Origin of the sequence: Verrucosispora sp. NA02020, from assembly GCF_013364215.1 — a bacterium.
Taxonomy (GTDB): domain Bacteria; phylum Actinomycetota; class Actinomycetes; order Mycobacteriales; family Micromonosporaceae; genus Micromonospora.
On record NZ_CP054923.1, the window covers coordinates 970,520 to 1,028,190 of the forward strand.

General features: G+C 72.0%; 50 protein-coding genes (2 of these 50 running past the window's edge). 23 read left to right on the plus strand and 27 right to left on the minus strand.

Going from position 1 to position 57,671, the window contains the following annotated elements:
* The 5 genes from HUT12_RS04165 to HUT12_RS04185 form a co-directional block, all read left to right on the plus strand.
* On the plus strand, positions 1-1,098 hold the 3' portion of the coding sequence (locus HUT12_RS04165) for an ABC transporter permease (RefSeq protein WP_131051654.1). It extends 225 nt beyond the left edge of the window; only the last 1,098 of its 1,323 coding nucleotides appear in the window; the start codon falls outside the window, past its left edge; its stop codon occupies positions 1,096-1,098.
* A 3-nt stretch (positions 1,099-1,101) separates the two neighbouring features.
* Positions 1,102-2,385 (plus strand): ABC transporter permease, encoded by a 1,284-nt coding sequence (locus HUT12_RS04170; protein ID WP_176092531.1) that lies wholly within the window; start codon positions 1,102-1,104, stop codon positions 2,383-2,385.
* Between the two features lie 16 nt (positions 2,386-2,401).
* Positions 2,402-3,115, plus strand: a complete 714-nt coding sequence (locus HUT12_RS04175; RefSeq protein WP_131051652.1) for a cytidine deaminase — start codon at positions 2,402-2,404, stop codon at positions 3,113-3,115.
* Complete coding sequence (locus HUT12_RS04180; protein ID WP_131051651.1) at positions 3,112-4,392, plus strand: thymidine phosphorylase; 1,281 nt, start codon at positions 3,112-3,114, stop codon at positions 4,390-4,392. Before HUT12_RS04175 ends, HUT12_RS04180 begins: the two co-directional genes overlap by 4 nt.
* 108 nt (positions 4,393-4,500) lie before the next feature.
* Positions 4,501-5,181: a DUF4272 domain-containing protein gene (locus HUT12_RS04185; RefSeq protein WP_131051650.1), complete on the plus strand. Its 681-nt coding sequence runs from the start codon at positions 4,501-4,503 to the stop codon at positions 5,179-5,181.
* Here the strand turns inward: HUT12_RS04185 and HUT12_RS04190 are convergent.
* Complete coding sequence (locus HUT12_RS04190; RefSeq protein ID WP_176092532.1) at positions 5,178-6,167, minus strand: putative RNA methyltransferase; 990 nt, start codon at positions 6,165-6,167, stop codon at positions 5,178-5,180. The genes HUT12_RS04185 and HUT12_RS04190 overlap by 4 nt on opposite strands.
* A gap of 74 nt (positions 6,168-6,241) precedes the next feature.
* On the opposite strand from HUT12_RS04190, the gene HUT12_RS04195 reads away from it, so the two are divergent.
* Positions 6,242-7,321: an adenosine deaminase gene (locus tag HUT12_RS04195; RefSeq protein ID WP_131051648.1), complete on the plus strand. Its 1,080-nt coding sequence runs from the start codon at positions 6,242-6,244 to the stop codon at positions 7,319-7,321.
* A 15-nt stretch (positions 7,322-7,336) separates the two neighbouring features.
* Here HUT12_RS04195 and HUT12_RS32645 read toward each other — a convergent pair whose 3' ends face one another.
* Positions 7,337-7,678, minus strand: coding sequence for a hypothetical protein (locus tag HUT12_RS32645; RefSeq protein ID WP_254876712.1), 342 nt, complete (start codon positions 7,676-7,678; stop codon positions 7,337-7,339).
* Between the two features lie 461 nt (positions 7,679-8,139).
* Here HUT12_RS32645 and HUT12_RS04205 point away from each other — a divergent pair, with 461 nt between their 5' ends.
* The 4 genes from HUT12_RS04205 (at position 8,140) to HUT12_RS04220 (ending at position 13,105) form a co-directional block, all read left to right on the plus strand.
* Positions 8,140-11,631 carry a sensor histidine kinase gene (locus tag HUT12_RS04205; RefSeq protein ID WP_176092534.1) on the plus strand — a complete coding sequence of 1,164 codons (3,492 nt, stop codon included), beginning with the start codon at positions 8,140-8,142 and terminating at the stop codon, positions 11,629-11,631.
* Positions 11,628-12,032: a roadblock/LC7 domain-containing protein gene (locus tag HUT12_RS04210; protein ID WP_131057168.1), complete on the plus strand. Its 405-nt coding sequence runs from the start codon at positions 11,628-11,630 to the stop codon at positions 12,030-12,032. Before HUT12_RS04205 ends, HUT12_RS04210 begins: the two co-directional genes overlap by 4 nt.
* A gap of 100 nt (positions 12,033-12,132) precedes the next feature.
* The gene (locus HUT12_RS04215) at positions 12,133-12,510 is read left to right on the plus strand and encodes a DUF742 domain-containing protein (RefSeq protein ID WP_131057170.1); all 378 of its coding nucleotides are present in this window, start codon (positions 12,133-12,135) and stop codon (positions 12,508-12,510) included.
* A gap of 1 nt (position 12,511) precedes the next feature.
* Positions 12,512-13,105 (plus strand): ATP/GTP-binding protein, encoded by a 594-nt coding sequence (locus tag HUT12_RS04220; RefSeq protein ID WP_117228677.1) that lies wholly within the window; start codon positions 12,512-12,514, stop codon positions 13,103-13,105.
* A gap of 426 nt (positions 13,106-13,531) precedes the next feature.
* Here the strand turns inward: HUT12_RS04220 and HUT12_RS04225 are convergent, their stop codons facing one another.
* The 9 genes from HUT12_RS04225 to deoC all read right to left on the minus strand — a co-directional run bounded on the left by HUT12_RS04225 (position 13,532) and on the right by deoC (position 25,674).
* Positions 13,532-15,904 (minus strand): transposase, encoded by a 2,373-nt coding sequence (locus tag HUT12_RS04225; protein ID WP_176092535.1) that lies wholly within the window; start codon positions 15,902-15,904, stop codon positions 13,532-13,534.
* Positions 15,905-15,944: 40 nt separating this feature from the next.
* Positions 15,945-16,997, minus strand: coding sequence for a DNA primase (locus tag HUT12_RS04230; RefSeq protein ID WP_131057309.1), 1,053 nt, complete (start codon positions 16,995-16,997; stop codon positions 15,945-15,947).
* Between the two features lie 158 nt (positions 16,998-17,155).
* On the minus strand, positions 17,156-18,976 hold the full coding sequence (gene cydC, locus HUT12_RS04235) for a thiol reductant ABC exporter subunit CydC (protein WP_176092536.1): 1,821 nt from the start codon (positions 18,974-18,976) through the stop codon (positions 17,156-17,158).
* Positions 18,973-20,643 carry a thiol reductant ABC exporter subunit CydD gene (gene cydD / locus HUT12_RS04240; RefSeq protein WP_176092537.1) on the minus strand — a complete coding sequence of 557 codons (1,671 nt, stop codon included), beginning with the start codon at positions 20,641-20,643 and terminating at the stop codon, positions 18,973-18,975. The genes cydC and cydD overlap by 4 nt, the downstream gene beginning before the upstream one ends.
* A gap of 127 nt (positions 20,644-20,770) precedes the next feature.
* Positions 20,771-21,676 carry a M56 family metallopeptidase gene (locus HUT12_RS04245; RefSeq protein ID WP_131054600.1) on the minus strand — a complete coding sequence of 302 codons (906 nt, stop codon included), beginning with the start codon at positions 21,674-21,676 and terminating at the stop codon, positions 20,771-20,773.
* A 10-nt stretch (positions 21,677-21,686) separates the two neighbouring features.
* On the minus strand, positions 21,687-22,187 hold the full coding sequence (locus tag HUT12_RS04250; RefSeq protein ID WP_176092538.1) for a BlaI/MecI/CopY family transcriptional regulator: 501 nt from the start codon (positions 22,185-22,187) through the stop codon (positions 21,687-21,689).
* A gap of 274 nt (positions 22,188-22,461) precedes the next feature.
* Positions 22,462-23,286, minus strand: a complete 825-nt coding sequence (locus HUT12_RS04255) for an aldehyde dehydrogenase family protein (protein ID WP_176092539.1) — start codon at positions 23,284-23,286, stop codon at positions 22,462-22,464.
* Positions 23,279-24,709: an aldehyde dehydrogenase family protein gene (locus HUT12_RS04260; RefSeq protein ID WP_176092540.1), complete on the minus strand. Its 1,431-nt coding sequence runs from the start codon at positions 24,707-24,709 to the stop codon at positions 23,279-23,281. The genes HUT12_RS04255 and HUT12_RS04260 overlap by 8 nt, the downstream gene beginning before the upstream one ends.
* A gap of 5 nt (positions 24,710-24,714) precedes the next feature.
* Positions 24,715-25,674 (minus strand): deoxyribose-phosphate aldolase, encoded by a 960-nt coding sequence (gene deoC, locus HUT12_RS04265; RefSeq protein WP_176092541.1) that lies wholly within the window; start codon positions 25,672-25,674, stop codon positions 24,715-24,717.
* Positions 25,675-25,806: 132 nt separating this feature from the next.
* Here deoC and upp point away from each other — a divergent pair, with 132 nt between their 5' ends.
* Positions 25,807-26,439 (plus strand): uracil phosphoribosyltransferase, encoded by a 633-nt coding sequence (upp, locus tag HUT12_RS04270; RefSeq protein ID WP_131054595.1) that lies wholly within the window; start codon positions 25,807-25,809, stop codon positions 26,437-26,439.
* Between the two features lie 79 nt (positions 26,440-26,518).
* Entirely contained in the window at positions 26,519-27,193 is a 675-nt protein-coding gene (locus HUT12_RS04275; protein WP_176092542.1) for a GPP34 family phosphoprotein, read from the plus strand.
* A 236-nt stretch (positions 27,194-27,429) separates the two neighbouring features.
* Here the strand turns inward: HUT12_RS04275 and HUT12_RS04280 are convergent, their stop codons facing one another.
* From HUT12_RS04280 to HUT12_RS04295, 4 genes are all read right to left on the minus strand, one after another.
* Positions 27,430-27,633 (minus strand): DUF397 domain-containing protein, encoded by a 204-nt coding sequence (locus HUT12_RS04280; protein ID WP_176092543.1) that lies wholly within the window; start codon positions 27,631-27,633, stop codon positions 27,430-27,432.
* On the minus strand, positions 27,626-28,510 hold the full coding sequence (locus HUT12_RS04285) for a helix-turn-helix domain-containing protein (RefSeq protein WP_368660227.1): 885 nt from the start codon (positions 28,508-28,510) through the stop codon (positions 27,626-27,628). The genes HUT12_RS04280 and HUT12_RS04285 overlap by 8 nt, the downstream gene beginning before the upstream one ends.
* Positions 28,511-28,725: 215 nt before the next feature.
* A complete protein-coding gene (locus HUT12_RS04290) occupies positions 28,726-30,471 on the minus strand; it encodes a phospho-sugar mutase (protein WP_176092545.1) in 1,746 nt (581 codons plus the stop codon).
* A gap of 46 nt (positions 30,472-30,517) precedes the next feature.
* Complete coding sequence (locus tag HUT12_RS04295) at positions 30,518-32,638, minus strand: serine/threonine-protein kinase (RefSeq protein WP_176092546.1); 2,121 nt, start codon at positions 32,636-32,638, stop codon at positions 30,518-30,520.
* Between the two features lie 207 nt (positions 32,639-32,845).
* Here HUT12_RS04295 and HUT12_RS04300 point away from each other — a divergent pair, with 207 nt between their 5' ends.
* Entirely contained in the window at positions 32,846-34,432 is a 1,587-nt protein-coding gene (locus HUT12_RS04300; protein ID WP_131054492.1) for a methylmalonyl-CoA mutase, read from the plus strand.
* A 480-nt stretch (positions 34,433-34,912) separates the two neighbouring features.
* Positions 34,913-36,175: an amidohydrolase gene (locus tag HUT12_RS04305; protein ID WP_131054493.1), complete on the plus strand. Its 1,263-nt coding sequence runs from the start codon at positions 34,913-34,915 to the stop codon at positions 36,173-36,175.
* Here HUT12_RS04305 and HUT12_RS04310 read toward each other — a convergent pair.
* Positions 36,132-37,145: a DUF4349 domain-containing protein gene (locus tag HUT12_RS04310; RefSeq protein ID WP_176092547.1), complete on the minus strand. Its 1,014-nt coding sequence runs from the start codon at positions 37,143-37,145 to the stop codon at positions 36,132-36,134. The genes HUT12_RS04305 and HUT12_RS04310 overlap by 44 nt on opposite strands.
* A gap of 113 nt (positions 37,146-37,258) precedes the next feature.
* Here HUT12_RS04310 and HUT12_RS04315 point away from each other — a divergent pair, with 113 nt between their 5' ends.
* The 3 genes from HUT12_RS04315 (at position 37,259) to HUT12_RS04325 (ending at position 39,640) form a co-directional block, all read left to right on the plus strand.
* Positions 37,259-37,891 carry an MBL fold metallo-hydrolase gene (locus HUT12_RS04315; RefSeq protein ID WP_131057846.1) on the plus strand — a complete coding sequence of 211 codons (633 nt, stop codon included), beginning with the start codon at positions 37,259-37,261 and terminating at the stop codon, positions 37,889-37,891.
* Between the two features lie 4 nt (positions 37,892-37,895).
* The gene (locus HUT12_RS04320; protein ID WP_176092548.1) at positions 37,896-38,828 is read left to right on the plus strand and encodes a hypothetical protein; all 933 of its coding nucleotides are present in this window, start codon (positions 37,896-37,898) and stop codon (positions 38,826-38,828) included.
* Between the two features lie 74 nt (positions 38,829-38,902).
* Positions 38,903-39,640, plus strand: a complete 738-nt coding sequence (locus HUT12_RS04325) for a hypothetical protein (protein WP_176092549.1) — start codon at positions 38,903-38,905, stop codon at positions 39,638-39,640.
* A gap of 94 nt (positions 39,641-39,734) precedes the next feature.
* On the opposite strand, the gene HUT12_RS04330 is transcribed toward HUT12_RS04325, so the two are convergent.
* Complete coding sequence (locus HUT12_RS04330) at positions 39,735-40,190, minus strand: gamma-glutamylcyclotransferase (protein ID WP_131055326.1); 456 nt, start codon at positions 40,188-40,190, stop codon at positions 39,735-39,737.
* Positions 40,191-40,296: 106 nt separating this feature from the next.
* Between HUT12_RS04330 and HUT12_RS04335 the strand changes: the two genes are divergently transcribed.
* Positions 40,297-41,700 carry an NAD(P)H-quinone dehydrogenase gene (locus HUT12_RS04335; RefSeq protein ID WP_176092550.1) on the plus strand — a complete coding sequence of 468 codons (1,404 nt, stop codon included), beginning with the start codon at positions 40,297-40,299 and terminating at the stop codon, positions 41,698-41,700.
* A 66-nt stretch (positions 41,701-41,766) separates the two neighbouring features.
* On the opposite strand, the gene HUT12_RS04340 is transcribed toward HUT12_RS04335, so the two are convergent.
* Entirely contained in the window at positions 41,767-42,498 is a 732-nt protein-coding gene (locus tag HUT12_RS04340; RefSeq protein WP_176092551.1) for a DUF998 domain-containing protein, read from the minus strand.
* Between the two features lie 491 nt (positions 42,499-42,989).
* Positions 42,990-43,433 carry a DoxX family membrane protein gene (locus HUT12_RS04345; protein ID WP_176092552.1) on the minus strand — a complete coding sequence of 148 codons (444 nt, stop codon included), beginning with the start codon at positions 43,431-43,433 and terminating at the stop codon, positions 42,990-42,992.
* Between the two features lie 85 nt (positions 43,434-43,518).
* Here HUT12_RS04345 and HUT12_RS04350 point away from each other — a divergent pair, with 85 nt between their 5' ends.
* Positions 43,519-44,133 (plus strand): TetR/AcrR family transcriptional regulator, encoded by a 615-nt coding sequence (locus tag HUT12_RS04350; RefSeq protein WP_176092553.1) that lies wholly within the window; start codon positions 43,519-43,521, stop codon positions 44,131-44,133.
* A 28-nt stretch (positions 44,134-44,161) separates the two neighbouring features.
* On the opposite strand, the gene HUT12_RS04355 is transcribed toward HUT12_RS04350, so the two are convergent.
* Positions 44,162-45,601, minus strand: coding sequence for a GuaB1 family IMP dehydrogenase-related protein (locus tag HUT12_RS04355; protein WP_176092554.1), 1,440 nt, complete (start codon positions 45,599-45,601; stop codon positions 44,162-44,164).
* Between the two features lie 15 nt (positions 45,602-45,616).
* On the minus strand, positions 45,617-46,213 hold the full coding sequence (locus HUT12_RS04360; RefSeq protein WP_176092555.1) for a LysE/ArgO family amino acid transporter: 597 nt from the start codon (positions 46,211-46,213) through the stop codon (positions 45,617-45,619).
* Between the two features lie 71 nt (positions 46,214-46,284).
* Between HUT12_RS04360 and HUT12_RS04365 the strand changes: the two genes are divergently transcribed.
* A complete protein-coding gene (locus HUT12_RS04365; RefSeq protein WP_176092556.1) occupies positions 46,285-47,181 on the plus strand; it encodes a LysR family transcriptional regulator ArgP in 897 nt (298 codons plus the stop codon).
* Positions 47,182-47,271: 90 nt separating this feature from the next.
* Here the strand turns inward: HUT12_RS04365 and HUT12_RS04370 are convergent, their stop codons facing one another.
* Entirely contained in the window at positions 47,272-49,023 is a 1,752-nt protein-coding gene (locus HUT12_RS04370; protein ID WP_176092557.1) for a biotin carboxylase N-terminal domain-containing protein, read from the minus strand.
* A 182-nt stretch (positions 49,024-49,205) separates the two neighbouring features.
* Here HUT12_RS04370 and HUT12_RS04375 point away from each other — a divergent pair, with 182 nt between their 5' ends.
* Complete coding sequence (locus tag HUT12_RS04375) at positions 49,206-50,165, plus strand: ATP-binding cassette domain-containing protein (protein WP_131053122.1); 960 nt, start codon at positions 49,206-49,208, stop codon at positions 50,163-50,165.
* A gap of 20 nt (positions 50,166-50,185) precedes the next feature.
* Positions 50,186-50,941: an ABC transporter permease gene (locus HUT12_RS04380; RefSeq protein ID WP_176092558.1), complete on the plus strand. Its 756-nt coding sequence runs from the start codon at positions 50,186-50,188 to the stop codon at positions 50,939-50,941.
* A gap of 179 nt (positions 50,942-51,120) precedes the next feature.
* Here HUT12_RS04380 and HUT12_RS04385 read toward each other — a convergent pair whose 3' ends face one another.
* The 5 genes from HUT12_RS04385 to HUT12_RS04405 all read right to left on the minus strand — a co-directional run bounded on the left by HUT12_RS04385 (position 51,121) and on the right by HUT12_RS04405 (position 55,750).
* Positions 51,121-51,774, minus strand: coding sequence for an O-methyltransferase (locus HUT12_RS04385; RefSeq protein ID WP_176092559.1), 654 nt, complete (start codon positions 51,772-51,774; stop codon positions 51,121-51,123).
* A gap of 9 nt (positions 51,775-51,783) precedes the next feature.
* On the minus strand, positions 51,784-52,440 hold the full coding sequence (locus HUT12_RS04390) for a nucleoside triphosphate pyrophosphatase (RefSeq protein ID WP_131053119.1): 657 nt from the start codon (positions 52,438-52,440) through the stop codon (positions 51,784-51,786).
* A gap of 37 nt (positions 52,441-52,477) precedes the next feature.
* Complete coding sequence (gene mycP / locus HUT12_RS04395; RefSeq protein ID WP_254876713.1) at positions 52,478-53,635, minus strand: type VII secretion-associated serine protease mycosin; 1,158 nt, start codon at positions 53,633-53,635, stop codon at positions 52,478-52,480.
* A 1,339-nt stretch (positions 53,636-54,974) separates the two neighbouring features.
* Complete coding sequence (locus HUT12_RS04400) at positions 54,975-55,436, minus strand: hypothetical protein (protein WP_176092560.1); 462 nt, start codon at positions 55,434-55,436, stop codon at positions 54,975-54,977.
* A 101-nt stretch (positions 55,437-55,537) separates the two neighbouring features.
* Positions 55,538-55,750, minus strand: coding sequence for an acyl-CoA carboxylase subunit epsilon (locus HUT12_RS04405; protein WP_131053116.1), 213 nt, complete (start codon positions 55,748-55,750; stop codon positions 55,538-55,540).
* A 92-nt stretch (positions 55,751-55,842) separates the two neighbouring features.
* Between HUT12_RS04405 and HUT12_RS04410 the strand changes: the two genes are divergently transcribed.
* Positions 55,843-57,671: the 5' portion of a serine/threonine-protein kinase gene (locus HUT12_RS04410; protein ID WP_131053115.1), read on the plus strand. The gene runs 547 nt beyond the window's last position; the window shows 1,829 of its 2,376 coding nt (coding positions 1-1,829); the start codon lies at positions 55,843-55,845; its stop codon lies beyond the right edge, outside the window.

Consider the following 57,671-nt stretch of genomic DNA (forward strand, 5'->3'; position numbering starts at 1 on the left):
ATCCTCATGATCATTTCTGATCCGGACGTGCTGGGCACCTACGCCTACTTCACCGCCCGCCCCACCGACGCGCTCAACGCGAGCTGGACGCTGGTCAGCGAGGCGTACGCGAACCTGTTCAAGGGCAGCGTCTTCGACCCGGCCGCCACCACCGTCAACGCGGCGCTGAGCCCCATCTCGGAGACGCTCACCTACACCGCGCCGCTGGTCTTCACCGGCCTGTCGGTAGCGCTGGCCTTCCGGGGCGGCCTGTTCAACATCGGTGCCCAGGGTCAGGCCACCATGGGCGTGATCCTGGCCGCGCTGGCCGGGTTCCTGCTGCCGCTGCCGCCCGGCCTGCACCTGCTGGTCGCGGTCCTGGCCGGTGCGGTCGGCGGCGCGATCTGGGGTTTCATCCCCGGCATCCTCAAGGCGCGGACCGGCGCCCACGAGGTGATCAACACGATCATGCTCAACTACATCGCGGTCTACTTCCTGACCTGGCTGATCGTGCAGAACGGCGTGCAGGACCCGAACCGCACCGACGCGATCAGCCGGCCGGTGGACGCCTCGGCCCAACTGCCGCGCCTGTTCGGGGACGGGCTGCGGGCGCACGCCGGGATCATCCTCGCCGTGCTGGCCACCCTGGCGGTCGCCTGGCTGCTCAACCGCTCCACGCTCGGCTTCGAGCTGCGCGCGGTCGGCGCCAACCCGGACGCCGCCCGCACCGCCGGCATCAGCGTCACCCGGACGTACGTGCTGATCATGGTCTTCGCCGGGGCGCTGGCCGGACTGGGCGGCTCGCAGATGGTGCTCGGCACCACGGCCGCCGCCCTGACCCCGCTGGTGGTCGCGCAGATCGGCTTCGACGGCATCCTGGTAGCCCTGCTCGGTCGCGTGAAACCGTGGGGAGTTGCGCTGGCCGCGCTGCTCTTCGGCGCGTTGCAGGCCGGCGGCAACCGGATGCAGTCGTACTCGGGGATCTCGCTGGAGCTGGTCACCGTGCTCCAGGCGCTGATCGTCATCTTCATCGCCGCGCCGGCCCTGGTGAAGGCGATCTTCCAGCTCCGGGCGGCCCGCGCCGCCCGGTTGCAGACGAGCCTCGCGAAGGGCTGGTGAGGCATGTCCACCATGGCCGTCCCCGACGTCGCGGTCGCGCAGGTCGACGAGGGCTTCTGGACCCGGACCCGCAAGGTGGGCCTGGTGCTGTCGGCCCTCGGCCTGCTGGCCACCGTGCTGTTCGGCGCGCTCGCCACCGGTGAGCAGGCCCGCTTCACGCTCAGCGAGGACTCCGCCGGGGCCGCGTTGGAGATCCACGGGACGGTCGGCGCGGTCCTCTTCGGACTGATCGCGCTGGCCGCCGGGGCGGCGATGCTCGCCACCCGCCTGCCGAAGCGCTGGTTCGTCCCGGTGCTCGCCGTCGGTCTGGTCGCCTTCGTGCTCTCCTTCCTCTGCTGGCAGGTCTCCGCCGCACCGACCGGGCAGAACTTCATGCCGCTGGTCAACATCGTGCGCGGCACGTTCCTGCTCGCCCTGCCGTTGATCTTCGGTGCGCTGGCCGGTGTGCTCTGCGAGCGCTCCGGCGTGGTCAACGTGGCCATCGAGGGGCAGTTGCTGATGGGCGCGTTCAGCGGCGCGCTGTTCGGCAGCATCAGCGGCAGCATCTGGGTGGGCCTGGTCGCCGCCGCGATCGGCGGCGCGTTCATCTCGCTGCTGCTCGCCGTCTTCTGCATCCGCTACCTGGTCGACCAGGTGGTCATGGGCATCGTGCTGAACCTGCTCGCGGTCGGCATCACCGGCTTCCTCTACGAGCGGCTGATGCAGACCGACGCGGCGCGCTACAACAGCGCCCCCCGGTTCAGCAACTGGGAGATCCCGCTGCTCTCCGACATCCCGGTCCTCGGGCCGGCGCTGTTCCAGGCGAACATCTTCCTCTATCTCGCCCTGCTGCTGGTGCTCGTGATCCACATCGCGCTGTTCCGCACCCGGTGGGGTCTGCGGACCCGCTCGGTCGGCGAGCACCCGACGGCGGCGGACACCCTGGGCGTGAAGGTGCTGCGGGTGCGCTACCGCAACGTACTGCTGGCCGGGGTGGTGGCCGGCATCGGCGGCGCGTCGTACACGCTGGCGCTCTACTCGTTCACCAAGAACATGATCGGCGGTAAGGGCTTCATCGCCCTGGCCGCACTGATCTTCGGTCGGTGGAGCCCGACGGGGGCGCTGCTCGCCGCGCTCTTCTTCGGCTTCGCCGACCAGTTGGCCACCTACCTGGGCGCGATCAACAGCATCATCCCCGGCCAGTTCCTGGCCATGCTGCCGTACCTGGCGACGATCCTGGCCGTGGCCGGGCTGGTCGGCCGGGTCCGGGCACCCGCCGCCGACGGCAAGCCGTACATCAAGGGCTGATCCAGGGGAGCGCAGCATGGAGATCGACTGGGCGCGGTTGCGCGCCGCCGCCACCGAGGTGATGCGGCACGCGTACGTGCCGTACTCGAAGTTCCCGGTGGGCGCGGCGGCACTCGTCGACGACGGCCGGGTCGTGGTGGGCTGCAACGTCGAGAACGCCGCGTACGGTGTGGTGCTCTGCGCCGAGTGCGGCGTGGTCTCCTCGCTGCACGCCACCGGCGGAGGCCGGATCGTCGCGCTGTCCTGCGTCGACGCCACCGGTGAGCCGCTGATGCCGTGCGGGCGCTGCCGGCAACTGCTCTGGGAACAGGGCGGGCCGGAGTGTCTGATCGAGGCCAGGGGCGGTCCGCTGCGGATGGCGGAGCTGCTGCCGCACGCCTTCGACGTGGCCGACCTCGACGCGGTCACCCGGGAACGGCCGGTGCCGGTGGTCCCCGACCGACTGGCCGCCTGGCGCGGACGCGGCACCGTCTTCGTGCACCCCGACCTCTCCGCCGGCCAGCAGATCTGGACGGCCTACTGGGAACGGTCGGCCGGCGACGACGCGGGCGCCGAGACCGGGGTGCTGGAGGAGGCGCCGACCTGGGACGACCCGGCGGAGGCGATCACCTGGGGGTTGGCGCGTACGCCCCGGGTCGTGGTGGTGGACGCGTCGGGGACGATCTTCTGGGCCGGTGAGGGTGAGCCGCCGGTGGAGATTCCGGTGCGGTGGGATGGGACTCAAGGGTGAGTGTGTTTACTGCGGTTGACGTGATTCGGGCGAAGCGGGACGGGGGAGTGCTCTCCGACGCGCAGATCGACTGGGTGGTGGACGCGTACACCCGGGGGGCGGTGGCCGACGAGCAGATGTCGGCGCTGGCCATGGCGATCCTGTTGAACGGCATGACGGGACCGGAGATCGCCCGGTGGACGGCCGCGATGATCGCCAGCGGCGAGCGGCTCGACCTGTCGTCGGTGTCCCGGCCGACCGTGGACAAGCACTCGACCGGTGGTGTCGGTGACAAGATCACCCTGCCGCTCACCCCACTGGTGGCCGCGTGTGGCGCGGCGGTGCCGCAGCTCTCCGGGCGCGGCCTCGGGCACACCGGCGGCACGCTGGACAAGCTGGAGTCGATCCCGGGCTGGCGGGCCGCGCTGAGTAACGAGGAGTTCACCGCCCAACTGCGCGATCTCGGGGCGGTGATCTGCGCCGCCGGGTCGGGGCTGGCCCCGGCCGACCGCAAGCTGTACGCGTTGCGGGACGTCACCGGCACGGTCGAGGCGATCCCGCTGATCGCCAGCTCGATCATGAGCAAGAAGATCGCCGAGGGCACCGGCGCGCTGGTCCTCGACGTGAAGGTCGGCTCCGGCGCGTTCATGAAGTCGGTCGACGATGCCCGTGAGCTGGCCCGGACCATGGTGGAGCTGGGCGGCGCGCACGGCGTCCGCACGGTCGCCCTGCTCACCGACATGTCGACGCCGCTCGGCCTGGCCATCGGCAACGGGGTCGAGGTCACCGAGTCGGTCGAGGTGCTGGCCGGCGGTGGCCCGGCCGACGTCGTGGAACTGACGCTGGCACTGGCCCGGGAGATGCTCGACGCCGCCGGGCTGCCCGACGCCGATCCCGCCGCCGCCCTGCGCGACGGGCGGGCGATGGACGTGTGGCGGTCGATGATCCGCGCACAGGGCGGTGACCCCGACGCGCCCATGCCCACCGCGCCCGAGGTCGAGGTGGTGCGTGCCGAGACGGACGGCTACGTCGCGACCGTCGACGCGTACGCCATGGGGGTGGCCGCGTGGCGGCTCGGCGCCGGCCGGGCGCGCAAGGAGGACCCGGTCAGCGTCCCCGCCGGGGTGCTGTTGCACAAGCGGCCCGGTGACCCGGTGCGGGCCGGTGACCCTCTCTACGAGCTGCGTTCCGAGAGTCCGGAGAGGATTCCGGGGGCGCTGGCGGAGGCGGCCCGGGCGGTGACGCTCGCGGCGACACCGTCGGTCCCGAATCCACTGGTCCTCGAACGGGTGGAGTGAGTCCGCCCTGGTCGCGCCCCATGGTGCCGGGCCGGTCTGGCCGCTATCCTCGCAGGCCAGGGGGGACAATCGGCGCCCGAGACATCATGACCAGACAGGGATGTTGCCGTGATCGTGCCTGCCCCCGACCCTCGCGAGGTGCGTGAAGCGAGCCTGGAGGAGCTGTCCCGGCTGCGGCTGCCACTGCCGCCACCGCAGTTCCCGCTGGTGTGGGAGCCCGGCGACGAGATCGAGTTGCGGCCGACCCCGGAGGTCGAGGCGCGGATCGCCGTCCTGCACCTGATCCAGGCACGCTGCTTCGGCATGCCGCCGCAGGCGGCGATGAGCTGGTTGCTGGCGTCGCACCTGTTGGAGATGGTCACCCCGCCGGAGTTCCAGTTCGTCACCGGCGCCAAGGGCGACCACCGTTCGTTCGTGCTGCACCACGACGCGCTCTTCGCCCTGACCTGGGTGCTCGGCCTGACCAAGCAGCTCGACCCCACGCTGCCGGTGGACGAGCGGCTGGTGGAGCGCCTGCCGAACATCGTCGAGGGGGAGACCTTCCGACGCTGGCAGGCCCGCATCCTGACCGCGCCGCAGCATCCGGCCGACGCCGCCGCCCTGCTCGACCTGCACTACTGCCTGGACTGGGCGTACCTGGAGGTGAGCCGGGCCGGGCGGTTGTTGCCGGGGCTGGTGGACGCCAACGCCATCGGCCAGCGCCGCTGGGCCCTGGAGTGGGCGGTGATGCTGCGCGGGCCGTACCACGACGAGCCCCCGGGCTGGGAAGAGGTCGACCTCTCCACCTAGGGACGCGGGCGGTACACGCCGAGCCGGACCGAGACGGTCACCCGGACCGGCTCGCCGAGGGCGGTGATCCGGTCGGCCAGCCCGGCCGGGTCGGTGTGCCAGGCGCTCGGTCCCATGCCGACGAGTGTCCGCACGTCCGCACCGGTCAGGCGCAGCTCCTGTCGGTGCGCGGTGTGCGACTCCTCGACGAAGTGCCCGCCGAGGCCGGCGGCGACCCGGTCCGCCTTGGCCGGGTCGACCCGGAGCAGGTCGAGCGCGTCGACCAGCTCGGTGAGGTGGTCGACGGCCGGCGTCACCACCAGCAGCCGCCCGGTCGGTGCGAGGACCCGGTGGAACTCGGCGCCGTTGCGGGGCGCGAAGACGTTCAGCAGCAGCGCCGTCGACGCGTCCGCCAGCGGCAGACGCTGCCAGGTGTCGGCGACCGCCGCGGTGATCCGGGGGTGCGCCCGGGCTGCCCGGCGCAGCGCGGGCTTGGAGACGTCCAGGGCGAGACCGACGGCCGCCGGCAGCGCCGCCAGCACCGCGGCGAGGTGCCGACCGGTGCCGGCGCCCGCCTCCACCACCAGCGGGTACGCCCCGACGTCGTCGGTCGGGACATCCTGGTGCGGCCCCTTTGCTCTGCTTACCTCGGCGCAACAGACACGCCCGGAAACCGGTGCGTCCGTTGAAGCAGAGCAAAGGCAGCGCGGGACACCTGGGTGCGGGGTGGCGGCCTGCCCGGTGACGCGGGTGGCGGCCTCGGCGAGGGCGGCGGAGATCAGGTCGTAGTGGCCGGCGGCGAGGAAGTCCGCCCGTGCGGCGACCATCTCCGCGCTGTCCCCGCCGTGCGGGGCGCGGCCGGCGAGCAGGTTGACGTAGCCCTGCCGGGCGATGTCGAAGCTGTGCCGACGCGGACACGTCAACGTGCCGGCGGCACCGGCGGAGACCTCGCCCAGCGGGTCTGCGCAGACCGGGCAACGCAGCCGCTCGACGACGCGAGTTTCCATCACCACAGCAGGTCGCAGGCCAGATCCACGCTCCCGAGCGTACCCAGCGGTCCGCTGCGGACTAGGGTCTGGTCATGGCCGCGAACATCGGGTATGAGGACATCGTCAAGGCGCCGAAGGCGTTGCTGCACGACCACCTGGACGGCGGTCTGCGGCCCGCGACGATCGTCGAGCTGGCCGCCGAGGTCGGTCACGAGCTGCCCACCACCGACCCGGCGGAGCTGGGGCGCTGGTTCGTGGCGGCGGCCGACTCGGGTTCGCTGGAGCGCTACCTGGAGACGTTCGCGCACACCGTGGCCGTGATGCAGACCGCTCCGGCGCTGCGCCGGGTGGCCCGGGAGTGCGCACTGGACCTCGCCGCGGACGGGGTGGTCTACGCGGAGGTGCGCTTCGCCCCGGAGCAGCACCTGGAACGCAGTCTGAGCCTGGACGAGGTGGTCGAGGCGGTGCTGGCCGGGTTCGTCGAGGGCAGTGCGCTCGCCGCCGAGGCCGGTACGCCGATCCGGGTCGGCACGCTACTCACCGCGATGCGGCACGCGGCGCGCTCGCAGGAGATCGCGGAGCTGGCGGTTCGCCATCGCGACCACGGGGTGGTGGGGTTCGACATCGCCGGTGCCGAGGCCGGTTTCCCGCCCACCCGGCACCTGGACGCCTTCGAGTACCTCCAGCGGGAGAACTTCCACTTCACGATCCACGCCGGTGAGGCGTTCGGGCTGCCCTCCATCTGGCAGGCGATCCAGTGGTGCGGAGCCGACCGGCTGGGCCACGGCGTACGCATCGTGGACGACATCACCGTCGGCGCGGAGCCGGTGCTCGGCCGGCTGGCCGCGTACGTGCGGGACAAGCGGATCCCGTTGGAGCTCTGCCCGTCGTCCAACGTGCAGACCGGTGCCGTGGCGTCGATCGCCGAGCACCCCATCGGGCTGCTGCGTGACCTGCGGTTCCGGGTCACCGTGAACACCGACAACCGGCTGATGAGCGGCACCTCGGTGTCCCGGGAGATGGCGTTGCTCTGCGAGGCGTTCGGCTACGGCTGGCGTGAGGTGCAGTGGTTCACCATCAACGCGATGAAGAGCTCCTTCATCCCGTTCGACGAGCGGCTCCGGATCATCGACGAGGTCATCAAGCCCGCGTACGCCAAGCTGCTGGCCTGAGTCTGCGGCGCCGGCTCACCGGGCCGGTGGGTGGCCGGGGCGGTGCAGACCGGCGACCTGACGCAGGATCTCCCGGGCGCGGGCGGCCTCCGCGCCCAGTCCGGTCTGGCGGCGCAGCACGGCCGGCTCGGCCCGCAGCAGCGTCACGCCCCGGCGCAGCAGCACCCGGGGGCCCTTGCGCTGCTCGGCCAGGTCGCGGGCCAGTCGACGGAGGAAGGTCGCCCCGCGCGGTCGGCGCAGCGCGTACGCCCCGGCGAGCACGCCCCGGAGTCGGCACTCCTCGACGATCTCCGCGGCGAAGATCCCTTCGGCCACGAAAAGTGGCGAGTCGGCCAGCTCGAACGGCCGATTGGCCACCCGGCGGTCCTCATTGATGGCGTATACCGGGACGTCTGCCCGACCGTCCATCGCCAGTCGGGTTATCACCTCAACGGCTGTTTCGGCGTCCCACGAGGCGGGCGACTCCCAGTCGATCTGGCCGTCTCGGCGTGGTAACGATGGGTCATCGCCATTCTTGTAGAAATCGTCCAAACAGAGCACTGGCAGGCCGGTTTGTCGCGCTACGTACGACTTCCCGGAGCCGGAGGGGCCGGCGAGCAGGACGACTCGGTGCGGGGGCTTCATTACCTTCAGTGACTCCGAACAGACGGACCGCGATCAAATTGCGTCAACATCTCATCACACCTTTGGCTGGGGCCAACCTGGGCTTTCTCTTTCCGGAGAGGCGTGATGGAATCTCGGATGGTCCGACCCGCCGGGTCGGCTGCTGGGCGTTGTCCGCAAGACAACGCGGACGCTGCAATCACGAGGGCGGTGACGTGAGCAAACGACCGAAGACGGCAGGCTCCTTCCTGTCGCGTATGGGTCGACCGGTCGGTCGGCTCCGCGACATGCCGATCTGGTCCAAGCTCGGTCTCATCATGATCGTGCCGACCATCGCCACGGTCGTCGTGGGCACGAGCGGTCTGGTCGACCACCTGGACTCGCTCAGTGACGCCAACCGGGCCGGCGACCTCGCGGAACTCATCGGGCACTCCGGTGCCCTGGTGGACGGTCTGCAGGACGAGCGGACGGCTGCCGTCCTGCTCCTCGGCGTGCCGCCGCAGTCGGCCGGGCAGGCCGAGTCGGAGGCGAAGAAGAACGCCTCCGCGCGCTACACCGATGTCGCGGGCGCCGTCGACCGGGCCACGGATCCCTACTCGTCGCAGCGCTCCGACCTCACCGACCTGCCGCCCAGCCTTCAGGATCTGTTGACGGCGATCGACGAGCGCCTCGGTGACCTGCCGGGCACCCGGAGCCAGGTGATCAACGGCAAGTTCAAGATCACCGACACGCTCCAGTCGTACGACGAGCTGATCAACCAGCTGCTCTCCGTGCGGGACTCGGCCAGCCAGCTCGCCGGTGACAACGACCTGAGCGACCGGATGCGTGCCTCCGCCGCCGTCGCGCGGGAGAAGGAGTGGCTCTCCGTCCGCCGGGTGGTCGTGCACCGCGCCATGATCCAGGGCGGCATGAGTTCGACCCTGCGCACCGACTACATCTCCAGCGAGACCGGCCAGCAGCAGGCGCAGCAGAGCTTCAACGCGGTCGCCACCGAGGCCGAGGCGGAGTTCCACGCCCAGACCGTCGGTGGTGGTGACCGGCGTGAGGCGACGATCTACATCAGCCAGGTCAACGCCGACACCTCGGACACCCTCGGCGGACTCGACTTCACGCCGGAGCAGTGGGACACGGCGCTGGTCGCCAACGGTCGGCTGATCCGGTCGGTGGAGTCCAAGTTCGACTCGGACGTCGCCGCCGAGGCCGCCACCCTCCGCTCCGACGTGCAGCGGCAGGTGTTCCTGGAGACCGGCCTGCTGCTGACCACGCTGCTCTTCGCCATCTTCCTGGCGTTCCTGGTGGCCCGCTCGATGGCCCGTTCGCTGCGTGACCTCCGACAGGGCGCGCTCTCCATCGCCCAGTACGGCCTTCCCCAGGCAGTGGCCCGGCTGCGCGACCCGCAGGTCACCGGCCAGCTCTCGCCGATGCAGCTCGCCAACCAGATCGCCGAGCCGCTGCCGGTGCGCAGCAAGGACGAGTTCGGGCAGGTGACCGAGGCGTTCAACGCCGTCCACCTGGAGGCGGTCCGGACCGCCGCCGAGCAGGCCGCCCTGCGGGCATCCGTCGCGACCATGTTCGTCAACCTCGCCCGCCGTTCCCAGATCCTGGTCGACCGGCTGATCGGCCACCTCGACCGGCTGGAGCGCGGCGAGGAGGACCCGGACCGGCTGGCCGAGCTGTTCCAGCTCGACCACCTGGCCACCCGGATGCGCCGTAACGACGAGAACCTCCTGGTCCTCGCCGGTGCCGACTCGACCCGTGTCCAGCGGGAGCCCGCCGCGCTGATCGACGTGCTCCGGGCGGCCCAGTCCGAGGTCGAGCACTACACCCGGATCGAGTTCGGCGTCATCGACCGGGACATCGAGGTCGCCGCGCACGCCGTCAACGACCTGGTCCACCTGGTCGCCGAGCTGTTCGACAACGCGACCGCGTTCTCTCCGCCGGACTCCCAGGTGCTGGTGGAGGCCCGCCGGGTCGGTGACCGCGCCACGCTGTACGTCGAGGACCGCGGCATCGGCATCAGCGCGGAGCAGTTGACCGACCTCAACGAGCGCCTCGCCACGCCGCCGCAGGTGGACGTCGCGGTCTCCCGGATGATGGGCCTGGTCGTGGTCGCCCGGCTGGCGTCCCGGCACGCCGTCCGGGTGGAGCTGCGTCCCGGCAACGACCGGGGCACCGTCGCCGACGTCACGTTGCCGCCGACCGTGCTGGTGCCGCGTGCGCTCTCCGGCCGTGGGCAGCAGCACCCCGCGCTGCCTCCCGCCGCCCCCCAGCCCGGCCCGGCCCCCGCGTTCGGTGGCATGCCGCCGGCGGGTCACAACGGCCACGGTCCGGGCATGCCGCAGGTTCCCACGCAGCGTCCCGGTGGCTCCGGCAACCAGGTGACCCTGGGTGGCCGACCCTTCGACCCGGCCAGCCGCAACGGTGCCGGTGCACCCGGCTTCATGGCCGGCGCGGGCAACCTGCCCGCCTGGTCGGACCTGACCGGTGCCAGCGGTGTCCCGGGCGGCAACAACTTCGCTCCGCGGAACCCGAACGGGTCGTCGCACGACCCGCTGCCGCAGCGTCGCCATACCGACGAGCCGCACTCGGGGCAGCAGCCGACCATCCCGCGTCAGCTGCCGAGCAGCCCGGAGGCGGCTCCCTACGCGCCGCCCGCGGTGTCCGCGCCGCCGGTGCCGCCGGTCTCGTCGCCGCCGGTCTCGGGTACGCCGTACTCCGCGCCGCCGGTCTCCGGCGCCCCGGTCTCCGGGCACCCGGTCTCCGGGCACCCGGTCTCCGGTTCGCCGGTCTCGGGTGCGCCGGGCGGGTTGCCGCAGCGGCCCGTCTCGCCGGGCACCGGATACCAGCAGCCCTCGGCGCCGCCGGCCTGGCCGCCGGTCGCCGGGGAGACGGCCGCCCCGGCGGTGCCCGAGCGACTGGCCGCCGCGCTGGACATGACCACCGAACTGCCTCGGGTGTCGCGTCAGACGCCGCAGCAGACGCCGTCCGCCTGGCCGACCTCGGCGCCGCAGCCCCAGCCGACCACGCCCACGCCGCCGCAGGCCCAGAACCGGCAGCGGTACGCGGACGAGACGATGGAGCTGCCGATCTTCCGGGAGCTGGAGTCCGCGTGGTTCCGCACCCGTCGTCCGGGGCCGGAGGAGTCGGCCGGTGCCCGCCAGCCGGCGGCCAACGGCGCCACGACCCAGCAGATCACCGCGATCGACCCGGGTCGGCCCGCGCCGCAGCCTCCGGCCGCGCCGGCAGCCAAGCCGCCGATGGCAGAGGCACCGACGGCCGCAGCCGCGTCCGGCGGGAACGGCGGGTTCCGTCCCAGCGGTGGCGGCGAGAACAGGCCCTCGTACCGGTCCGCGCCGCAGGATAATGTGTGGCAGACCGCGGCCGACGACGGTTGGCGGGCCGCCAGCGCGGCCAGCCAGGCGCCGGCGGCGGCCGCCGCCACCACGCAGACCGGGCTGCCGAAGCGGACGCCGATGGCCCAGCTTGTGCCGGGTGCGGTCGAGAAGCCGGCGGCCACGGTGCAGAAACGCAACCCCGAGTCGGTGCGCGGTCTGCTCTCCGCCTACCACCGGGGTGTCCAACGGGGACGTAACCACCCGTCGGACAGCAACCCGACCGGCCCGGAGGGAACTTCGGGCGGGCAGCAATCCTCGCAGTCTGGCTCAGGCCCGGTGGCCGGGAGCGGGCAGAAGGAGCAAGAAGGATGACTAGTACGCAGGATCTCGGTTGGCTGTTGGCCAACTTCGCCGATCGGGTACCCGGTGTCGCGCACGCGGTCGCCGTCTCCGCGGACGGCCTGCTCCTGGCGTCGTCACGAGACCTTCCGCGGGACCGGGCGGACCAGCTGGCGGCCATTGCCTCCGGCCTGGTCAGCCTGACCCAGGGTGCCGCCCGCTGTTTCGAGGGAGGGGCGGTGCTGCAGACCGTGGTCGAGATGGACAACGGCTTCCTGTTCCTGATGTCGATCTCCGACGGCTCGTCGTTCGCGGTCCTCGCCGCGCGTGCCAGCGACGTGGGACAGGTCGGGTACGAGATGGCTCTGCTCGTGGACCGGGTGGGCGATGCGCTGACTCCGGCGCCACGTACCGCCGTCGGGATGATGGGCTGAGCGTCGCGCCAGCCGGTGGGGCGGGTGAGGCGCGAACACGACATACGAGGAGTAGCGCCGGTGCGAGCCGGTGCCGGGGACGAAGGAGGTGAGCGGCGACATGGCCGATCGTGACGAGCCGACCGGCGCTTTGGTCCGTCCATACGCCGTGACCCGCGGTCGTACCCGTCCTCGCCTCGACATCGCCCTGGAGGCGCTGGTCGAGACCACGGTGCGCGGTCGGGCCGTTGCCACAGGCAACGGCGGGCAAGGCCGAGAGCACCAGTACATCGCTGCGCTGTGTGACGGACGTGTGCAGTCGCTCGCTGAGATCGCGGCGCGTATGCAACTTCCGCTCGGCGTGGCCCGGGTGCTCATCGCCGACATGGCGACGGACGGCCTGGTCGCTATCCACGAGCCGACCATCCTGGACGACTCGGACGACGCGGTGGGCACTGAATTGCTGGAGAGGGTGCTGAGTGGACTTCGCAGGCTCTGACATGTCGCACCGTCCGCCGACCCCGAGCGGGCGCGTGACGTCGGCGAAGATCGTTATCGCCGGTGGATTTGGCGTCGGCAAGACGACGCTGGTCGGCTCGGTCTCGGAGATCACGCCGCTGACCACCGAGGCCATCATGACGTCCGCCGGTGTCGGCGTCGACGACACCCGGCAGGTGCCGGGTAAGACGACGACCACGGTGGCCATGGACTTCGGTCGTATCTCGATCGATCGTGACCTGATCCTGTACCTCTTCGGTACGCCGGGTCAGACCCGTTTCTGGTTCATGTGGGATGAACTGGTCCGGGGCGCGATCGGCGCGGTCGTGCTGGTGGACACCCGCCGGTTGGCGGACTGCTTCGCGGCGATCGACTTCTTCGAGCACCGGCGGCTGCCGTACCTGGTGGCCATCAACTGCTTCGACGGCATGCAGTACCACGATCCGCAGGACGTCCGGGAGGCGCTCGCTATCTCCAGCGACGTGCCGGTGGTGGCCTGCGACGCCCGGAACCGCGAGTCGACGAAGCACGTGCTGATCTCGTTGGTCGAGTACGTGCTCACGATGCGCCGTACCCGGGCCGTCGCTCCCGCCTGACGATCGGCTGCCGCGCCCGGTGCCGACCAGGAGGGCACCGGGCGCGCAATGCTGTCCGCAGCCCGGCCGGAGGTTCGGCGGCTCGGTCGGGCAGCCCGGCCGACCGCTCAGCTCGGGCGGCTCCAGGCCACGCCGGGTGGACCGCGAGACTGCGCAGCGTGCGTGTGGCGGCTCCGGAGCGGGCTGATGTCCCCGGGACCACCACGGCGTCCGATCGGGCCGTCACGGCGCGCTGGGCGGCGTGGATGACGCCGGCGAATGACACGGAAAGCCGCACTGTGCGGACCACCTCCACCCCGGCGGCACGCGGTGCACGATCATGACCTGCGGGGTTGGTGCGTCGGTCATGCACACGCCCGGTCGACTCGATGTCGAATCAACCGGGCGTGGGTGAAAAAACGCAGGTGAGCGGGGGTGTGGCGGGCGTCAGGACCGGTAGCCGGCGGAACGGTACTCGTACTCCCGGTCGTCGTCGCGCTCGCCGGAGTCCCGGGTGAAGTCCCAGCCACCGGCGGACTCCCGGCCCGGTCGCCCGCCGACCGCGAAACCGCCGATCTCCTGCCCGCGACGCCAGCCGCGGAAGTAGCCGGTGGTGTTCTCGGCCAGGCTGGCCGCGTCCCGGACGATGCGCAGCGGACGCTCCTCGCGCAGCGGCGAGCCGGGCACGAGGTTGGCCTGCGGCACCCGCTTGGGCAACCCGGCCCCGGTCTCGGCACCCACCGCCGGACGGGCGGCCTGCTCGGCGGCCTCCCAACCGGTGTCGGCCAGGCTGGACCACTCCAGGTCGGCGCTCTCGCCGTGCCCGACGAACCAGGCGGACCTGGCCTGAGCAAAGATCAACAGGTCGCCGTCGCCCTCGTCGGGGACGGGCGGCGGCCGGTGCTCCACCGGCGGCTCCGCGCGGCGCGCCGGCGGGGTGAGGTCCAACCGCTCCACCGGACGCCCGCCACGTGCCGGGTCACCCCGGTCGACCAGCCGCAGCGGCGGGGTCTCCTGGGCCGACTCGGCGGAGCTGCGCAGGGCACGGTCGGCCAGCGGCGGCGGCTCGACCAGTCGCAGCACCGGCGGCTCGGGCGGCAGGTCGTCGGCGAGCCACGGCGGGGTCACCCGACGCTCCGCGCCGAGGTCGGCGGGGGGCTGCGGTGCTTCGTGCCGCTTCCGGTCGTCGTATGCGGAGGTGACCACCGGATTGAGCGGCGAGGTGACGTCCGCCGGGTTCTCCGGGTTGTTCACCAGCGGCCAGTTGGCCCGCGATCCCGGGGGTGCCGTCGGCTCCTGATCGGGTCGGGGCGCCGGCACCGGAACGCTGAGGTCGGTGGCGCTGAACCCGGTCGGCGGTTCGCCGTTGGTCTTCGGACGCGGCGGGATGATCGTGCGCTGCCGTTCGGCCCGCGCGCTGTTGATCGCTGCGGTGGTGAGTGTCGGCCGGAACGGTTCGCCGGCCTCGGCGGGCGGCACCGTCCCGCGCTGCGAGGGCGCGATCGGCGTGATGCCGGGCGGCGGCGGGGGCGGCGTCGAGATCGGACGGTTCGTCGGGCCGTCGATGCGCGACGGGCCGGGCTCGGCGTGCGTCGACGGCGCGGAGACGGGCGGGCCGGACATCGCAGCCGGCGTCAGCGGCATGGGTGCGACGGGCGGCGGTGCGACCGGTGCCGGGGCGACCGGCGGCGGACCGAGCGGACGCGGCGACGCGGGACCGCTGCCGGGCTGCGGCTCGGGCCGACTGCGGCGGCCACCACCGGCCGGTTCGGGCCCGGTGGGCCGGACCGGGCGCAGACCGGGGGCGGGAGCCGGAGCGGGCGCGGCGGCGGTGGAGGGCAGCTCGCCCACCGGCTCGCCCCGTCGGGCGGCGGCCCGGCGTCCGACGGCCGGTGCGGGGTGAGCGGGGTGAGCGGTGCGGGCGTGCAGGGCGCCGACCAGCGCCTCGCAACCGGCGTCGCAGGCCCGGACCGAGGCGACCGCCTGTCGGATCGTCTCGGCGGCGGCGGAGGTGAGGGCCCGGTTGACCGTGGACCGGCGCGGCGTCTCGGAGATCGCCACCCGAAGCGCGGTGACCGCCTCGTCGATCGCGTCCGCCTCGCCCGCGCCCTCGGCCGCGAGCTGGGCGGTGACGGCGTCGGCGGTGACCGCCGCGTCACGACCGCGTCCTGCGGCGTCGGTGAGCATGCCCGGCTCGGGCAGCGCGTCCAGCACCGCCAGCGGGATCGACTCGGCCGGATCCGGGTAGGCCCGCAACGCGGCCGGGTAGAGCTCGCGCAGCACCTCGCGCAGCGCGGCTGCGGCGGAGTGCCGGCCGGCGGCCAGGGCGGCGTGCGCCGCGAGCACCTGCTTGTAACCGGCGAGGTCCCGGGGTGCCGGCAGGGTCACCGCGGAGAGGGCGCCGGCCTGGAGGGCGCGAGCCAGTCCGACAGCCCGTCGGACGGCCGGCGGGGCCTGCATCTCCTCCAAGGAGTCGTCGTCGGCGAACCGCTCGGCGAAGTCGTCGACCGAGTCGTCGTCGGCGATCGCCAGCGGACGACCGGCGGCGCTGAGCAGCGAGGTGACGGTGTGGTCGTCACTGTCGGCGGCAATCGCCGCACCGCTCGGCCCGCCTGAGCGCTCCACGAGCAGCGTGACCAGCCGGGCGTAACCCGCCGGGTCGTCGCTCACCTCGCAGACATGCAGCAGACGGCCTGCGTCGTCGACCACAGCGGACGTCAGCGTCGAACCGGCCGAGACCGGTCGGCCAGCCGGATCCGCCGAGGCCAGACCGCAGTACACGCGCACGAGCGCCACGGCGTCGTCCTCCTCCCGGAACACAGGGTCTTCTCTGCCAGAGACTGATGCTCCCTGGTGCGCGTCAGTCGCGCCAGTCCACGACCGCAGAGATCTTTCCGACAATGGTCCGCCAACCCAGACTTGCGGTTTGTGCCCCAATTTTCTTCAGCTTACGTCGACCGAGGAATCCGCCGATGCCGCCCTTGACAGACGCGCGTAGCGCGTCGTCCAGATCGTCGAGGCTGGAGCCGCTGGACAGCATGTCGAGCACGGCGGGCAGGCGCAGCGCGTACGACAGGTCGCGAGCGACCTCGCCCGCCTCGATGAGCAGCGTCGGAGCCCAGCTGTCGTGGCCACCCCGCAGGTTCTCCACTACCAGATCGAGCTCGTAGACGTCCTCCTCGAGCGGGGCGATGTCCGCCGGTTCCACCCGTTCGGACAATTCATTCCAGCTGTCCAGCTGGGACATATCGTTGGGCGCACCGGAACGGACGAAGCTGACCAGGGATTCCGGGGTCTTGAACAGCAGCAGCCGTCCCCGGTGACTCAGGAAGACGGGCACTTCCTCGTCGCCGTCGTCGTCCGCCTTCTCGTCGGCGTCCTCGTCGGCGTCGGAGTCCTTCTTCGAGGTGGACTTGCCCGAGGCGGACTTGCCCGACTCCTCGTCCTTGTCCTGCTTCTCGTCCTCGTCGCTCTCGGCGAACTCCCGGGCGACGTCCTCGTCGAGGATCACGACGTCGTCGTCCTCGTCGTCGGTCTCGACGACCTGCCGACGGGCCAGGAACGGGTCGTCGGCGTCGCGTTCCGCGACGTCGGTCGGGGTCAACTCACGGGCCGGCCGGTAGGCCCGCAGGGTGAAGCCGGTGCCGGCGGGCAGAGCGACCTCGATCGGGTCGATCCGCAGCTCGTCCCAGAGGGCGCGGGACGCCTGGGCCGCCGCGCTGTCCGCCTCCTCGACGTCCGACGACTCGTCGTCGGCCTCCCGCTCGGCGGGGTCCGGCTCGGCGACGGCCTCCGGCTCGGTGGCGTCCGGCTTGGCGGGGCCGGTGGTGTCATCGAGCTCGGGCTCGTCGGCGTCCGGCCGTTGGGGCGACTGGCGGGCCACGGTGACCTCCGTGTGCGTCGGGCTGCCCACTCACCGACTCGATGTCGATGAGTGACTCTGGGCACATACCCTAATGGGCTGCTCTGGGTAATCGGTGCCCGCACCCCGATGGCGGTCCCGACAACCCGTACGCCGCGCCGTCGCCGGCCGGTGCCGGCCGGCCCGGCATCGGTGACGCGCCGCACAGGTCAGGGCCGGTGCGGGCCGGAGAGCGCGAGGTAACCGTGCTCGGCGGCCTGCTGCACCACCCACTGGTCGCGGTACCAGCCCTCGGCGTCGACCAGGTCCGCGTGCGGTCCCCGCTGGACCACCCGCCCGGCGTCGAGCACCAGCACCTCGTCGAGCCCGTCGAGACCGGTGAGTCGATGCGTGATCAGAAGCACCGAATGCCCGGCCGGCGTGGCGGCCAGGGTGGAGGCGAGCACCTCGTCGGCGGAGACCGGGTCGAGACCCTCCGTCGGTTCGTCCAGCACCAGTACGCCGGGCGCGGCGAGCAACGCGCGGGCCAGCGCCAACCGCTGCCGTTGACCACCGGAGAGCTGCCCGCCCTCCTCGCCGACCACGGTGTCCCAGCCCTCCGGTTGCGCCCGTACCCAGTCCGCCAGGCCGGCGGCCTCGGTGGCGGCGGCCAGTGCTGCCTCGTCGGCGTCGGGGCGGCCGAGGAGCAGGTTGTCCCGGACGGTGGCGTGGAAGACGTACGCCTCGGCGAGCAGCCCGCCGACCGCCCTCGGCAGGTCTTCCGGCGGGTACGTCGACACGTCGTGGCCGTCCAGACCCACCCGACCGCTGTCCGGGCGTACCGCACCGGTCAGCACGGCGGCGAGGGTGCTCTTGCCGGCCCCGCTCGGGCCCACCACCGCGATCCGGCGGCCGGGCGGCAGGTCGAGGTCGAACCGGTCGAGCGCGGCGGGCACCCCGGCCCGGTAACGGACCGTGACCTCCTCGAACCGTACCCGGGGGACGTCGCGCCGCTCCGTCGACGGGTTGTCCCGCCCACCGGTCGGCTCCCCGGCAGCGGCCGGTGTGTCGCGGCTCTCGGCGGCCGGCGTCAGCAGCGGGGCGACCCGGGCCAGTCCGGAGCGCAGACCGGTCCACTGCCGGGCGGCACCGACCAGCGCGAGGGCGATCTCCACGGCGGCCAGCGTGCCGACCGCCAACACCCCGATCCACGCGCCGGACACGTCGGTCCGCAGCGCCACGACCACCACGGCACCGGCGGTGAGCCCGGCGACCAGCACCCCGAGGGCGTCGACGGCGAAGCCGCGCGCGGCGAGCCGCCGCTCCAGCCGGGCGAGACGGCGGGCCCGCCCACCGGCGGCGTCGAGCGCGCCGGCGGTGGCACCGAAGGCGGCCAGGTCGGCGGCGCCGTGGGTCAGGTCGACCGCGTCGGTGGCGAGGGCACCGCGCAGTGGTGCCATCTCGGCGGCGGCCCGCCGGGTCAACGCGGTGGCCAGCAGCGGCAGGCCCACGCCTGCGACCAGCAGGCCGACGGCGAGGGTGAGCGCGGCCGGCGGCGAGATCAGTGCGGTCAGGCCGACGGCCACCAGGCTCACCGTCGCCGCGGCGGCGGCCGGGACGAGCACCCGCAGCAGCAGGTCCTGCACCGCCTCCACATCGGAGACCAGACGGCTGAGCGCGTCTCCGGTGCGCGGCGGGGCACCCCGTCGGGCGGCGAGCGTGGCGAACACCCGGGCCCGGACGTCGGTGACGAGCCGGAGCACCGCGTCGTGCCCGGCCAGCCGTTCCGCGTAGCGCAGCACGCCCCGGCTCACCGCGAGCGCCCGCACCGCGACGATCGCCACGGTGAGCCGGTCCAGTTCCGGCCGACCGGCGGCGGTCATCAACAGCCAGGTGGCGGTGGCCATCAGGGCGAGGGCGGCGAACTCGGTGGCCGCCGCGAGCAGTCCCGCTCCGACCAGCCGTCGCAGGTACGGCCGGGCCAACCGGAGTACGGCCGCCTCGGGCGACGAGTCGACACGGCGGGTCGTGGTGGCCGGAGCGGTGCTCATCGGGCCTCCCCGGCCGGTTGCGGGGTCAGCTCGGTGACCCGACCGTCCTCCACCCGCAGGATCCGGTCGGCGTCCTCCAGCAGCGCGGGGCGGTGTGCGACCAGCAGCGCGGTCCGTCCGGTCACCAGTCGACGGGTGGCCGACAGCACCGCCGCCTCGGCGGCGGCGTCCAGGCGGGCGGTCGGTTCGTCGAGCAGCACCACCGGTGCGTCCCGCAGGAACGCCCGGGCCAGCGCCACCCGCTGCCGCTGGCCGCTGGACAGGCCGTGCCCGCGTTCGCCGAGCCCGGTGTCCAAGCCGTCGGGCAGCGCGGCGACCACCTCGTCCAGCGCCGCGTCGCGCACCGCTGCGGTGATCGCCTCCGGCGCGGCGTCTGCGTGGCCGAGGCGGATGTTGTCGGCCAGCGACGCGGCGAACAGGTGGGCCCGCTGCGGCACCCAGGCCACCTGTCGACGCCACTCGTCGGCGTCCGCGCCGGCCAGGTCGACACCGCCGACGGTGACCCGCCCGGTGGTCGGTGTGACGAAGCCGAGCAGCAGCCCGAGCAGGGTGCTCTTACCGGCGCCGCTCGGGCCGATGATCGCCACCCGCTCGCCGGGCCGGATGGTCAGCGACACGTCCCGCAGCGCGGTGGTGCGTTCGTACGCGACCGTCACCGCCTCGAACCGGATCTCGCCGCGCCCGTCGGGCGACGCACCGGAACGGGGTACGGGCGTCGGCGCGGAACCGGAGAGCGTGAGCGCCTCGTCCAGCGCCGTGAGGCCCTCCATGCTGGCGTGGAACCGGCTGCCGGCGGCCCGCAACGGCAGGTACGCCTCCGGGGTGAGCAGCAGCACCAGCAGCGCGGTCTGGAGTGCCAGCCCGCCGTCGAGCAGGCGGAGACCGACCGGGACCGCGACCAGCGCCACCGACAGGGTGGCCACCAGCTCCAGCACCAGGGCGGAGAGGAAGGCGATCCGCAGGGTCTGCATGGTGGCGACCCGGTGCCCGTCGGCCATCCGCCGCACCGCGTCGGTCTGCGCGCGGGCCCGCCCGAACGCCCGCAGTGTGGGCAGCCCGGCCACCATGTCCAGGAAGTGCCCGCCGAGGCGGGACAGCCGCCGCCACTGCCGTTCGGTGGCGGCCTGGGCCTGCCAGCCGAGCAGCGCTCCGAAGATCGGGATGAGCGGCAGGGTCAGCGCGATGATCACCGCCGAACTCCAGTCGGCGAAGACGACCCGACCGAGCACCGCCACCGGCACCGTGACGCTCAGCACGAGCTGCGGCAGGTAACCGGTGAAGTAGGCGTCGAGCGCGTCCAGTCCACGCCCCGCCAGCGTGGCCAACTGTCCGGCCCGCTGGCCGGCGACCCAGCCCGGACCGTGCCGGGCGACCGCGCCCAGCAGATCGGCCCGCAGCGCGGCCTTCACCGTGGCCGCCGCCCGCGCCGAGACCGCGCCCTGCGCCCACACCACCAGCGCGCGGGCCGCGACGGCGGCCACCAGACCGGCCAGCGCGACGCGGTCCAGCCGCCCGGTGAACGCGGTCGCCAGGAGCATCGCCAGGGCGGTCGCCTGCGCCACGACCAGTCCGGCGGCGAGCACCCCGAGCAGCGCGAGCAGCACGAGGTCGCGTCGGGCCGCAGGGACCCGGCGCAGCAGCCGTGGGTCGAAGGGGCGGCGGCTCACCAGGGCACCGGTGCCCGACCGTCGGTCCGTCCCCGGAGAATCCGCCAGCACATCGCCTGGCAGCCTAGTCGGGACGCGCCGAGCGCCCGCGAGCGCGGAGCGGGTACGCGGGACACCACGTCGGTCGTCAGCTCAGGAACAGCGAGATGGGCAGGGCGGCCACGGTGGTGGCCACGGTCAGCGCGGTAGCACCGATCAGCCGGGCGGGGCGTTCCGCGACCATCAGCCGCTGCACCCGTACGTCCAGGTCCCGGTCGCCCAGACCGAGCGTGCCGACCGGCGTGATCCGGTTCTCGGCGGCGGCGAACCGGCGCAGCGCACCGGCCAGCGGAGCCTCCGCGTGCAGCTCCCGAGCCTTGTCGTCGGCACGCATCTCGACCAGCAGCGACACCCGCTCGTGCGCCTCGTGCACCCAGCGCAGCCACGGCAACGCCCGGCACAGCGCGGTGAACGGCATCAGCACCAGATCGTGCCGCTCCTCGGCGTGCGCCCGCTCGTGCGTCAGCACCGCCTCCAGCTCGGCCCGGTCGAGCAGACTCAGCGTGCCGGCGCTGACCACCACCCGGGGCTTCACTCCCGGCAGGCAGTACGCCGCCGCACTCGGATGGTCGAGCACCAGCGCCCCGGGCACGGTGGGGTCCTGCCGGGCCACCAAAGCCAGCAGGTCCCGGTGCCGCCGCTGCGCGCGAACCGTGCCGTGGATGCTGCGTACCGTCGAGGTCAGCAGCACCGCGCCGATGCCGAACCCGACGCCGACCAGCCCCAGGTGCACCGGGCCGACGCCCACCGGAAGCGTGCTGTGCCACAGGTCGTTCGCGAGCGCCAGCAGCGCGCTGCCGGTGCCCCGGTCGTACGCGGCCAGTCCGATCGCGATCGGCAGGCCCACCGCGGAGAGGCCGGCGGCCAGGCCGACCGCCTGCCAGCAGAGGATCGCGACCCGAGGGGTGCGCCAGGTCCAGGTGGAACGGGTGAGTACCTGCGCGATCAGCCAGCAGGCCAGCATCGCGGCGGCGAAGTGCACGGTCTGCGCCACGTCGTCGCCCCTACCGCTCCGCGGTCTCGTCGGCCCGACCCGGCCGGGTCGTCCGGTCCCGTCGGATCGCCTGTTCCGGTGCGGGTGCCTCGACCTGATCGGTCAACGCCGCACCGTCGCCCGGCCCGTCCGGCGTACCCGGGGTCATCCCGGCCTCGGCGGAGAGCGCGGCCCGCAGGACATCGGCCTCGGTGCCCGTCACCGAGCGGGCGAAGCGGACCAGTGCCGCGTCGCGGCTGCCACCCAGGTCCAGGGCGTCGAGCATGATCTGGGCGATGTACGCCTCGCGGCTGGCGGTGGCCCGATAGCGCCAGGCCCGCCCTTCCCGCTCGCGCTGCACCATGCCCTTGCCGGCGAGCCGGTCCAGCACCGTCATCACCGTCGTGTACGCCAACTCGCGCCCGGCCAGCACGTCGGCGACCTCGCGCACCGTCACCCCGTCGGACGCGGCGGGAACCGTGTCCCACAGCACGTCCATCACCGCACGCTCAAGATCCCCCAGCCGAGTCACCCCTGAATCCTACCCCCCGTAGTAGACCCCCCGCCCCGCACCCGCCTCCCACACCCGCCTCCCACACCCGCTCCCCGCACGCCCCGCGAACACCCCCGCAACCGGTGACTCAGCGAAAGGCGGCACCCCGAAGCCGCCACCAGACCTCCGACCGCGCCCAGGTCAGGTTTCCGGGGGGAGCCCACCCGCGCAGGGATCAAGCCTGACCGCCCGGAGCGGGTGGGCTCCCCCCGGAAACCCCCACAGCGAGAAACCACAAGAGCAAGAAAAGGAATCACACCCCCTTGGGATGCCACACCGTCTTCGTCTCCAGCAACGCCGTCATCCGCCCGAGCCCCGGATCAGCCGACCAGTCGTGCCCGGAGCCCACCGGACGGAGTACCCGCTTGAGGTTCTCCGCGGCCTTGATCTCCAGGTCGACCGCCAGGTCCGCGTCGGTGACCCCGGTCAGGTCGATCGCGTTGACGTCCATGTGGGCGGCCAGCGTGGGTACGGTCTCCGGCAGCCGCCCGGTGAGGATGTTGACGACACCGCCGGGCAGGTCGGAGGTGGCGAGCACCTCGGCGAGGGTGATCGCGGCCAGTGGCGCGTCCGGGGAGGCGGCGACCACGACGGTGTTGCCGGTGACGATCGCCGGAGCGATCACGCTGACCAGGCCGAGCAGGGCCGGGCTCTCCGGGGCCACCACGGCGACCACGCCGGTCGGCTCGGGTGCGGAGAGGTTGAAGTAGGGGCCGGCGACCGGGTTCGCGCCGCCGTACACCTGCGGCAGCTTGTCGGACCAGCCCGCGTACCAGACCCAGCGGTCGGTGGCGGCGTCGACTTCGTCGGCGGGTACGCCGAGACCGATGAACTGGTCGCGGCGGCCCTCCAGCATCTCGGCGACGCGGTAGAGGATCTGACCCCGGTTGTACGCGGTCGCTCCGGCCCAGCCCTTCACGGCGGCGCGGGCGGCGACCACGGCGTCCCGGGCGTCCTTGCGGGAGGCCAGCGACACGTTGGAGTCCTGCACGAGATACGACCGTCCCGACTCGCTACGCGGGAACTTCCCGCCGATGAAGAGCTTGTACGTCTTGCGTACCGCGACCCGCTCAGACATTGAGGTACGCCTCCAGCCCGTGCCGGCCGCCCTCGCGACCGTAGCCCGACTCCTTGTAGCCGCCGAACGGCGAGGTGGGGTCGAACTTGTTGAAGGTGTTGGCCCAGACGACTCCGGCGCGCAGCCGGTCGGCCATCCACAGGATGCGGGAACCCTTCTCGGTCCAGATTCCGGCGCTGAGCCCGTACGGCGTGTTGTTGGCCTTCTCCACGGCCTCGGCAGGGGTGCGGAAGGTCAGCACGGACAGCACCGGGCCGAAGATCTCCTCGCGGGCGATCCGGTGGGCCTGGGTGACGCCGGTGAAGATGGTCGGCGCGAACCAGAAGCCACGGTCCGGCAGCTCACACGGCGGTGACCAGCGCTGCGCGCCCTCGGCGGCGCCGGCTTCGGTCAGCTCGTGGATCCGGGCGAGCTGGGCGGCGGAGTTGATGGCACCGACGTCGGTGTTCTTGTCCAGCGGGTCGCCGACGCGCAGCAGCGCCATCCGACGCTTGAGCGATTCCAACACCTGCTCGGCGACGGACTCCTGGACCAGCAGCCGGGATCCGGCGCAGCAGACGTGCCCCTGGTTGAAGAAGATGCCGTTGACGATGCCCTCGACCGCCTGGTCGACGGGGGCGTCGTCGAAGACGATGTTGGCGGCCTTGCCGCCGAGTTCCAGGGTGAGCTTCTTGTCGGTGCCGGCGACGGCGCGGGCGATGGCCCGGCCGACGTCGGTGGAGCCGGTGAACGCCACCTTGTCCACGCCGTCGTGTTCGACCAGGGCCCGGCCGGTCTCCCCGGCGCCGGTGACGATGTTGACCACACCGGCCGGCAGGTCGGCCTGCTGGCAGATCTCGGCGAAGAGCAGCGCGGTCAGCGGGGTGGTCTCGGCGGGCTTGAGCACCACCGTGTTGCCGGCGGCGAGCGCCGGGGCGATCTTCCAGGCCAGCATCAGCAGCGGGAAGTTCCACGGGATGACCTGCGCGGCGACGCCGAGCGGTCGCGGGTTCGCGCCGAACCCGGCGTGCTCCAGCTTGTCCGCCCAGCCCGCGTAGTAGAAGAAGTGCGCGGCGACCAGCGGCAGGTCGACGTCGCGGGACTCCCTGATCGGCTTGCCGTTGTCCAGCGACTCCAGCACGGCCAGCTCACGCGAGCGTTCCTGGATGAGGCGGGCGATCCGGAACAGGTACTTGGCCCGGTCCCGGCCCGGCATCGGACCCCAGACCTTGTCGTACGCCGTCCGCGCGGCCCGGACCGCGCGGTCCACGTCCTGGCTGCCGCCCTCGGCGACCTCGGCGAGTACCTCCTCCGAGGAGGGGCTGATCGACTTGAAGCTGCCGCCGTCGGCCGGGTCGACGAAGGTGCCGTCGATGAACAGGCCGTAGGAGGGCTTGATCTCCACCACCGAGCGCGACTCGGGGGCGGGTGCGTATTCGAACATCGCGTTCAGTCCAGGGTGAAGTAGTCGGGACCGGCGTAGACACCGGTCGTCAGCTTGGTGCGCTGCATGAGCAGGTCGTTGAGCAGGCTGGACGCGCCGAAGCGGAACCAGTCCGGGTCCAGCCAGTCCGGCCCGACGGTCTCGTTGACCATGACCAGGTACTTGACGGCGTCCTTGGTGGTCTTGATGCCGCCGGCCGGCTTCACGCCGACCTGTCGACCGGTGGCGGCGCGGAAGTCGCGGACCGCCTCCAGCATGACCAGCGTCACCGGCAGGGTGGCCGCGACCGGGACCTTGCCGGTGGAGGTCTTGATGAAGTCGCCGCCGGCCAGCATCGCCAGCCAGGAGGCGCGGCGTACGTTGTCGTAGGTGGCCAGTTCGCCGGTTTCCAGGATCACCTTGAGGTGGGCGTCCCCGCAGGCATCCTTGGTCGCCACGATCTCGTCGTACACCTCGGCGTAGCGACCGGCCAGGAACGCGCCCCGGTTGATGACCATGTCGATCTCGTCGGCGCCCGCCTCGACGGCGGCCCGGGTGTCGGCGAGCTTGATCTCCAAGGGCGCCTGACCGGACGGGAACGAGGTCGCCACGCTGGCCAGGTGCACGTTCGAGCCGCGCAGCACCTCGGCCACGTGGGGGACCATCGCGGGATAGACGCAGACCGCGCCGACATGCGGGCAGGAGGGGTCGGCCGGGTCGGGGCGCAGCGCCTTGGCGGCGAGCGCGCGTACCTTGCCGGGGGTGTCCGCGCCTTCGAGCGTGGTGAGGTCGACCATTCGGATCGCGAGGTCGATCGCCTGTGCCTTGGCGGTGGTCTTGATGGAGCGGGTGCCGAGTTGGGCTGCCCGCTGCTCCGCGCCGACCTGGTCCACGCCCGGTAGGCCGTGCAGGAAGGTCCGCAGAGCGGTCTCGGATCGTCCCAGCTCGGAGAGGTCCGACCGGGCCGACGTCGCTGTCGCCGTCATGCGCCGAAGTCTACGCAGGCGGGAGCCACCCGATCTTGATCATGACGGCGGGCGGGTGTCCCGGGTGAGCGACGTCGCTGCTCGGGGCCGGGGCCCGTGCGCCGGGGTCCGGGGCGGGTAGGTTGAGCGATCGTGGACGTACACGTCATTGACCATCCGCTCGCCCAGTCCCGGCTGACCGCCATGCGGGACGAACGGACCGATTCCGCCTCGTTCCGGGCGGCGCTGCACGAACTCACCACCATGCTGGTGTACGAGGCCGCGCGCTCCTTCCCGATCGAGCGGTACCCGGTGCAGACCCCGGTGACCGGCACCGAGGGCACCCGGCTGGCCAACCCGCCGCTGCTGGTGCCGGTGCTGCGGGCCGGTCTCGGCATGGCCGACGCCGCGCTGGGTCTGCTGCCGGAGTCGTCGATGGGCTTCGTCGGGCTGGCTCGGGACGAGGAGACCTTCGAGCCGCGCGCCTACATGGAGTCGCTGCCCCGCGACCTGAGCGGCCTGCCGGTGCTGGTCCTGGACCCGATGCTGGCCACCGGTGGCTCGTTGGAGCACTGCTGCCGGCTGCTGGCCGACCGTGGCTGCACCGACATCACGGTGCTCTGCGTACTCGCCGCACCGGCCGGCATCGCCCGGCTGGAGCGGTCCGGCCTGCCGCTGCGTCTGGTCACCGCGTCGATCGACGACGGCCTCAACGACAGCATGTTCATCGTGCCCGGTCTCGGTGACGCCGGGGACCGCCAGTTCGGCGGCATGCCCCGGTTCTGATCCGTCCTTCGTCGTCCCACGCTCGTGGTGGCGGGTTTGTCGTGCGGGCGGTGGCATCGAGCGGCTACCGTCTCGGGCCATGACTGGTGTTCCGCTCGCCGAGGAACTGCTCCTGCTGGCGTACGACGACGAAACCGGCAAGGCGACCATGCCCCGGATCAGCCTCGACCTGGGCATGGCAGCCGCCGTGTTGATCGAGCTGGCCCTGGCGGGCCGGATCGCGTACGCCGAAGGCGCTCTGACGGTGGTCGACGCGACACCGACGGGCGAGCCGATCACCGACGACGTGCTGTCCCGGATCGCGGCGGACACCCCGCACAGCCCGTCCTCCTGGGTGCAGCGGCTGCGGCACGGTCTGCGCGACAAGGTCCTCGGTGACCTGTGCGCACACGGAGTGGTCCGGGACGTCGACGAGACGGAGATGGGCTTCATCCACGTGCACCGCTACCCGGTGCTGGACCCCTCGGTGGAGGCGGAGACCCGCCAACGGCTCGCCGCCGCGCTGACCGGTGAGGCACCCGACGAGCGGACCGCCGCCCTGGCGACGCTGGTCGCCGTACTCCGGATGGAGTCGGCGCTGGGGGCGACCGGCGAGGACGCCACCGAGGCCCTCCGCCGGTTGGAGGAGATCGCCAGTGGTGCCGGCTTCTCCGGCGAGGTGGGCCTGGAAAGCTCCGTGGTCCGCCCCTCGGTCGGCCTGGTGGTCGCCGCCCTGGGCCGCGCCGTCCAGGCGGCTCTCGGCCCCCGTCGCTGACCCGCCCGCCCCGCCGTCCTCCTGCCCTCGCCGTCGCCCTCCCGGCGCCGTCCTCCTGCCCTGCCGCGTCGTCGCCTTGCCCCGCCGACGTCCTGGGCGCCGATCATGGAGTTGTGGTCGCGAGTTTGTGTTGATACGTCCACATCTGCGGCTGCCACGACTCCATGATCGACGCCGGACGGACGGACGTCGGCCGCCCGACGCCCGACGTGCGGCGCTCGACGTGGGGTGAGGGGTCAGTGGGACAGATGCTCGGTGCGGACGGCGGTGACGAAGGCGGACCAGGCGGTGGGCGTGACGGTGAGGGTCGGGCCGGTCGGGTCCTTGCTGTCGCGGATGCCGACGACGTCGGACAGGTTGTCGGCGACCTCGACGCAGTCGCCGCCGTTGGTGCCGCTGCGGGTGCTGGTGCGCCACGTCGCGCCGGTCAGGTCACTCATAGCACTCTCCCCGGATGGCATCGATGAGCTCCATCGATTCTCTCTCCCCGAGCGCGATGGATTCCAGCCCACGCCAGACCCGTACGTAGGCGGCGATCTCGTGCGGCTGGTCGAGATAGAGCGCGCCGGTGAGCCCTTCGACATAGACGGTGGGCGGTTCGGACGGGCTTCCGAGCAGGGAATCCGGGAAGTCGAGCAGCACGAAAGTGCCCGCCTCGGCGGCGAGTGGCGGGCCGGCGGCGAGCGGCAGGACGCGGATCGAGATGTTGTGCCGTTGGCCGACGGCAAGCAGGTGGCGGAGTTGACCGGCCATCACCGGCCGGTCGGGCACCGGGCGGCGCAGCACCGCCTCGCTCAACATCACGGTCAGTTCCGGAGCGGGTGGAAGGCGCCGGGTCAGTAGTCCCTGCCGCTGGATCCGGAAGTTGACCGCCTTCTTTCGTTCCTCCTCGCCCAATTCGGGCCGGTTGAGAAGAAAGAGCGCGGTGGCGTACTCGGGAGTCTGTAGTAGTCCCGGCACCAGTTCGGCGTTGTAGTGGCGCACGCTACTCGCCACGTTCTCCAGCCCGATGTAGAGCGAGAACCAGGCGGGGATGGACTGGCCGTACGCGTGCCACCATCCCTCGGCCTTGCTGACCTCGGCGAGCCCGACCAGCACGCTCGCCTGGTCGGGTGTGGCCTGGTAAAGCTCGCAGAGCACGCGCACGTCCGGGCCCCTGGCCGGGGAGAGGCCGCGCTCGATCCGCCAGATCTTCTGTCGCGAGCAGTCCAACTGCTCGGCTGCCGCCTCGATGCTGACCCTGGCATCGACCCGCAGTTGGGTGAGCAGCCTGCCGAGCTGTCGTCGCGGGACGGTCGAACCGTTCGTTGCATGCACCGTGCAACACTCCTCAGTTCCAGAATGCAACCAAATTCCACCGTCGAGGAAACGTATTGCGAACTCGTTTCCGCCGGATGCGGAAATGGCGATGGTTGATGGAGTGATGCTATTTGTCGACGCGCAACGCGGGCAAGCGGTAGCGCTCGGTGATTGTGCTCGGGTGTTAGGAGGGGACCCCTACTATGCACGAGGCGTTAATAAGGTGCCCTTCCTTACATCCCTAAAGCCCGCGCAACCTCCAGCCGCAACTCTCCGACGGCGCTCTCCGCGCGAGTACGGGCCGCTGCGACGTCACCGTCGGCGACCTGCTCGACCACCTCCAGGTACGCCTTGAGCTTCGGCTCGGTGCCGGAGGGCCGGATCACCACCCGGGCCGCCCCGGTACGCAGGATGATCACGTCCGCCTCGGGCAGCAGGTCCTGTGCTTCGATGACCGGTTGGCCGAGCAGCGTGTCCGGGGTGGCCGCCCGGATCCGGGCCATCGCGTCGGTGATCAGCCGCAGGTCGTCGACGCGGACCGAGAGTTGATCAGTGTGGTGGACGCCGAACTCGGCGGCCAACTCGTCCAGCCGGTCGGTGAGCCTACGGCCCTGGGTCTTGAGGTCGGCGGCCAACTCGGCCACGGTCAGCGCGGCGGTGATGCCGTCCTTGTCGCGTACGTGGTCGGGGGCGACGCAGTAGCCGAGTGCCTCCTCGTAGCCGAACACCAGCGGCGCGGACCCGTCCCCGGCCCGCACGATCCACTTGAACCCGGTCAGCGTCTCGCCGTACGGCAGGTTCCGGGCGGTGCACATCGCCCGCAGCAGCGACGACGAGACGATGGTGGTGGCGTACAGGCCGGTCACGCCGCGCCGCATCAGGTGGTCGGCGAGGAGCACCCCGACCTCGTCACCCCGCAGCATCCGCCAGCCCGCACCGCCCGCACCGCCCGCACCGCCCGCACCGCCCGCTGGGCCGCTCGGCCCACCCGTGACGGGGGCAGAGGGCGCGCCGCCCGGAGTCCGGACCGCTACGGCGCAGCGGTCGGCGTCGGGGTCGTTGGCGATGGCGAGATCCGCGCCGGTGGTGTCGGCGAGCGCGACCAGCAGGTCCACCGCGCCCGGTTCCTCCGGGTTGGGGAAGCTGACCGTCGGGAAGTCGGCGTCCGGTTCGGCCTGCTCCGGGACCACGCCGGGCACCGGGAAACCGGCGGCGGCGAAGGCGGCGGTGAGGACCGCCGCGCCGACGCCGTGCAGCGGCGTGTACGCCACCGTCAGGTCGCGGGATCCGCCGGGCGACACCACCTGCACCGCCCGTGCCACGTACGCGGCCACCAGGTCGTCACCGAGCACCTCGCCCCCGGGACCGAGTGGCACCCGGCTCAGCGGGCCGACCGCCCGGATGGCGGCCTCGATGCCGGTGTCGGCCGGCGGCACGATCTGCGCCCCGGCGCCGGACTCCCCGCCCAGCTCGGCACCGAGATAGACCTTGTAACCGTTGTCCTGCGGCGGGTTGTGGCTCGCCGTCACCATCACCCCGGCGACCGCACCCAGTTGCCGCACCGCGTACGCGAGCACCGGAGTGGGCAGCGGGCGGGGGAGCAGCAGGGCCGGGCGACCCGCACCGGTGGCCACCCGGGCGGTCTGCTCGGCGAACGCGCGGGAGCCGCGCCGGGCGTCGTACCCGATGACCAGCGGGCCGGTGCCGCCCTCGGCGGCGAGCCAGGCGACCAGCCCGGCGGCGGCCTGGGTGACCACGGCGAGGTTCATGCCGTTGGGACCGGCGCGCAGCGGGCCGCGCAGCCCGGCGGTGCCGAAGGTCAGCGGCCCGGCGAAGCGGTCCGCCAGTTCGGCGGCGCTGTCCGGCAGGCGGTCGAGCACCGCCCGCAGTTCCGCCTGGTCGGCCGGGTCGGGGTCGTCGGCGAGCCAGCGCTGGGCTTGCTCGCGGATGGTGTCGATGTCAGTGGTCTCCGCCGCCATTGCCTCTTGATAGCACGGCGGCGGATCACCGTGGACGTCTCCCCGGTCAGCCGGCGGAGGTGAGCTGGAACGACTTGAGCATCTCGTCGTAGATCGGCTTGCTCTCGTCGAACCGGGCGTCGCTGACGGTCAGATAGAAGGAGTAGATCCGGCCCTCGTGGGCCACCCCGTGCCAGACGCCGTGCCGCATGGCCTCGCCGTCACCGCAGGTGTACTCGAACTCGGCCGACGGCTTGCCGGCCAGTTCCTTGTCCGCCATCGAGATCTGCGTGTACGGCTTGGCGCAGGAGTTGGACCGCGTCCTGAGGTTGTTCTCCGCGCTCTGCGCCCAGCGGGTCGAGCTGCCGGCCCACTTCTCGTTGAGGATGCGGACCCGGCGACCGCTGTCGTCCGGGTCGGTGTAGTCGATGTAGACGGCCCCGGCCGGGGCGGTCCGCTTCCAGCCCTTCGGCACCAGCATCTGCACGCCGCGCGCCGAGTGCTCCTGCATCTCGACCGGGTCCCCCTCGCCCGAGGAGTTGCCGGGCCCGGCGACCGGGTCGGTGACGGGCGGGTCGCCGCCGCCGGAGAGCGCCACCACGCTGATCAGCAGGACCAGCACCAGGCCACCGGCCGCCGCGAGCTGGACCTTGCGCGGCCAGCCCTTCACGGTCTCGACCGCGCGGGTCCCCGTGGCCTTGGCCTTGTCGAGTGGGCTGCCGCCACCACCGGCGGGCGGTGCTGGTGCGCCGTACGGCTGGCGGGGCGCGGCGGGCCAGCGACCGCCGTAGTCGCCGCCGAGTTGTTGGGTGGCCTCCGGCCGGGCACCGAACCCGTACGCCCCGGCACCGATGTGCTGGGTCGCGTCCGCGCCGATGCGCTGGGTGGCGTTCGCGCCGATGTGCTGGGTGGCGTCGGCCCCGATGCGTTGGGTGGCGTCCGCACCACCGATCCGCTGGGTGGCTTCCGCGCCGCCGATGCGCTGGGTCGCCTCGGCCCCGCCGCCGTAGGTGCGGCCGGCGGACGAGGCGGCGTTCTGCTGACCCGGGCGGGCCAGCGCGTCGGCGCTGGTGTCCTCCATCGCGGCGGCACTGGCGGCGGTGGCCTTGCCGGGCCGCTCACCCCGGCTGAGGGCGGCCAGCCGGTCGGTCAGCGACTCACCGGGGGCGAGCATCGCCGGGCCGCCGATCTCGGCGGACGGCGTGGACTTCTTCGCCGGGGCGGCCGGCGCGGTGATCGGCGCGGACTGCTGCGGCATCCGCACCACGGAGTAGGGGTCGGTCATCGAGTTGACCGCGGACGCGGTGCTGCTCAGCGGGCCGGCGAGCAGTTCGCGGAGCATGGCGCGGGCGGTGTGCACGTCGAGTCGACGGGCCGGGTCCTTCTCCAACAGGCCCATCAGCACCCGGGTCAGCGGGCCGCTGCGCTGCGGCGGGGCCGGCGGGTCCTCGACCACCGCGTGCATGGTCTCGATCGGGTCGCCCCGGTCGAAGGGCGGTCGGCCCTCCACGGCGGTGTAGAGGGTCACGCCGAGGGAGAAGAGGTCGCTGGGCGGGCCGAACTCCTGGCCCATGGCCCGCTCGGGCGAGATGAAGTGCGGCGAGCCCAGCACCATCCCCGGCGTGGTGAGCTGCACGTCGGTGGGCATCCGGGCGACACCGAAGTCGGTCAGCACGCAGCGACCGTCGGAGCAGATCAGCACGTTGGCCGGCTTGACGTCGCGGTGCAGCACCCCGATGGCGTGAGCCACCTCCAGCGCGCCGAGCAGCGCGATGCCGATCTTGGCGACCACCCGCTGGGCGATCGGCCCGTCCTCGATCACCATGTCGGCGAGGCTGCGGGCGTCCAGCAGCTCCATCACGATCCACGGGCGTCCGGCCTCGGTGACCACGTCGTACACCTGGACCACCGCCGGGTGGGCGATGGCGGCTGCCGCGCGGGCCTCGCGCAGGGTGCGTTCGTACATCGCGTCGCGGTCGCTGGGCGCCAGGCCGGGCGGTAGGACGACCTCCTTGACCGCCACGTCGCGCCGCAGAAGTGTGTCTGTGGCCCGCCAGACCGTGCCCATGCCACCGTTGCCCACCGTGGAACGCAACGAGTACCGGTCACCGATGACGGTGCCGGGTGTCGCGCGGCCGTTGGTAGGGATGCTGACTGGTCCGCCGCTCCACGTCGGGATCTGAGTCACAGAAAAGCCACCGGGGGAAGTCGAGGGGGCTGGGACACAACCTCTCTATCTTGCTGGTTCAGACGCCCGATGCGAAACCCGGCGCGGCGGACGTTTACCGACCGGAACGGTACGTGTGCATGTCCTCACGTCGAGTGTCGGCGTCGGGCGGCTCAGTGTGCGCTATCCCTCACCCTGTGACCAGCACATTCGTCCTACCATCCGGTGATGAGCGAACGGCGGCGGTCAAGCGAGTCCGGCTTCCCGATCGAGGGCGTCTACACGGCGGAGCACCTGCCGGGTGACCTGGACTCCCGGCTGGGCGCTCCCGGCGAGTACCCGTACACCCGTGGGGTCTATCCCACCATGTACACCTCCCGCCCGTGGACCATGCGTCAGTACGCCGGCTTCGGCACCGCCACGGAGTCCAACGCGCGGTACCACCAGTTGTTGCGGGCCGGCACCATGGGCCTCTCCGTCGCCTTCGACCTGCCCACCCAGATGGGGTACGACTCCGACGACCCGATCGCCTCCGGCGAGGTCGGCAAGGTCGGGGTCGCCATCGACTCCATCGAGGACATGCGGCTGCTCTTCGACGGCATCCCGCTGGACAAGGTCTCCACCTCGATGACGATCAACGCGCCGGGCTCGGTGCTGCTGCTGCTCTACCAGCTCGTCGCCGAGGAGAACGGGGTGCCGGGCGCCGCGCTCAACGGCACCATCCAGAACGACATCCTCAAGGAGTACATCGCGCGGGGCACCTACATCTTCCCGCCGAAGCCGTCGTTGCGGCTGGTCGCCGACACGTTCGGCTACTGCCGGACCGAGGTGCCGAAGTGGAACACTATCTCGATCTCGGGCTACCACATGGCCGAGGCCGGTGCCTCCCCGGTGCAGGAGATCGCCTTCACGCTGGCCAACGGCGTCGAGTACGTCCGCGCCGCGATCGCCGCCGGGCTGGCCGTGGACGACTTCGCGCCCCGGCTGTCGTTCTTCTTCGTCGCCCGCACCACGCTGCTGGAGGAGGTGGCGAAGTTCCGGGCGGCCCGGCGGATCTGGGCCCGCCTCATGCGCGACGAGTTCGGGGCGAAGAACCCGAAGTCGCTGATGCTCCGCTTCCACACCCAGACCGCGGGCGTGCAGTTGACCGCCCAGCAGCCCGAGGTGAACCTGGTCCGGGTCGCGGTGCAGGGGCTGGGCGCGGTGCTCGGCGGCACGCAGTCGCTGCACACCAACAGCTTCGACGAGGCGATCGCGCTGCCCACCGAGAAGGCGGCCCGGTTGGCGCTGCGGACCCAGCAGGTGCTCGCGTACGAGACGGACCTGACCGCCACGGTGGACCCGTTCGCCGGGTCGTACGTGGTGGAGGCGATGACCGCCGAGATCGAGGCGGCGGCGGACGCGCTGATGGGCCGCGTCTTCGAGTTCGGGTCGTCGGTGGAGGCCATCGAGGCGGGCTTCCAGAAGCGCGAGATCGAGCAGTCCGCGTACCAGATCGCACAGGAGATCGACTCGGGTGAGCGGGTGGTGGTCGGGCTCAACCGCTTCACCATCGACGCCGAGGAGCCGTACGAGCCGCTGCGGGTCGACCCGGCCATCGAGGCGGCGCAGGGCGAGCGGCTCGCCAAGCTGCGGGCCGGGCGGGACGGCGCGGTCGTCGAGCGGGCACTGGCCGAGTTGCGGGAGGCCGCCTCGGGCACCGGCAACGTGCTCTACCCGATGAAGGCCGCCCTGCGCGAGCGGGCCACCGTCGGCGAGGTGTGTGGGGCGCTGCGCGAGGTGTGGGGCGTCTACCGCCCGACCGACCGCTTCTGAGCCGTTCTCGGCACTCTTCCGGTCGCTTCTCGCCACTCTTCCGGTCGCTGTACGTGTCGACGCGGCCGTCTCCGGGTATCCCGTCCGAATGATCTCGTTGACGCACACCCTGTGCGGTCGAGGACTGTCCGGACGTGTGAACGTCCACCGGTGCCGATCGCCGTGGGTGGTCGGGTAATTGTCGTACCGTCAGTTCATCGCGCCGACTAATGCGACAATTCGGAACGACGGGCGACGAGTTTCGACAAGATTCTCCGCCCGCATCCCCGATTACGCGTTGTAGGAGGTGGGGGGCGGATGGCAGCGTACGAACGCGATCTACCTGCTGTCCCACCCGTCCACGGGCACTCCAAGCAGGGCATACGTGACGCTGTGCGGTCCGACCATCACCGGAACGAGGTTGCGCAGAGTTACCTTCAGGGGTCTACGCTGTCTGCTGTCCCCGATGATCCATCCATTTCTAGTGATCGAGAATTCGACGTGACGAGTGCGTTGACCATGCCGACCGGCGAGCAATTGGCGTCGTCCTGGCCCGAGGCGCCACCGACCGGTGGCCAGCCCCTGCCGTCCGAGCTGGACCACCTGCTCGCCCTCCGGGTACCGGGCCTTATCGCCACGCGCCGTCACATTCACGCGCATCCGGAGCTGTCCGGTTCGGAGTTCGACACCGCCGCCCTGATCGCCCGGGAACTCACCCTGGCCGGGCTCAGCCCCCGCATGCTGCCGAAGGGCAACGGGGTCATCTGCGACGTGAACGGCCGCCCCGACGGGCCGGTGATCGCGCTGCGCGCCGACATCGACGCGCTGCCGCTGACCGACGTCAAGGACGTGCCGTACCGCTCCACCGTGGACGGGGTCTGCCACGCCTGCGGGCACGACGTGCACACCACGATCCTGCTCGGTGTCGGCATGCTGCTCGCCCAACTCGCCGACCTGGGCGAGCTGCCCGGCCGGGTCCGGTTGATCTTCCAGCCGGCCGAGGAGATCCTGCCCTGCGGATCGCTCGAAGTGATCGAGGCGGGCGGACTGGACGACGTGGTGCAGATCTTCGCGCTGCACTGCGACCCGAACCAGCCGGTCGGCAAGGTCGGCCTGCGGGTCGGGCCGATCACCGCCGCCGCCGACAACGTGACCGTCCGGCTCACCGGGCCGGGCGGGCACACCGCCCGCCCGCACCTGACCGTCGACCTGGTCGACGCGCTCGGCCGGCTGATCACCGAGGTGCCCGCGCTGATCAGCCGCCGGGTGCCGGCCAACAGCGGGCTGCTGCTGGTCTTCGGTCACGCCTCCGCCGGCACCCGTTACAACGTCATCCCCTCCGAGGCGTCCGCCTCCGGCACGCTGCGGGTGATGGACCGGGACGCCTGGGAACAGGCCCCGAAGATCGTCACCCAGGTGGTCCGGGACGTGATCGCCCCCACCGGGGCCACGGTCGACCTGGAGTACCTGCGGGGCCGCCCGCCGGTCTGCAACGACGCGGCGGCGATCAACGTGCTGACCTCGGCCACCGTCGCCGCGCTCGGCCCGGAGGGCGTCGCCGAGACCCCGCAGAGCATGGGCGGCGAGGACTTCTCCTGGTATCTGGAGTACGTCCCCGGCGCGCTGGCCCGGCTCGGGGTCGGCCGCTCCGGGCCGAACGTGGACCTGCACCGGGCGTCGTTCGACGTGGACGAACGGTGCATCCCGGCGGGCGTACGACTCATGGTGCAGACCGCGCTCCAGGCACTGGCGGCGGTTCGCTGACCGACGACGACCCGAGGTTCACCCCGGGCGGTGGCGGCGTGCCGATCGGCGCGACCAGCACCGGCTCGGGGCGGACCCGGCGGCGTCGGCGGTGGCTCCACCACCAGAGCGCGCCCAGCGGTACGCCGAGGACCAGCAGCCAGGGCAGCACCGCGCCGAGCACGGTGAGCAGGACGGTCATCGAGGCGAGAAAGACCGTCCAGCCCCCGCTCAGCCCGGCCAGGAAGCCGATCTCCCGCTCCTCGTCGGCGGTGCTGGCGTCCGGCCCCACCAGCGTCACGGTGATCGTGGAGAGCGCGGTCAGATCGGCGAGCCGCCGCTTCTTCGCCTCCAGCGAGGCGAGGTCGGCCTCCCGTCGGGCCAGCTCGTTCTCCAGGCTGACCAGGTCGGCGATCGAGTCGGCCCGGTCGAGCAGCCGGCGACCGCTCTCCACCCGGGCCCGCTGGGTGGCGATGCGCGCATCGAGGTCGACGGTCTCCTCGGTGACGTCCTCGGTGTCGATCTGCCGGCGTTCCTGCCGACCGAGACCGGCCAACTCCTCGACCACCGGATAGAACCGGTCCGCCGGCACGCGCAGGGTCAGTTCCGCGACCGCGTCCGCGTCCGAGCTGCGGCGCTGGTCGCCGCCGACGAAGCCACCCACCCGGGTGGCCGCACCGGTCGCCGCCCGTGCCGCGGCCTCCACGTCGTCCACCTGCACCCGGATGGATCCGGTGTAGACGATGGACCGCTGGTCGACCCGGGTGTCCGCCGCCGCGCCGGCACCGCCCCGCTGATCCGCCGGACCGGGCCGCTCGCCCGCCGGACCGGCGCCGTCCGCCGCCTGCGGCGCGGCGGCCCGGCCCGCCTCGTCGGAGGTCGCCGCGCTGTCGCCGCCGCTGTCGCCACTGCCGCAGCCGGTCACCACCAGCAGCATGACCAGCGCAGTCAGTCCCGTCGCCGCGTGCCGGCGGGCTCTTGTCGGAGTCATCGATGTTCCCTTCTTCGACCCTGAGCGGGTGATAGCTCGGACGTCGAGCGCTGCCTCCCCGGTTCCGGCAGACTGCGCTCAGGACGTCACGATTCGATATGGGAGGCATCACGATGCGGATCACCAAGTACGCCCACTCGTGCCTGCGGGTCGAGCACGACGGGGGAGTGCTGGTCGTCGATCCGGGTGTGTTCAGCGAGGCCGCCGTGGCACTGGACGGGGCCGACGCGGTCCTGATCACCCACGAGCACCAGGACCACGTGGACGCCGAGGCGATCAACCGGCAACTGGCCCGGCGGCCGTTCACCATCCACGGACCGGCCTCGGTGGCCGGACCGCTCGGCGACGCGGCCGAGGCGCTGCGCCCGGTCGCCCCCGGAGACACGTTCACCGCCGCCGGTGTCCCGGTCCGCGCCTACGGCGGTCGGCACGCGGTCATCCACCCGGACATCCCGCTCGTCGACAACCTCGGCTACCTGCTGGACGAGGTGGTCTACCACCCCGGCGACGCGCTGTTCGTGCCGGACGACATCCAGGTCGACACGCTCTTCGCCCCGATTCACGCGCCCTGGTCGAAGTTCTCCGAGGTGGTCGACTTCATCCGGGCGGTGGCACCGCGCCGGGTCTACGCGCTGCACGACGCCCTGCTCAACACCAACGGCCTCGCGGTGCTCGACCGGCAGTACACCGCCCTGTCCGGCAGCGAGTACCGACGGCTGGAGCCGGGCAGCCGGCTCGACGGCTGAGTCGATGCCCGCACCGCCGTCCGACCCGGTGCCGCGGCTCTACCGCACGCCACCGGACCGTTTCGTCGCCGCCCGCGACGAAGCGGTGGCGCAGGCCCGGCACTCCGGGGACGTGCGGGGAGCCCGCGAGATCGCCCGACTGCGTCGCCCCACGGTCGCCGCCTGGCTGGTCAACCTGCTCGCCATCGAGCGACCCGAGCTGGTGGGCGACCTGGCGCAGTTGGCCGACGCGTTGCGGGACGCCCAGCGCGAGCTACGCGGTCCGCGCCTGCGGGAACTCTCCGCGCAGCGGCGGTCCGTGGTCGCCGCCCTGGTCGCCGAGGTACGCCGGCTCGCCGCCGACGTGCCGGGGGCGCCGTCGGCCGGGAAGCTGCCGCTGGCCGAGGTCGAGGCGACCCTCAACGCGGCCCTCGCCGACCCCGGCGTGGCCGAGCAGGTGCGATCCGGTCGACTGCTCCGCCCCGCCCACTACGCCGGGTTCGGCGAGGTGCCCCGGCCCCAACTGCGGCTGGTCACCGGCGAGGAGGAGCCGCCCGCACCGGCGCCACCCGACCGTCGGCAGGACCGCGGCGCGATGCGGGCCGAACAGGCCCGACGGGCCGCCCGTGCCGAGCTGACCCGCCGCCGCAGGGCGCTGGAGAAGGAGCTGACCCGGGCGCGTACCGACCAGGAACGGGCCGAGACGGACCTCGACGCCGCGCAGTCCGCCGAGCGCGCCGGCACGGCCGCGCTGGACGCGGTCGAGACGGAACTGGCCGAGCTGGAACGCCGCCGGGCCGTCACCGAGCAGGAACTGAGCCGGTCCCGACTGGCCCGCCGGGCCGCCGAACGGGCCGCCGCCGTCGCCCGGCGACGCACCGGTGAGGTGGAGGCCGCGATGGAGGCGTTGACCGCCGAGGAGGGGGATGCCGACTCGGGCACCGGCGCGGCAGACTGATCCGTCATGGACGGACCTTCGGTCGGATCCTTCGTGGACGGACGCTCGGACGCCTGCGCGCCGGGCGGCACCGCATGACCCCGGAACAGGTGGCGGCGGCCAGCAAGCCGGTGGTGCTCGCGCTCGGCGAGGCGTACGGCCGGTGCCCCACCACGCTGCGTCGGGCCCGGCTGCTCGGCATCTCCGGCTGGGCCTTCTACATCACCGGGCGCGCCGGGGCGCTGGGTGACGTACGGGCCGAGACGGTCGCCGCCGCGCTCGGGTTCATCGCCCCCGACGCCGTCGCCGACGGCTGGGACGCCGCCGCCCGCACCGTGCGCCCTACCGAGGTGGCCGCCGCCAGTCTGGCCGAGTGCTGTCGCTGGGGCGAGGACCAGCTTTCCGCGCTGCCCCGCGTCGACCGGCTCGCCACCCTCCTGGAACGGACCGTCGCGGCGGCCGACGCCAGCGCCATGCCGCTCTTCGCCGCCTGGCGGGCCGTGCCCTCCGAGCCGGGGAGCCCGGGTGCGCGGGCCGCCGCCGGGCTGCGCCTGCTCCGCGAGCACTTCACCGGCGCGCACCTGGTGGCCGTACGGGCCGGCGGGATGACGCCGCTGGAGGCGGTGCTGGCCGGGCCGGAGGGCGAGAGCGGGGCGATGGCCTGCGGGTGGCCGCCACCGTACCCGCCGGTCGGGCCGCTGGTGCGTCGCCGGCTCTGGGCCGAGGCGGTGACCGACCGTCTGGTCGCGCCCGCCTTCGCCGTGCTCGGCCCGGCCGACGGCGCCGAACTGGTCGAGTTGTTGACCGAGGCGCGGGCGCACACGCAGGGCTGACCGGCGGTGTCGGGCGGTGACCGGCGTCCGGCTCGGCGGGGGTGCCGGGCAGGGCGCCGCCGGTCGGTAGCAGACTGGGGGTGTGGGAGACGCGCTAGGCCGACGCCGTGCCGGTGGGGCGGGACCGCAGCTCGACGACGTAGTCGTCCGGCGCGCCCGCCTTCTCGGCGGCGTTCGCGATCTCCGAGACGTACCACGAGGTGGGCAGGCCACCCTCGTAGCCGTCGAAGACGTACACCCACGCCGTCACGTCGCCGTCCAGCGTCGAGACCCGGACGGTCAGCTTCCGGTACGTACCGGCGGTGACACCCTCGATCTCGTCGAGCTGGGCCGCGTCGTACGCGTGGATGTCGTAGAGCGCCACGAAGACGCGGTCGCCGGGGGACTCGACCACGGTGCTGACGGCACCCTCCCAGCCGATCACGTCCTCGCCGGCGAAGGTGAGTCGCCAGCCTTCCAGCCAGCCGATGCCCACCATGGGGGAATGCGGGCAGTAGGCCCGCATTCGGGCAGGGTCCAGGTTCGAGCCGTAGGCGGCGTACAGACGCACGGCGATGACGATAGCCCGCCGGGCGGGTGGGGGAGAATACGACGGTGCGTGTCGGACGCGTCGGGGAGAAGAAAGTCACTGTGAGCATGGACGAAGGGCGGTCGTGGTGAGCCAGATCGTGATCATCGGCGGGGGGCCGGCCGGTTACGAGGCCGCGCTGGTCGCCGCTCAACTGGACGCCGCCGTCACCGTGGTGGAGGCCGACGGCGCGGGCGGAGCCTGCGTGCTGTCCGACTGCGTACCGTCGAAGACGTTCATCGCCAGCTCCGAGGTGGTGACCGGATATCGGGACACCGAGGTGTTCGGGGTGCACTCCGACGGCCTGGAGGCGGTCACCGTCGACGCCCGGGCGGTCCACGAGCGGGTCAAGCGGCTCGCCCTGGCGCAGTCGTCCGACATCCACGCGAAGCTGCTCAAGGCCGGGGTCACCTTCGTCTCCGGGCAGGCCCGGCTGGGTGAGGACACCCTCGGCCACACCCACCGGGTGATCGTCACGCCCGACGGCGGCGCGGCACCGTACTCGATCAGTGCCTCGACCGTGCTGGTCGCCACCGGCGCGACCCCCCGCCAACTGCCCACCGCCGTGCCCGACGGCGAGCGCATCCTCACCTGGCGGCAGGTGTACGACCTGCCCGAGCTGCCCGAGCACCTGATCGTGGTCGGCTCCGGCGTGACCGGCGCCGAGTTCGCCAGCGCCTACCTGGCGATGGGGGTCGAGGTCACCCTGGTCTCCAGCCGGGACCGGGTGATGCCGCACGAGGACGCCGACGCGGCGCAGGCGATCGAGCGGGTCTTCCGGGCCCGGGGCATGAGCATCCTGAACAACTCCCGCGCCGAGGGGGTCCGCCGGACCGACGACGGCGTCGAGGTCGTCCTCTCCGACGGCCGCAAGGTGTACGGCTCGCACGCGCTGATCGCGGTCGGCTCGATCCCGAACACCGAGGAGCTGGGCCTGGCCGAGTACGGCGTCACGCTGGCCCGGGGCGGTTACGTGACCGTGGACCGGGTCTCCCGCACCAACGTCCCCGGCATCTACGCGGCCGGTGACTGCACGGGTGTCCTGCCGCTGGCCAGTGTCGCCGCGATGCAGGGCCGGATCGCCATGTGGCACGCGCTCGGCGAGGCGGTCCGGCCGCTGCGGCTGCGTACCGTCTCGGCGAACGTCTTCACCGACCCCGAGCTGGCCACCGTGGGTGTGTCGCAGGACGAGATGGACGCCGGCAAGGTGCCGGCCCGGCAGGTGATGCTGCCGTTGGCCGGTAACGCCCGGGCGAAGATGGACGAGGTGGCCGACGGTTTCGTCAAGCTGTTCTGCCGTCCGGCCAGCGGTCAGGTGATCGGTGGCGTGGTGGTGGCGCCGAAGGCGAGCGAGCTGATCCTGCCGATCACGATGGCGGTGGAGAACAACCTCACCGTCAACGAGCTGGCCCAGACCATCACCATCTATCCCAGCCTCTCCGGCTCCCTCACCGAAGCCGCCCGCCAACTCATGCTCCACGAACTCGAATAACCACCCGCCCGCCGCACCCCCGCCCTGCCCCCGCCGTGCCCGTCCCCGCCCGCTGAGCCCCCGCGATCATGGAGTTGTGCCTGTCGATAGGTGCACTTCGGCGGCTTTTGTCGAAGCCATAACACCATGATCGCCGGGTTCGCCGGGTTCGCCGGGGAGAGGCCCGGGGCGGGGTGTGGGGAGGAGGGTGGCGGCCAGGACGGTGAGCAGGGCTACCTCGGCGAGGATGAGGGCGCGCTCGATCAGGCCGTAGTAGGCGCGGTCGCCGGGGTAGGCGGACCAGATCATCGCGGCGGCGAGGAGCAGGCTGGCGACGGCCAGCGCGCGCAGCCACCGGGCGGTGCGAGCGGTGCTGGCGGTGCGAGCGGTGGTGGGCAACTGGGCGGCGATCAGCCAACCGGCGAGCGGCAGTGCCAGGAAGGCGACCACTGAGGCATACCGGTGCAGGTAGGCGGCGGTGTCCATCTCGGTGCCGGGCGGGTTGGTGGGTACCAGTCCGGCCAGCAGCAGCCCCCCGGCCCAGGCGGCGAGCAGCACCTGGGCCGCGCCGACGCGACCACGGCCGGTACCGCCGGGTCGGTCGAGGCGGCGTAGTCCCAGGACGAGCACGGCGGACGCCCCGCCGAGGGTGAGCATGGCGAGGTGGATGGCCCCACCGGACTCGGAGACGGCGTAGTCGCTGACGGTCAGGCTCAACGGGTCCAGGTCCTCGACACCCGCGTGGCCGACCACGGCGAGCAGCGCCGCGAGGACGATGCCGCCGAGCGCCAGCGTCGCGCTGTTCCGGGTTGCAGGCATGGCTCAGCCTGTCGCGGCGGGCACCTCAGACGGATCCGGGACGAGCACCGAAATCCGTCCTCGGGGACACCCCCGAGTGGCGATCCGGCTTTCCCCGGTGACGGGCGTCGGGGTACCGGAGGGGAGCGTGTCACCTCTGTCCGGTCACCGGGTGAGTTGACCGGAACATACCGAGAGTGACGGAGTGTCCGACATCACCGCGTCGGTCGCGGGCGCTGATGACCAGCCGCACCGTCTCCCGCCCCGGGGTCGACGGGCACCTTTCGGCACTACTACCAGGGAGATCGGGCAGGGTCGTCGCCAATCGATGGTCGCGGGATCGGCGTCGGGACGCGTACCGTTGTCGGCGCGCGGCCCAGTGGGCGCCGGGTCCCCCGTTCCTGGTGCCCGGGTCGCCGCCGGGCCGCTGGCAGGTCCCGTGCCAGCGGCCCGGCCACCCTCCGCCGCCCGCCACCGTTGATGACGGGTGAGAACCCGGCGGCGTTGATCGGTCATGGCCCGACGGCGACCGCGACGGCGGCGGCGAGAAAGACGACCTGGAGTGCGGTACGGACGCCGAGTGGGGTGACCGGGCGCCCGCCCAGGCTGAGTCCTCGGCGCGCGGCCGAGACGTTCGCCGGGAACATCGCCAGCATCAGTACGGCCAGTCCGGCGGCGGTCCAGCGGGCGGTGGCCGGCACCAGCAGGCCGAGCGCGCCCACGAGTTCCAGCACGCCGGTCACCGTGACCAGCAGGTCCGGTCGGGGCAGTCGGGGCGGGACCATCTCGATCAGGTCGCGTCGCCGGCCGGTGAAGTGTGCGATCCCGGTCAGCACGAACATCACGGCCAGCCCGACCCGCAGGGCCGGGTGCCAGCCGTCGAGCACGGAAATCCCGACCAGGCCGGCCAGTCGGGCGAGCGCGGTGCCCGCCACCAGGGCGATCAGCGGAGCCATCGGTACCTCCTCGAAGACCAATCTTGTCGCCGACAAGATTGGCTCGTGATGGCGTATCTTGTCAATGGCAAGATAGGCTCGGGTGATGACCGGCACCCGCGGCTACCACCACGGCGACCTGCCTCGTGCCCTGCTCGCCGCGGCGGAGGAGGCGATCAGGGAGTCGGGCCCGGCGGCGCTGAGCCTGCGTGACCTGGCCCGACGTGCCGGCGTCTCGCACGCCGCTCCGGCCCACCACTTCGGCGACCGGGCCGGCCTCTTCACCGCGCTCGCGGTGCAGGGCTTCGACCTGCTCGCCGAGGCGCTGGAATCGACCGGCGGCGAACTGCTGGACCTCGGCGTGGCGTACGTCGACTTCGCCGTGCGGCACCGCGCCCATTTCGAGGTGATGTTCCACCCCGATCTCTACCGATCCGATGCCGCCGAGGTCCGGGCCGCCCGGAACCGTGCCGGTGCCGCCCTGCATGCCGGGGTGACGGCACTGCCCGCCGCTTCGACGGACGCCGGCGACGGGCGGGGCGACGGGCGGGGCGGCGTGCACGGGCCGCTTGGTGACGCCCTGGCCGCATGGTCGATCGTGCACGGCTTCGCCACGCTCTGGCTGGCCGACGCGCTACCACCCGGGGTGGGTGACGACCCGCGAGAGGTTGCCCGAACGGTGATCGAGCGCCTCTTCGCTCCGGCGGCGGACCCCGGCTGACCGAACCCCGACCGTCACCAGCCGACCGTCACCAGCTCGTCGGCAGCGGCATCCCCTCGGTATAGCCGGCGGTGCTCTGCACCCCGACCAGCACCCGATCGTGGAACTCGTCCAGGTTCCGTGCGCCGGCGTAGGTGAAGGCACTGCGTACGCCGGAGATGATCTCGTCGATCAGGTCCTCCACCCCGGGCCGCGTCGGATCCAGGTACATCCGGGCCGACGAGATGCCCTCCTCGAAGATCGCCTTCCGGGCCCGGTCGTAGGGGCTGTCGTCGCCGGTCCGGGCGCTGACCGCGCGCGCCGAGGCCATCCCGAAGCTCTCCTTGTACCGCCGGCCGTCCTCGTCGGTGTAGAGGTCACCGGGCGACTCGTAGGTGCCGGCGAACCAGGAGCCCACCATCACGTTCGACGCGCCGGCGGCCAGCGCCAGCGCCACGTCACGCGGATGCCGTACCCCGCCGTCGGCCCAGACGTGCCGGCCCAGCTCGCGGGCGGCAGCCGCGCAGTCCAGCACCGCCGAGAACTGCGGGCGACCCACCCCGGTCATCATCCGGGTGGTGCACATCGCGCCGGGTCCGACGCCGACCTTGACGATGTCCGCACCGGCCGCGACCAGGTCGCGTACGCCGTCGGCGGTGACCACGTTGCCGGCCGCCACCGGTACGCCCGGGTCGAGACCCCGGACGGTTCGCAATGCGCTGATCATCCGCTCCTGGTGGCCGTGCGCGGTATCCACGACCAGGGTGTCCACCCCGGCTTCCAGCAGCGCCGACGCCTTGCCCGCCACGTCGCCGTTGATGCCCACCGCCGCCGCGATCCGCAGCCGGTCCTGGGCGTCCACCGCAGGTCGGTAGAGCGTCGCCCGCAACGCGCCCGGCCGCGTGAGCACCCCGACCAACCGGCCCTCGCCGTCCACCACCGGCGCCAACCGCCGCCGCGCCACGCTGAGCCGGTCGAAGCCGGTACGCGGATCCGCGTCCACCGGCACGGTGTGCAGATCGGCCGACATCACATCGCGCAACTGGGCGAAGCGGTCCACCCCGACCGTGTCCGCCTCGGTCACCACCCCCATCGGGCGGCTCTCCTCGTCGACCACGATCACCGCGCCGTACGCCCGCTTGGGCAACAGGTGGATCGCGTCACCGACGGTGTCGTTCGGGCCCAGCGCGATGGCCGTGTCGTGCACCAGGTGCCGCTGCTTGACCCAGGCGACGACCTCGGCCACCACCTCGATCGGGATGTCCTGGGGGATCACCGCGATGCCGCCGCGCCGGGCCACCGTCTCGGCCATCCGCCGGCCGGCGACCGCCGTCATGTTCGCCACCACCAGCGGGATCGTGGTGCCCGTACCGTCGCCGGTGGAGAGGTCCACGTCCAGCCGTGAACCCACCTCCGACCGGGCTGGGGCCATGAAGACGTCGTTGTAGGTCAGGTCGTATCCGGGAGTCGCGCCACTGAGGAACCGCACCCGGCCATCATTCCCTCAGCTCACCAACAGCGCGACCGCTACCACCACCATCACCAGCGCGATCACGCCGTCGAGCACCTGCCAGACCCGGGCCCGGGCGAGCATCGGCGCGAGCCGGTACGCCCCCGCGCCGAGTGCGCTGAACCAGACGACGCTGGCCACCGCCGCGCCCAGGCCGAACAGCCACCGGTGCGGCTGCTGCTGCGCGATGCCGCCGAGCAGCAGCACGGTGTCCAGGTAGACGTGCGGGTTGAGGTAGGTGAAGGCGAGGCAGGCCAGCAGCGTCGCGCCGAGCCGCGCCGGGGGCCGCTCGGCCGGCGTGAGCGCGCTCGGACGCCACGCGCGGCGGGCGGCCAGGGCCGCGTACCCGAGCAGGAAGGCGGCCCCGCCCCAGCGGATCGCGGTGAGCAGGTCGGGTCGGGCCGCCACCACCGACCCCACCCCGGCGATGCCGACGCCGATCAGCAGGGCGTCGGAGATCGCGCAGGTCAGGACGACCGGCACCACGTGTTCCCGGCGCAGACCCTGACGGAGTACGAAGGCGTTCTGCGCGCCGATGGCGACGATGAGGGCGATGGAGAGGGAGAAACCGGCGACGACAGAGGTGAGCACGACGCCGACGGTAGGAGCGCGGGTACGGATCAGTCCAGCTAAAGATTCTTCATCCGGTTAAGCTGAGCTGCATGGGCGGTCTGGACTCCACCCAGCTCCGGACGCTCGCCGCCGTGGTCGCGGAGGGCAGTTTCGAGGCGGCGGCACGCCTGTTGCACGTCACGCCCTCGGCGGTCAGCCAGCGCATCAAGACACTGGAGGAGACCGTCGGGCAGGTGCTCGTCCGGCGGCACCGTCCCTGCGACGCCACCGAGGCCGGGCGACCGCTGCTGCGTCTGGCCGGGCAACTCGCCCTGCTCGAACGGGAGGCGCTGGCCGATGCCCGGGGGCCGCTCGGCGGCGACCGGGACCGTACCCGGGTCGCGATCGTGGTCAACGCCGACTCGCTCGCCACCTGGTTCCCCGCTGCCCTGGCCCGGCTGCCCGACCAGCCGGAACTCTCCTTCGACATCCGGCAGGACGACCAGGACCACACCGCCGCCCTGCTCCGCGACGGGGTGGTGACCGCTGCGGTGACCGCCCAACGCGAGGCGGTGCAGGGCTGCCGGGTACGCCGTCTCGGCGCGATGCGCTACCGGGCGCTGGCCGCGCCGTCGATGGCCCGACGATGGTTCGCCGACGGCCTCACCCGGGCTGCGGCAGCCGCCGCACCGGTGGTGGTCTTCGACCGCAAGGACCGGATCCAACACCGCTTCCTGCGTACGGTGACCGGGCACGCGGTCGACCCACCGGTGCACTACGTGCCGTCGGTCCCGGCGTTCAACGAGTCGATCCGGCTCGGCCTCGGCTGGGGGATGATGGCCGAGCAGATCGCCGACGCCGACGTGGCCGCCGGACGCTGCGTGGACATCGCCCCCGGCCGGGTGCTGGACACCCCGCTCTACTGGCAGCACTGGCGACTCGACTCGCCGGTGCTGACCGCGCTGACCACCGCCGTCTGCACGGTGGCCGCCGAATCCCTGCGCTGAGATGTCAGGACCTGCGCTGAGATGTAAGGAGGGGTCCCCTGCTATACACCAGGCGTTAGCAGGGGACCCCTCCTTACCTCCGGGAACGCCTCAGGCGATGGTGCAGATGGCGGCGCCGGCGGTGATCACCGCGCCGACCTCGGCGGCCAGGCCGCCGACCGTACCCGCCTTGTGCGCGTGCAACGGCTGCTCCATCTTCATCGCCTCCAGCACCACGACCAGGTCGCCCTCGGCCACGGTGTCGCCGTCGGCGACCGCGATCTTGACGATCGTGCCCTGCATCGGCGAGGTGAGCGCGTCACCGCCCGCCGCCGCGCCGGCCGTGGCACCGCCACCCCGACGGGTGGGCTTCTTCGCGCTCGGTGCGGCACCCGCCGTACCCGCGCCCAGCCCGGCGGGGAGGCTGACCTCCAGCCGCTTGCCGCCCACCTCGACCACGACCGTCTCGCGCTCCGCCGGGGCGGCCGGGCCGTCGGCCACTGCGGTGAACGGCGCAACCGTGTTGTCGAACTCGGTCTCGATCCAGCGGGTGTGCACCGTGAACGGCTCGGCGGTGAACGCCGGGTCACGGACCACCAGGCGGTGGAACGGCAGCGCGGTGGCCATCCCCTCGATCACCATCTCGTCCAGCGCCCGCCGGGCCCGCTCCAGCGCCTCGGCGCGGGTCTCCCCGGTGATGACGACCTTGGCGAGCAGGCTGTCGAAGTTGCCGCCGATCACGTCGCCGGCCGAGATGCCGGTGTCCACCCGCACGCCGGGCCCGCTCGGCAGCCGCAGGGCGGTCACCGTGCCGGGAGCGGGCAGGAAGCCGCGACCCGGGTCCTCGCCGTTGATCCGGAACTCGATGGAGTGCCCGCGCGGCGTCGGGTCCTCGGTGAGCCGCAGCTTCTCCCCGTCGGCGATGCGGAACTGCTCGCGTACCAGGTCGATGCCGGCGGTCTCCTCGGTCACCGGGTGCTCCACCTGGAGCCGGGTGTTGACCTCCAGGAAGGAGATGGTGCCGTCGTTGCCGACCAGGTACTCCACCGTCCCGGCACCGTGGTAGCCGGCCTCCCGGCAGATGGCCTTCGCGCTCTCGTGGATCTGCGTGCGCTGCGCGGCGGTGAGGAACGGCGCCGGTGCCTCCTCGACCAACTTCTGGTGCCGGCGCTGCAACGAGCAGTCCCGGGTGCCGGCGACGATCACGTTGCCGTGCTGGTCGGCCAGGACCTGCGCCTCGACGTGGCGCGGCTGGTCGAGGTACCGCTCGACGAAGCACTCGCCCCGACCGAAGGCCGCGACCGCCTCGCGGGTGGCCGACTCGAAGAGCTGCGGGATCTCCTCCATGGTGCGGGCCACCTTCAGGCCACGCCCGCCGCCCCCGAAGGCGGCCTTGATCGCCACCGGCAGACCGTGGTCGACGGCGAAGGCCATCACCTCGTCCGGGCTGTCCACCGGGTCCGGGGTGCCGGGCACCAGGGGAGCACCGGCCCGCTGGGCGATGTGCCGGGCGGTGACCTTGTCACCGAGGTCGCGGATCGCCTGCGGGGTGGGACCGATCCAGGTCAGGCCCGCGTCGATGACCGCCTGGGCGAAGTCGGCGTTCTCGGAGAGGAAGCCGTAGCCGGGGTGCACCGCGTCGACGCCGGCCCGGGCAGCGACGTCGATCAGTTTGTCGATGCGGAGGTAGGTATTCGCAGCGGTGTCGCCCTCCAGGGCGTACGCTTCGTCGGCGAGCGTGGCGTGCAGGGCATCCCGGTCGGAGTCCGCGTACACCGCGACGCTGCCCAGGCCGGCGTCCTGGCACGCGCGGATGACCCGGACGGCGATCTCGCCCCGGTTGGCGATGAGTACCTTGCGCACCTTGGTGGCTCCTCCCGGCGGGTTTCTGACCGGGAGTTTATAGCTCACGGTGGTGCCCCGAACGATCGCTCAGTGTGGGATGACGCACTGTCTGGCCAGGTCGTCGGCGGCGTGGTGTCGTACCGATGTGGTGGAGTGCCGTGACGATATGGCCGGAGAGTGGCCATGAGCGGGGAGTGGAAATGATCGAGACCAGAGGGCTGCGGAAGTCGTTCCGCAGCCGGGCCGGTCGGGAGACGAAGACCGTCGAGGCGGTACGCGGCGTCGACCTGGACGTCCCGGCCGGTGAGATCTTCGGGTTCCTCGGCCCGAACGGCGCCGGCAAGACCACCACGTTGCGGATGCTGGCGACGCTGATCGAGCCGGACGGCGGGCAGGCCACCATCGCCGGTGCCGACCTGCTCAAGAACCCGGGTGAGGTACGCCGTCGGATCGGCTACGTGGCCCAGGGCGGCAGCACCTGGGACGAGTCGACCGCGCGTGAGGAACTCGTGCTCCAGGCCCGGATGTACGGCATCGGCAAGGCCGAGGCCCAACGTCGGGCGGTACGCGCGCTGGAGGCGTTCCAGCTCAGCGAGTTCGCCGACCGCAAGTGCAAGACGTACTCGGGCGGTCAGCGACGGCGGGTCGAGATCGCGCTCGGCATCATCCACGAGCCGAAGATCGTCTTCCTGGACGAGCCCACCACCGGCCTGGACCCGCAGAGCCGGGCGCACATGTGGGACGAGATCCGGCGGCTGCGGACCGACGGGATGACCGTCTTCATCACCACGCACTACCTGGACGAGGCCGACGCGCTCTGCGACCGCATCGCGATCATGGACCACGGCGAGGTGGTCGCCGAGGGTACGCCGACCGCCCTCAAACGGGAGATCTCCGGCGACGTCGTGCTGGTCGGCCTCGACATCGTGGCCACCGGCGAGGCGGAGAAACTGCTCGACGGCGAGGAGTACGTGAACCGGCTGGAGAGTCTGGAGGACGGCGGCCTGCGTCTCTTCGTCGACGACGGCGCGACCGCCATCCCGCGGATCCTGCGCCGTGTCGACGGTGCCGGTCTCGACCTCAAGTCGATCGAGCTGCACCGCCCGAGCCTCGACGACGTCTTCCTCACCAAGACCGGCCGCTCGCTGCGCGAGTCCTGACCCGACCAGGAGAAAGTCCCATGAAGCTCGCCCGCGACACCTGGCTGATCTTCCAGCGGCAGTTCCACCTGCTGCTGCGCAACCCCGTGTGGGTCTTCGTCGGCGTCTTCCAGCCGGTGATGTATCTCCTCCTGTTCGCCCCGCTGCTCAAGCCCGCGCTGAACGCGCCGACCCAGGCCGAGGCGTACAAGATCTTCGTTCCCGGCCTGCTGGTGCTGCTGGCCATCTTCGGCGGCCTGTTCCAGGGCTTCGGCCTGATCGCCGAGCTGCGCGCCGGAGTGATCGAACGCTCCCGGGTCACCCCCGTCAGCCGGCTCGCCCTGCTGCTCGGCCGCTCGCTGCGCGACGTGGTGTCGCTGATGGTCCAGGCGGTCATCATCACCCTGCTGGCGCTCCTGTTCGACCTGCGGGTCTTCATCGGCGACCTGCTGCTGGCATACCTGATGCTCGCCCTGATCGCGCTGATGACGTCGGCGGTCAGCTACGGCGTCGCGCTCAAGGTCAAGAGCGAGGACGCGCTGGCTCCGCTGATGAACACGGTCGCCCAGCCGGTGCTGCTGCTCTCCGGCATTCTGCTCCCGCTCGCCTTCGCGCCCGGCTGGTTGCAGGGCGTCGCCAAGTGGAATCCGTTCTCCTGGGCGGTGGACGGCACCCGCGCGCTGTTCAACGGCGACATCGGCAACGACCGGGTCTGGCAGGGGCTGACCATCATCGCGATCCTCGCCGCCGCCGGCGTCTATTGGGCGGCCCGCCAGTTCGCCCGCAGCGTCCGGTGACGTGAAAGGAAGGGCACCTTATTAACGCCTGCGGTAGAGCACGGGCACCCTGTTAACGCCCCGCTCACCCAGCGGCGGCACGACCGACACTCAGCGGCACGGCCGACGATCGCCGATCCGGACGCCGGCACCGGTCCGCGTACCCCAACCGGGGAGGCGACCGGTGCCGGCGTGAACGGTCAGTGCACGCGGGCGAGAGTCAGGCCGTCGGCGATCGGCAGCATCACCGCGTCGACCCGTACGTCGGCGAGGACGTCGTCGTTGAACGCCGCGATGGCCCGGTCCGCCTCGCTCTCCGGCGCCACCACCCGTCCGTGCCGCAGCACGTTGTCCACGGCGATCACGCCACCCGGCCGCATCCGGGGCACCAACTCATCCCAGTAGAGCGGATAGCTGGTCTTGTCGGCGTCGATGAAGGCGAAGTCCAGATACCGCTCCTGCGGCAACTCCCGCAACGTCTCCCCGGCCGGGCCGATACGCAGCTCGACCCGGTCGTCGACACCGGCCCGCGCCCAGTACCGGCGCGCGATACCGGTGTACTCCTCGGAGATGTCGAAGCAGGTCAGGCGCCCGCCGTCCGTCAGGCCCCGGGCGATCGCCAACGAGGAGAGACCGGTGAACGTGCCCACCTCCACCGCGTTGCGGACACCGAGCAAGCGGGTCAGGAACGTCAGGAAGGCGGCCTGCTCCGGCGCCACCTGCATGGAGGCGTGCTCCGGCAGGAGGGCGAGGGTCTCCTCGGCCAGGTCGCGGACGATCTCGTCCGGTGGCGCGCCGTGCGCGACGAGGTACGCGTGCAACTCGTCGGTGAGCGGAATCGACTTCAGCGTCATGTTCGGACGCTAACCGAGCGGCTCGACGATCTGGTTACCGGGCGCCACTTTCGTCCACAAATCGGTGATTCGCAGGTCCAGCTCGCCGAGCAGCCGCCGCAGCAACGGCATCGACAACCCGACGACCGTGCCCGGATCACCCTCGATCCGCTCCACGAACGCCCCGCCCAACCCGTCGATCGTGAACGCGCCGGCCACCGCCAGCGGCTCGCCGGTGGCCACGTAGGTGGCGATCTCCCGGTCACTGATGTCGGCGAAGTGCACCACCGTGGAGGCCACGGCCTCGGCCCGACGCCCACTGACGATGTCGATGAGACAGTGGCCGCTGTGCAGCACTCCGCTGCGCCCCCGCATCCGCTCCCACCGTCGGGTAGCGTCTGCCGCGTCGTCGGGCTTGCCGAAGATCTCACCGTCGAACGCGAGCACCGAGTCGCAGCCGAGCACCAGCGTCCGTTGACCGTCGCCGGGCGCCAGCCGGGTCAGCACCGCCTCCGTCTTGAGTCGGGCCAACTCCAGGCAGAGATCCTCCGCCCGATCGGTCACCACCACACTCTCGTCGACACCACTGACCAGCACGTCCGGCTCGATGCCGGCGGCCTGCAGAGTCTTACGGCGGGCAGGGCTCGCCGAAGCGAGCACGAGGCGGAGCGGAAGCACATCAGACACGCGCACGACGGTACCGCCAACCGTCCGCCCAGACCCCTCAGCGGCTGATGCGTGGCGGCGGGTCGTCCGACCGTCGCCGCCGCCGGACCCACCACACCCCACCGGCACCGGCCGCCAGCAGCACCGCCAGAGTCACCAGACCTCGCACGGCCGCACCGTCCTGATCGGCCTCAGGACCCACGGCGCGCGTCGTGCCCGGCCCAGGAGTGGCCGACCCGCTCGACCCAAAACCCCTCGGCGGTACGTCTGCCGTGAGCGCCGCCACCAGATCGATCACGCCGTAGCCGTACTGGTCGTCGCGCCCAGGAGGCCCCTTGTCGATCGCGGTCGCCGTCAACCGGTGCGCCACCTCGTCCGCCGGCAGATACGGATACTTGGCCCGAATCAACGCCGCCGCCCCGGCAACAATGGCAGCAGCGTTAGAAGTTCCGCTACTTCGCCGATAGTCGCTTTGCGGGTCGAGGCTGAAGATGTCTAGGGCGGGAGCCGCCAAATCCAATTGTGGTCCAGTGACTGAAATCCTTGCATGCTTCCCATTTTGGTCTATGCCGCCAACGGCGATCACCGTATCGGCGGCCGCAGGGTAAATTACTCCCGGGTCGGTCGGGTTGTTGCCTCCGGCTGCCACGACTATCACGTTGGCCGAATGTGCCGCCTCCAGTGCCTGCAGCAAGCGAGGGCTGGGGCCGCCTCCACCAGAGATGCTGACTACGGCTGCCCCCGCGGTGATTGCAAACTCGATGCCTTCTGCAAGTCGGTCAGCGTTTCCTTCGTTGCTGGCATCCGAGGTCTTTATGGGAATCACTTGCGCCTTGGGGGCAATTCCTAGCGCGCCTTTGGTTGCGTTCTGTCCGTGTGCAGCAATGAGGCCAGCCATTGCGGTGCCGTGACCATTTGGATCATCGTGGGCGCTGCTGGAGTCTCCGGGAAGCAGATTCTTTCCCTTCTTAAGGTTCAGTCGGATATCCGGGTGTTGGCTAACTCCGGTATCAAGAATTGCTACGGTGACGCCTTCGCCTTGGCTAATGCGGTGTGCCTCCTGCGCGCTTAGATAGCGCAGGTGCCACTGGTCGTTGCGGATGCGGCTTGCATTGTCGGGAGGTGTCACCTCAGTGGCTGCCTGGATGGCTGTGCCCGGCAAGAGGATGGCCAAGGCCGATCCGGCAGCGAGCACTCGCGAGTGTCGCTTGCTCACCTCGGAAAGCCGATTGCTGGACCAGGGTCAATCGGTCCATCGTCCCTGGGTGGCAAGACGATAGGGTCCACACCCTCCTCCGTCTGCCATGGATGGTCAGGATCCCACTTGCGGCCGTCCTCATCCCTCTGGGTGTCTCTTATTGGGCGGCCTGACGTGTTGCCGGGGACCATGCCTCCAGGAAAGCCTCCAGTGGGTGGCATGTAATGGGCTCGTGGGAAACCTCTCCCGGTTCCTGGTCGAGATCCGGCTCCGCCGGCAGGGGCGGTCCCTGCTGCGCCTCCGCCGATTACGCCGCCTATCGGATTGACTCGGCGCGGCTGGGTTCCACCGGGTGTCGACTGGCTGGGGCTCGCGCTAGGCAAGCCGCCTATCAAGCCATTCGGGTGCATAAAGCGTGATCCGGCTGGCGGTGGCAGAGGGGAGGAGCTATTCGCGCTAGGCCGCCAAGAGTGCGAGGAATGGTTAGGTTTAGGTCGATCATTCGGCCCTGAAGCGGGCGAAGCGGGAGGTGTCATTCCTGGCGAGGGGGGTTGGTTAGGCGTAAGTGGGCTCTGTATGACTGGATTGGTTGGTGGTGGAGTCGCGACGGAGGCGTTTCCACTTAGCAACGGTCCAGACGGCTGAGCTGTCGAGTTGGGTTGTGGCGCTGGTCTGGGTTGCTTGAAGCGTGCAGAAGGCGCCGGTAGCGGTGCTGGCACGATCGGTGGGATCGCCGGTGCTCCGGTGGGGCTGTAAGCCTCCGAATAGTCAGGGGCGCGATCTGAGTGCCGAAGTGGCGGGGGGTGGCGGAGGGTTACTTGGGCCTGTTGGAGGTCGCTGCTCAGGCCGTACATGATGCCGCGCGCCCTGACGTTCAACTGCTCCAGATCGGCGTCGGTCACCGGTGGTTGGCTGTTCCGGCTGCCGGCGACGGCTTTCGGGTCGGCGGCTGTCTGTTCCCATCCGCGCTTCTGTCGGAGCTTGTCCGCGTACTCGTCGTGGATCTTCTTGAGTTCGGTGCGGGTGCTGGTGATGGCCTGGGTGGCAGCGGTGAGCGCGCTCTGGTTGGCGCTGGCGGCGTCGTGCGTGCGCTGCACCTGCGCGATCAGGTCGTCCAGCTCGGCGAGGTAGGCGCGGGCGGCCTCGTTGGTGTCGGGCGGCCAGGCCCGGGCGAGACGCTGGCGGTACGTCCGGAGGCGGTGCAGGTGTTGGTCGGCCAGCTCGGAGATCTTGCGCCAGCCGGCGACGTGCCGCCAGTGGTTGTCGGGATCGTGGTCCTGGAGGCAGGCCCACATGTCGGCGACGCTCATCAGGTACCAGTCGGTGAGGCCGCCGCTGCGGCCGACTCCCGGGTCCCTCACGGCAGCATCACCGACCCGTCGTTGTCGGGGCCGGTCGGATTGGTCAGCGACGGTGAGGGTGTGGGCTGGGTGGGTACGTCTCCCGGCTGCCTGAGCGCCTGCTGGACGTCGGCGATGCGGGCTGCGGAGAAGGCGTCGGTGTCGGCGTACCGGTCGGCCACCTGTCTGGCGGCGCGCGCCAGGTGGCCGGTGGTGTGGCCGAGGCCCCAGACGGCGTTCGTCGTGGCCTGCTGTGTCTCCCAGTGGGCCCGCATGAACTGCACCAGCTCGATGAAGGCGTCCGCCGGATTCGGCACCCGGGTCAGCATGTCGTCCGCGATGCGCGGCAGGTGGGGCGCGTAGTTGCCGTCCACCTCGGCGCGGAGCATGTCGGCGAATTCCCGCATCTGGCGGAGGTCCGCCTCGACGCCACGGTGGCCGCCTGACCAGGACGCCTGTCGATCATCCTCAGGGATCATCGGCCCTCCAAACTGTAACGGCCCGGTTCCCCTCTGTGAGGCTAATCCTTGGACGCCTCCCCGGCAGCCCCGGTCGCCGTCGACAGCCTCGCCGATCCGCGTCAGCGGGGCAGACCGGAGGCGCGCCAGGCGCCGCTTCCCGGGAGCAGTGTGGCACCGGCCGGTCGGCCGCTGCGGGCCCAGACCGAGACCGGGGTGGTGGCGGCGACGGGGGCCGGGCGGGAGCGGACGACGATCGCGCCCACCAGCGCGGCCAGTTCCTCGGCGGTCGGCACGCCGCGGACGACCCGGAACAGCGGCTCCTCGACAGACATGCACCCCAGCGTACGCGCTGTGAGCTCGACCTCCGGCACACAGTGGCGTGCCGACGGTGTGAGCGTCGGGGGTGGCGGGTACCGTCTCAGCGATGTCTGAGCCTTCCCCCCAACTCGTCGCCGACCGGTACCGGCTCCTCTCGCCGCTCGGTCAGGGCGGCATGGGCCGGGTATGGAAGGCGCGCGACGAGGTGCTGCACCGTGACGTCGCCATCAAGGAGTTGGTCCCGCCGCCGGGCCTGACCAACGAGGAGCGCCGCGAGATGCGCGAACGCTCGCTGCGGGAGGCGCGCGCCATCGCCCGCCTCAACAACATCAACGTGGTACGCATCTTCGACGTGCTCCGCACCGACGGTGACCCGTGGATCGTGATGGAGTACGTCGCGTCCCGTTCGTTGCAGGACACCCTCGCCGAGGACGGGCCGGTGCCGGCGGCCCAGGCGGTGCAGATCGGGCTGGGCGTGCTCAACGCCCTGAAGGCGGCGCACAAGGCCGGCATCATGCACCGCGACGTCAAGCCCGGCAACGTGCTGCTCGGCACCGACGGTCGGGTGGTGCTGACCGACTTCGGCCTGGCCACGATCCCCGGCGACCCGAACGTCACGCGCACCGGCATGGTGCTCGGCTCCCCGGCGTACATCTCGCCCGAGCGTGCCCGGGACGGCACCACCGGTCCGGAGGCGGACCTCTGGTCGCTGGGTGCCACGCTCTACGCCGCCGTGGAGGGCAAGTCACCGTTCGCCCGACCGTCGGCGATCAGCACCCTGGCCGCGCTCGCCACCGAACCGGTGCCGCCGGCCCGTAACGCCGGACCGCTCAAGCAGGTGCTCGCCGGGCTGCTGCGCAAGGACCCCGAGGAGCGGATCACCGCCGAGTCGGCCGAGCGGATGCTGCGCCGGGCCAGCGGTAAGCGGAGTCGGGGCATCTCGCTGCTCGACGGTGTGCGCCGGCCGGGGCCGAACGGGCCGCGTGAACCGCGTCAGCCGATGGTGCCCGCGCCCCGCCCGTCGGGGGAGCAGCCCACCGCGCCGGTGACTCCGCCCGTGCCCCGTACGCCCTCGGCCGTGGGTCCGCTCGCGGCGGGTGCCGCCGCAGCCGGCGCGACCACCTCCGGTCCGTCTGGCTCCGGTGCGACGGCCGGAAAGCCGCCGGTCTCCGACGCCGCGCCGACGGCGAAGGTCGCGGCTCCCACCGGCGCGGACGCCGATCCGACCACGAAGATGGACGCCGACCTGACCGCGAAGGTCGACGCCGGTCAGGACGCGGACCCGACGACGAAGGTGGACGCGGCGTCGACCGCTGCCGGTGCCGCCGGTGCGGGGCTGACGTCAGGTGCGGACGCGGCATCGTCCGCGACGGATTCCGGGGCCGACTCCGGCGGGTCGACCACGGAGACCGCGACCGGCCGCGACGACGCCCCGGCGGCCCAGGACGGCGGGGACACCGCCCCGGCCGGTACGCCGACGACGCCGGACGGATCCGACGCGACCGTGCGGGCTGCCGCGACCAGCGGAGCAGCCGCTGCCTCGGCCGACGTCACCAAGGTCGACGGTCCCGCTGTGGAGGCGAAGGCACAGGCCGACGCGAGCGCGACGACCGACCGGCCCGGCTCGGGCGAGCCGACCCGTCGGGTCGGCCCACCGGCTCCCACGGCGGCCGCCACCCCCGTCGCGCCCGCCTCGACCTCGTTGATGCCGTCGGCACCGGTGAGCCCGGCGGCACCGGCTCGGGGTTCCGTCTTCAAGACCGGCCAACTCCGTTCCGAGCGCACCCGCCGTGCCGTGCTGGTCGGCGCACTGGTCGCGCTGCTGCTCGTCGGCCTGGTGGTGGCGGTTCCGCTGCTCACCAGCGGTGACGGCGACGGCGGCGACACCCCGCAGGACACGGCCGGCACGTCCGAGTCGTCCGCACCGCCGACCTC

Bases quoted from the DNA above. Each gene is read 5' to 3' on its own strand.
- HUT12_RS04260 (WP_176092540.1), bottom strand. From the start codon at position 24,709: ATGTTCGAATACGCACCCGCCCCCGAGTCGCGCTCGGTGGTGGAGATC.
- HUT12_RS04210 (WP_131057168.1), top strand. From the start codon at position 11,628: ATGACTAGTACGCAGGATCTCGGTTGGCTGTTGGCCAACTTCGCCGAT.
- HUT12_RS04175 (WP_131051652.1), top strand. From the start codon at position 2,402: ATGGAGATCGACTGGGCGCGGTTGCGCGCCGCCGCCACCGAGGTGATG.
- HUT12_RS04400 (WP_176092560.1), bottom strand. From the start codon at position 55,436: ATGATCCCTGAGGATGATCGACAGGCGTCCTGGTCAGGCGGCCACCGT.
- HUT12_RS04290 (WP_176092545.1), bottom strand. From the start codon at position 30,471: ATGGCGGCGGAGACCACTGACATCGACACCATCCGCGAGCAAGCCCAG.
- HUT12_RS04275 (WP_176092542.1), top strand. From the start codon at position 26,519: ATGACTGGTGTTCCGCTCGCCGAGGAACTGCTCCTGCTGGCGTACGAC.
- HUT12_RS04315 (WP_131057846.1), top strand. From the start codon at position 37,259: ATGCGGATCACCAAGTACGCCCACTCGTGCCTGCGGGTCGAGCACGAC.
- HUT12_RS04215 (WP_131057170.1), top strand. From the start codon at position 12,133: ATGGCCGATCGTGACGAGCCGACCGGCGCTTTGGTCCGTCCATACGCC.
- HUT12_RS04255 (WP_176092539.1), bottom strand. From the start codon at position 23,286: ATGTCTGAGCGGGTCGCGGTACGCAAGACGTACAAGCTCTTCATCGGC.
- deoC (WP_176092541.1), bottom strand. From the start codon at position 25,674: ATGACGGCGACAGCGACGTCGGCCCGGTCGGACCTCTCCGAGCTGGGA.
- HUT12_RS04310 (WP_176092547.1), bottom strand. From the start codon at position 37,145: ATGACTCCGACAAGAGCCCGCCGGCACGCGGCGACGGGACTGACTGCG.
- HUT12_RS04195 (WP_131051648.1), top strand. From the start codon at position 6,242: ATGGCCGCGAACATCGGGTATGAGGACATCGTCAAGGCGCCGAAGGCG.
- HUT12_RS04320 (WP_176092548.1), top strand. From the start codon at position 37,896: ATGCCCGCACCGCCGTCCGACCCGGTGCCGCGGCTCTACCGCACGCCA.
- HUT12_RS04340 (WP_176092551.1), bottom strand. From the start codon at position 42,498: ATGCCTGCAACCCGGAACAGCGCGACGCTGGCGCTCGGCGGCATCGTC.
- HUT12_RS04350 (WP_176092553.1), top strand. From the start codon at position 43,519: ATGACCGGCACCCGCGGCTACCACCACGGCGACCTGCCTCGTGCCCTG.
- HUT12_RS04345 (WP_176092552.1), bottom strand. From the start codon at position 43,433: ATGGCTCCGCTGATCGCCCTGGTGGCGGGCACCGCGCTCGCCCGACTG.
- HUT12_RS04300 (WP_131054492.1), top strand. From the start codon at position 32,846: ATGAGCGAACGGCGGCGGTCAAGCGAGTCCGGCTTCCCGATCGAGGGC.
- HUT12_RS04190 (WP_176092532.1), bottom strand. From the start codon at position 6,167: ATGGAAACTCGCGTCGTCGAGCGGCTGCGTTGCCCGGTCTGCGCAGAC.
- HUT12_RS04220 (WP_117228677.1), top strand. From the start codon at position 12,512: ATGTCGCACCGTCCGCCGACCCCGAGCGGGCGCGTGACGTCGGCGAAG.
- cydC (WP_176092536.1), bottom strand. From the start codon at position 18,976: ATGAGCACCGCTCCGGCCACCACGACCCGCCGTGTCGACTCGTCGCCC.
- HUT12_RS04280 (WP_176092543.1), bottom strand. From the start codon at position 27,633: ATGAGTGACCTGACCGGCGCGACGTGGCGCACCAGCACCCGCAGCGGC.
- HUT12_RS04365 (WP_176092556.1), top strand. From the start codon at position 46,285: ATGGGCGGTCTGGACTCCACCCAGCTCCGGACGCTCGCCGCCGTGGTC.
- HUT12_RS04405 (WP_131053116.1), bottom strand. From the start codon at position 55,750: ATGTCTGTCGAGGAGCCGCTGTTCCGGGTCGTCCGCGGCGTGCCGACC.
- HUT12_RS04380 (WP_176092558.1), top strand. From the start codon at position 50,186: ATGAAGCTCGCCCGCGACACCTGGCTGATCTTCCAGCGGCAGTTCCAC.
- HUT12_RS04325 (WP_176092549.1), top strand. From the start codon at position 38,903: ATGACCCCGGAACAGGTGGCGGCGGCCAGCAAGCCGGTGGTGCTCGCG.
- HUT12_RS04385 (WP_176092559.1), bottom strand. From the start codon at position 51,774: ATGACGCTGAAGTCGATTCCGCTCACCGACGAGTTGCACGCGTACCTC.
- HUT12_RS04375 (WP_131053122.1), top strand. From the start codon at position 49,206: ATGATCGAGACCAGAGGGCTGCGGAAGTCGTTCCGCAGCCGGGCCGGT.
- HUT12_RS04170 (WP_176092531.1), top strand. From the start codon at position 1,102: ATGTCCACCATGGCCGTCCCCGACGTCGCGGTCGCGCAGGTCGACGAG.